The organism is Cupriavidus sp. GW823-FHT07A04, assembly GCF_058794615.1.
In genome coordinates this window covers 204,427-262,097 of the sequence record NZ_JBXAHA010000001.1, presented here as the reverse complement: position 1 = coordinate 262,097, position 57,671 = coordinate 204,427, and the positions used below count along the sequence as shown (strand labels likewise).

Genomic DNA, 57,671 nt, shown 5'->3' with positions numbered 1-57,671 from the left:
TGTCTCGGAGGACGAGCGCCGTGGGTGCAAGCACGGCCCTCGCGCACGGGCCACGGTGCCCACCACGAAACCAGAGGGGGTGAAGCAAGGCGCCGCTCGCGCCGGTACGGCAGGGCATCAAATGGCCGGGCGGCCACCGCCAGAGACAAAACCACGAAACCACGAGGGCAGGCAGGATCGTGGTGCTGCGCACCGCGAACGGCAGATGCCCGAACGCGCACCGCGCAAAGCAATCAGGGGCACCACCACGTGACCATTGGGTCATGCATTTACGATGCCCTTCAAGTCGGTGGGATTGGCCAGCCAACACTCCGGGCCGTACGACGCAACCACCGAGGCTGAACAGCCTTATTGCTCTGCTCCCGGCAGGGCGGCTTTCTTTTCGTTAGTTTTCTTTGCCGGTCAAAGAAAAGTGACCGGCAGCCCCCGCAGGGGGATGTCGTATGGCCCTTGCGTCCAAAAACCAACGCCGCACAAAACAACAGCGACCAAGGCAACAAGAGCCAACGGTTCTGCCCTTGCCCCCCCAACTCACCCCTCCCCCATCCTCGCCAAAACAGGCAATACCGGCAACTCCCCCGCCACCTCCGCAATCATCCTGCGCATCCACATCACATCCGGCGCAGCATGACACCGCTCATGCCACAGCTGATAAAACCGCATCCGCGGAAACGCCACCGGCGAAGGCACCATCTTCAGCGGCAGGTACTGCGCATAATGCGCGGCAAACTGCCGTCCCGTGGTGAACACCATATCGGTCTTCATCAACACATACGGCACCAGCCCGAAATACGGCAACGTGACCTGGATATTGCGCTTGTACCCCTGCTCGGCCAGCGCCTGGTCGATCATGCTGCGCTGCATCGAGGCATAAGGCGCCGGCGCCAGGTGCGGCATCTCCAGGTAGTGCTTGAGGGTCAGCCCCTTGCGCGCCAGCGGATGGTGCGCCCCCAGCATGCACACCACCTCATCGTCGAACAGCGGCGAAATATGCAGATGCTCCGGTGGCGACAGCCAGTTGCCGACCACGATGTCGAGTTGCCCTTGCTCCAGGCTGTCGAGGAAGTCGCTCGATGACGTCATCGGGTGCACGAACAGCTTGGCGCCGGGCGCCAGCCGGCGCACGCGCTCGACGATGTTGGGCAGGAAGAAGGCGTCCAGGTAGTCCGGCGCGCCCAGGTGAAAGGTACGGGTCGTGGTGGCCGGGTCGAAATGCTGGGGCGGCCGGGCGATGCGGTCCATGGCCGCCAGGCTCTGTTCGGCCAGCTGCAGCAGCTCGCGGCCGCGCTCGGTCGGCACCATGCCGCTCTTGCCGCGCACCAGGATGGCATCCCCCGTGATTTCCCTTAGCCGCTTGAGCGTATTGCTGATGGCGGGCTGCGACTGGCCGAGGCGGACCGCGGTGCGGGTCACGCTCTGCTCGGTGAGCAGAGTGTGCAGCACCCGCAGCAAATAGGTGTCGAGATGGTCGCGTCCGTGCATGGCGAGGGGGCGCCTGGCGCGCTTTGCGGCCGGTGGCGTGGGGAATGGGAACGGCGCATAGTGTATGTCACGCACCCCGTCATTGGTCAAATCCGGTGGCCGCCGCCCTCGCCGGCCGCCAGAACGCTCTCCCCGCTTGATGGGGCATATCACCTGGGCCGAATATTGCATCATCGGCGTCAGTGCTATGTTTGGCCCCATCCACAAAGAGAGAAGACACCATGGAGACGCAAACCATCCGCTTTTACCACCGGGGCAAGGTCACGGAGGTCGCAGACGCCCCCGTTACCCGCACCGTGCTGCAGTACCTGCGCGAGGACGCGCGCTGCACGGGCACCAAGGAGGGCTGCGCCGAAGGCGATTGCGGGGCATGCACCGTGGTACTGGGCGAGCTGGGCGAAAACGGCCAGGTCGAGTTCAAGGCGGTCAATGCCTGCATCCAGTTCCTGCCCACGCTGGACGGCCGCGCGCTGATCACCGTGGAAGACTTGCGCCAGGCCGACGGCGCGCTGCACCCGGTGCAGCAGGCGATGGTGGAGTGCCATGGCTCCCAGTGCGGTTTCTGCACCCCCGGCTTTGTGATGTCGCTGTGGGCGCTGTACCAGCAAAAATCCGAGGACGCCGGCACCGGCCGCGCCCCGGCGCGCGAGGCCATCTGCGACGCCCTGACCGGCAACCTGTGCCGCTGCACCGGCTACCGCCCCATCATCGAAGCTGGCCAGCGCATGATGGCGCTGCCTGCGCCGCAGGCCAGCAAGCTGGACCCGCGCCAGATCGCCGACACGCTGCGCGCGCTGCAGCGCGACGACACCTTCCACTACAGCGCCGAAGGCCAGCACTTCTACGCGCCCCGCACCGCCTCGGCTTTTGCCGCCATCAAGGCCGCCGAGCCCGGCGTGCGCATCCTGGCCGGCAGCACCGACGTGGGGCTGTGGGTGACCAAGCAGTTCCGCGAACTGGGCAACCTGCTGTACGTGGGCCAGGTGGCTGACCTGAACGGCATCCGCGAAATCGATGGCGCCCTGGAAATCGGCGCGGCGGTCTCGCTGGAGCGCGCCTACGCCGCGCTGAACGACGTCCATCCCGAGCTGGAGGAATTGTGGAAGCGTTTCGCTTCCCTGCCGATCCGCAATGCCGGCACGCTGGGCGGCAATATCGCCAACGGCTCGCCGATCGGCGACTCCATGCCCGCGCTGATCGCACTTGGCACCGAAGTGGTGCTGCAGCGCGGCGACGTGCGCCGCACCCTTGCGCTGGAAGACCTCTACCTGGCCTACCAGAAGACCGCCATGGCCGAAGGCGAGTTCGTCGCGGCGCTGCGCGTGCCGCTGGCCGGGCCGGAGCACTTCCGTACCTACAAGCTGTCAAAACGCTTTGACGAAGACATTTCCGCTGTCTGCGCGGCCTTTGCGCTGACACTGGAAAACGGCGTGATCCGCCATGCGCGCGTGGCCTTCGGCGGCATGGCTGCCACGCCCAAGCGCGGGGCACTGACGGAAGCCGCGCTGATCGGCCAGCCCTGGACCGAAGCCAGCGCCCGCGCAGCCATGAGCGCGCTGGCGCGGGACTTCACGCCGTTGTCCGATATGCGCGCCACCGCCGCGTACCGCAGCCGCGGCGCCGCCAACCTGCTGTACCGCTTCTGGCTGGAAACGCGCGCCGACGCGCTGCCCGCCGCCGCCGTCAATGTCCGCGCCATCGGCGCGGGCGCGGCCACCGCCACCGCTACCGCGTAAGGAGAGATCGGCATGAACAAGCAAACCGAACCCTTCCTGCTCGACGCCGCGAGCGAAGCCAGGACCGCCATTTCGACGCAGCAAGTGGGCGTCTCGCGCCCGCACGAATCAGCCCACCTGCACGTGGCCGGCACGGCAACCTACACCGACGACATCCCCGAGCTGGCAGGCACGCTGCATGCCGCGCTCGGCATGAGCACACGCGCCCATGCTCGCGTCAAGTCGATCTCGCTCGACAAGGTGCGCGCCGCGCCGGGCGTGGTGGCGGTGCTGACCGCCGAGGACATTCCCGCCGCCAACGAATGCGGCCCGATCATCCACGACGACCCGATCCTGGCCAACGGCCTTGTGCAGTTCATCGGCCAGCCGATCTTCGTGGTGGTGGCCACCTCGCACGATGCCGCGCGCCGTGCCGCCCGCCTGGGTGCGATCGAGTATGAAGACCTGGCGCCGGTGCTGTCGCCCGAGGCCGCGCACCAGGCCGGCAGCTATGTGCTGCCGCCGATGCACCTCACGCGCGGCGAGCCGGCCAGCCATATCGCCGCCGCCGTGCATCGGGACAAGGGCAATATCCGCCTGGGCGGCCAGGAGCAGTTCTACCTGGAAGGCCAGATCGCTTACGCCGCGCCCAAGGAAAACGACGGTATGCATGTGTGGTGCTCGACCCAGCATCCCACCGAAATGCAGCATGCGGTGGCGCATATGCTGGGCTGGCACGCGCACCAGGTGCTGGTGGAGTGCCGCCGCATGGGCGGCGGCTTCGGCGGCAAGGAATCGCAATCGGCCATGTTCGCCTGCTGCGCCGCGCTGGCCGCCTGGAAGCTGCTGTGCCCGGTCAAGCTGCGTCCGGACCGCGATGACGACATGATGATCACCGGCAAGCGCCATGACTTCGTCTTCGACTACGAAGTCGGCCACGATGCCGACGGCCGCCTCGACGGCGTGTCGGTGGAGATGGTTTCGCGCGCCGGCTTCTCGGCCGACCTGTCTGGCCCGGTGATGACCCGCGCCATCTGCCATTTCGACAACGCCTACTGGCTGCCGAACGTGCAGATCGACGGTTACTGCGGCAAGACCAACACGCAGAGCAACACTGCCTTTCGTGGCTTCGGCGGCCCGCAGGGTGCCTTTGCCATGGAGTACATCCTCGACAACGTGGCACGCACCGTGGGCCGCGATGCGCTCGACGTGCGCCGCGCCAACCTGTACGGCAAGACCGAGCGCAACGTCACGCCTTACGGCCAGACCGTGGAAGACAACGTCATCCACGAACTGCTCGACGAACTTGAAGCGACCAGCGCCTACCGCGCGCGCCGCGAGGCCACGCGCGCGTTCAACGCTGCCAGCCCGGTGCTCAAGAAGGGCATCGCCATCACCCCGGTGAAGTTCGGCATTTCCTTCAACGTGGCCCACTTCAACCAGGCCGGCGCGCTGGTGCACGTGTACAACGACGGCTCGGTGCTGGTGAACCACGGCGGCACCGAGATGGGCCAGGGCCTGAACACCAAGGTGGCGATGGTGGTGGCGCATGAGCTTGGGATCCGGCTCGAACGCGTGCGCGTGACCGCGACCGATACCAGCAAGGTGGCCAACACCTCGGCCACCGCCGCCTCCACCGGCACAGACCTGAACGGCAAGGCCGCGCAGGACGCCGCGCGGCAGATCCGCGAGCGGCTGGCGGCGTTTGCCGCGCGCCAGGCCGGCGTGGACGCCAACAGCGTGCAGTTCGGCGACGACCTGGTGGTCGCGGGCGAACTCCGCCTGGACTTCAGCGACCTGGCACGGCAAGCCTACGTGGCACGCGTGCAGCTGTGGTCCGATGGCTTCTACACCACGCCCAAGCTGTACTGGGACCAGTCCAAGCTGCAAGGGCGGCCGTTCTATTACTTCGCCTATGGCGCGGCGTGCTCGGAAGTGCTGGTGGACACGCTCACCGGCGAATGGCGCCTGCTGCGCGCCGACGTGCTGCACGACGCCGGCCGCTCGCTCAACCCGGCCATCGACATCGGCCAGGTAGAGGGTGGGTTTATCCAGGGCATGGGCTGGCTGACCACCGAGGAACTGTGGTGGAACAAGGACGGCAAGCTGATGACGCATGCGCCCTCCACCTACAAGATCCCGACCGTCAACGACTGCCCGGAAGACTTCTACGTGCGGCTGTTCGAGAACGACAATGCGGAAGACAGCATCCATCGGTCCAAGGCCGTGGGCGAGCCGCCGCTGCTGCTGCCGTTCTCGGTGTTCTTCGCGATCCGCGACGCGGTGGCCAGCGTTGGGGACTACAAGGTGAACCCGCCGCTGGTGGCGCCCGCGACCAGCGAGGCAATCCTGGATGCGGTGGACGCGGTGCGGGCGGTGCGGGTGGTGCAGTAGGAGACAGCGGCTTGCGGATGCGCCCGCCGGCTCCCACAGGCCATCTTCACTGAAGACCGAAATGAAGTAACGAAGTAACAAGCTGAAGTAACAAGCTTCACCCAGAGCATCAACCTAAAAAGGCATCACCATGCAGGACGCGCCCCTCAAACCCTTCCGCTTCGCCGACGCCACCCGCTGGGTGCGCGCGGGCGTGCCGGTGGCGATGGTCACCATCGCCGAGGTGAAAGGCTCCGCCCCGCGCGAGGCGGGCGTGCGCATGCTGGTGACCGCCAACGAACTGGTCGGCACCATCGGCGGCGGCCATCTCGAGTGGCGCGGCATGGAGATCGCCCGCACCATGCTGGCCGAGCGCGACGCGATGCGGCAGATCGTGCGCATCCCGCTGGGCCCGGCGCTGGGACAATGCTGCGGCGGCGTGGTGCTGCTCGCCTTCGAGGTGTTGGGCGAAGCCGACCTGCCGTGGCTGGACGCGGTGCAGGCCGCGTTCGGCACCGGACGCGCGCTGATGCGCACGGTGCCGCGCACCGGCGCGGTGCAACACGCCGCAGCGCCAGCGCTGCTGCCCTCGGTGGCCTTGCAGGCGGACGGCGGCTGGACCGACACCCTGGTGCCGGACGCGCTGCACGTGGTGCTGTTCGGCGCCGGCCACGTGGGCCATGCGCTGGTCAAGGTGCTGGCCAACCTGCCGTGCCAAGTGCACTGGGTGGATGAGCGCGACACCTTGTTCCCCGCCGACCTGCCCGACAACGTCACCCCGGAAGCCAGCGACATCCCCGAAGCCGTGGTCGACCATGCGCCGGCCGGCAGCTACTTCCTGGTGATGACGCACAGCCACGCGCTGGACCAGACGCTGTGCGAGCGCATCCTGCGGCGCGACGACTTCGCCTACTTCGGCCTGATCGGTTCCAAGACCAAGCGCGCGCGCTTCGAGCACCGCATGGCGGAGCACGGGATTGACCCTTCCCGCTTTGCGGAAATGACGTGCCCGATGGGCGTCTGCGGCATCACGGACAAGGCTCCGGCTATGATTGCGGTTGCCATCGTCGCCCAGTTGCTGCAGGTTCGCGACCAGCGCCTCGCCCATCTGGGCGCGCTCGTCGCCAGCCGCGGCGGCAAAGCGACGAGCTCGACGCAAACCAAGACCGCAAAAGGAACCCCATGACGCTCGATGCCGCGCTCGCAGACCGTATCCGCCAGACGCCCAAGGCGGAACTGCACGTCCACATTGAAGGCACGCTCGAGCCTGAGCTGATCTTCCGGCTGGCCCAGCACAACAAGGTCAAGTTGCCGTACGCCAGCGTGGAAGCCCTGCGCGAGGCCTACGCCTTCACCGACCTGCAATCCTTCCTCGACATCTATTACGCCGGCGCCAGCGTGCTGCTGACCGAGGACGATTTCTTCGACATGACGATGGCCTACGTGCAGCGTGCCGTCGCCGACAACGTGCGCCACGCCGAGATCTTCTTCGACCCGCAGACCCATACCGAGCGCGGCGTGCCGATCCATGTGGTGATCGACGGCATTTCCGACGCGCTCGCCCAGGCCCGCACGCAGTACGACTTCTCCAGCAGCCTGATCCTTTGCTTCCTGCGCCACCTCTCCGAGGAAGACGCTTTCGCCACGCTGGAAGCCGCGCTGCCTTACCGCGACCGCTTCGTCGGCATCGGGCTGGATTCCTCCGAGCAGGGCAACCCGCCGGAGAAGTTCGCCCGCGTGTTTGCCCGCGCCCGCGAGCTCGGCCTGCACCTGGTGGCGCATGCCGGCGAGGAAGGCCCGGCGCAATACGTGACCGACGCGCTCGACATCCTCAAGGTGGAGCGCATCGATCACGGCGTGCGCGCCATCGACGACCCGGCACTGGTCGAGCGGCTGGCCCGCGAGCGCGTGGCGCTCACGGTATGCCCGCTGTCCAACCAGAAGCTCAAGGTCTACCCCGACCTGCGCGACCACTCCCTGCACCGCCTGCTGGAAGCCGGCGTGCTGGTCACGCTGCACTCGGACGACCCCGCCTATTTCGGCGGCTATATGAACGCGAACTGGGAAGCCACTTTCGAAGCCTTGCCGCTGACCGCGGCCGATGGCCACAAGCTGGCGCGCAACAGTTTCGAGGCGTCGTTCCTGCCCGCCTCGCAAAAGACTGCCTTCCTCGCCGAAGTCGACCACTTCTGGCAATCCCCCTTGCCCGCCGCGGCCTCCACGGCCTGAAGCGCGGCTCACACCAAGATGCCGGCGCGCCATGCGCGCGCCGGCGCATGACGAGACATCGATATGACGACCACGCCCCCCACCCAGTCCATCACCCGCGCCATCCGTGGCCGCGTGCTGCACTTCCTGCGCGACCCCCAGTTTCATGACGACGCGTATCAGTATTGGGAAGACGGGGTGCTGATCGTCACCGCCGGGCATGTCGCCGCGGTTGGCAACCATGCCGACCTGGCCGACCAGATCCCGGCTGGCGCCGAAGTGATCGACCGCCGCGGCAAGCTGATCGTGCCGGGCTTTATCGACACGCACGTGCACTACCCGCAGACCGACATCATCGCCTCGCCCTCGCCCGGCCTGCTGCACTGGCTGGAGACCTATACCTTCCCCGAGGAGCGCCGCTTTGCCGAGCCGGAATATGCGGCGGCCGTGGCCGGCTTCTTCGCCGACGAGTTGCTGCGCAATGGCACCACCAGCGCCGTGGCCTGGAGCACCGTGCATACGGCCTCGGCCGATGCGCTGTTTGCCGAAGCCGACCGCCGCAACCTGCGCCTGGTCACCGGCAAGGTGATGATGGACCGCAACTGCCCCGAATTCCTGCGCGACACCGCCGAGTCCGGCGCGCGCGATTCGGCCGACCTGATCTCGCGCTGGCACGGCAAGAACCGCCTGTCGTACGCCATTACGCCGCGCTTCGCGCCCACCTCCAGCGAAGCGCAGCTGCAAGCCTGCGGCGAGTTGGCCAAGGCCTACCCGGACGCCTTCATCCAGACCCACGTGGCGGAAAACCGCGACGAAGTGAAATGGGTGGCCGAGCTGTTCCCGCAAGCCCGCAGCTATCTGGACATCTACGATCACTACGGCCTGCTGCGCCCGGGCGCGCTGTACGGCCACGCCATCTACCTCGACCAGGACGACCGCAAGCGGCTGGCCGACAGTGGCGCGGCGGTGGCGCACTGCCCCACCTCCAACCTGTTCCTGGGCAGCGGCTTCTATGACTTCCACCAGTCGGATGCGCACCGCCTCAATGTGACGCTCGCCACCGACGTGGGCGGAGGCACCTCGTTCTCGATGCTGCGTACCATGAACGCCGCCCACAAGGTGGCGCGCATGGGCGGCTACCACCTCACCGCGCTGCGCATGTTCTACCTGGCCACCCGCGCCGCCGCCGACGCACTGGGCTGGAGCGAGCGCGTGGGCAGCTTCACCCCGGGCTGCGAGGCTGACTTCATCGTGCTCGATCCGCAGGCCACGCCGCTGATCGCGCGCCGCAGCGAGCGCTCGGAAACGCTGGAAGAGCAGTTGTTCGCCTTCGCCATGCTGGGTGACGACCGCGTCATCGGCGAGGTGTATGTGATGGGCGAGCCGGCGAGCGCGCCAGCCTCCGCCGCGCACTAATCATCACTTTTAACAAGATGGCACCGGGTCCGGCCTCGCGGGCTTGACCCGGATCAACACCCCTGTCATGCAATACTTCTAAGCTGTCACATCATCGGCCGCCCTGTGGCCGTGCACCGCCAGTCTCGGGCCCAGCCCGACCCCGCGTTCGACAACTGAAGGTTTTTGCATGATTGCCACGCAGCAAGCTTCCTTTCCGGAGCCGATTTCCCCTGACGTCCCCCTGCCCTCGCGCAAGATCATCCGCGGCTGGCTGATCCCGCTTGGCGCGCGCAGCACGCCGCGCGCGCTGGCGCTGTTCGCGCTGGACACCGCGCTGTTCCTGGCCGCGCTGGCCGGGGTGGTGCTGTTCTCCCACTGGCTCGCCAAGCTGGCCGCCAGCGTGGCAACGGGGCTGATCATCGCCCGCCTGTTCATCATCGGCCACGATGCCTGCCACCAGAGCCTGACGCCCCGGCGTGGCCTGAACAAATGGCTGGGCCGGCTGACCTTCCTGCCGTCGCTCACGCCTTACAGCCTGTGGGAAGTGGGCCATAACGTGGTTCACCACGGTTACTCCAACCTCAAGGGCTTCGACTTCGTCTGGCAGCCTTACTCGCTCGAGGAATTCCAGGCCCTGCCGCGCTGGCGCCGTGCGCTGGAGCGGGTCTACCGCACCGGCTTTGGCGCGGGCCTGTACTACCTGGTCGAGATCTGGTGGTTCAAGATGTTCTTCCCCAGCCGCCGCCAGATGCCCACGCGCCGCGCCGTCTTCATGTGGGACTGCACGCTGGTGGCGCTCTTCGGCGTGGCCTGGATCGGTGCGCTGGCGTGGCTGGCCATCGCCACCGGGCAGTCGGTGGCGCTGCTGGTCGGGCTGGGCTTCGGGCTGCCGTTCCTGGTCTGGAATTTCACCGTGGGCTTCGTGCTCTACGTGCACCACACCCACACCAGCGTGGCCTGGTACGACACCAAGGCCATGTGGGCGCGTGCCCAGCCCTTCGTCTCCACCACCGTGCACCTGCGCTTTCGCTATGGCATCGGCGCGGCGCTGCACCACATCATGGAGCACACCGCGCACCACGTGGACATGAGCGTGCCGCTGTACCGCCTCAAGCGCGCCCAGGCGCTGCTGGAGCATGCGCTGCCGGGCCGCATCATCATCCAGAACTTCACCTGGCGCTGGTATTTCCATACCGCGCGCCGCTGCAAGCTGTACGACTTCAAGGCACTCTGCTGGACGGACTTCCGCGGCCGGCAGACCAGCGCCAACGCGCCAGTGCCGGCATAACCCACCACCACCCCCACCACCTGCCGCAGCCGCCCTGGCTGCGGTTTGTCTTTTGGGACGCGTAATACTCAATTACAAAGTCTTTCCGCGCGCTTGTCCCGCACAGCGGCGCTTGCCTCGTTAAGCAAGGTATCGGTCCCAAGGTCATTGCGCATCCCGACCCGGGGCCGCCCCTTGGACAACGCCCGAGCGCAAATCAGCGCCGACAGGACAAACAGGACAAAGACAAATGGCAATCAGCAAACCCCATGCGCCGGCACGCCGCCGCCTGCTCCGCGCCGCCCTGCCGGCGCTCGCCTCGCTGGCGGTGCTCGGCAGCCTTGCCGGCTGCGTGACCGAGCGCGTGGTAGTACGCCAGCCGGCGCCTGCGCCACCCCACCAGATGGTCCGCAACATGCCGCCGCCGGTGCACGAAGACCGCGGCCCCGCGCCTGCCTACGGCTGGAACTGGGTGCCGGGCCACTGGAAGTGGGAAGGCAACGACTGGTTCTGGGTGCACGGCCGCTGGGTCCAGCAGGCGGTGCCGGTGATGCCGCCCGTGATCGTGGAACAGATCACGGTTGCCCCGCCCGCGCAGCATGCCTACTGGGTGCCCGGGCATTGGGTCTGGCGCTTCGAGGGTGGCGGCTGGGTCTGGATGAAGGGCGCCTGGCACGGCTAAGCCCCGCACGGGCCCGCCGCCCATGGCGGCATGGCTCAGACCTGAGGCCCGGTGGCGCCGGCATGATTACTTAGGCGTCGCCACCATCTTCCCGCCCTGCTCCGCCATGCGCGCGCGCATGGCGTCGGCCGAGCCGATCTGATGGAACAGCGGCCCGCCCGGGGCGAAGCTGTCGGCCGTGGCAAGCCGGCCGACCACCACCGGCTCGAAGCCTGCATCGCGCACCAGTTGCTCGCCGATGCGCAGGGCCTTCGGATCATCGGCGGCGATCGGCACCGCGATCAGGCCCTCGGCCCGGTGGTTCTGATTGGCGAAGTTGGTGGCGCCCATGAAATTGAAAGCGCGCACGATACGCGCGCCGCGCAGGTACTTTGCGGTGGTGATGCCGATGCCCTTGCGCATCGCCTCTTCGGCAACAGCGCCATCGCGCGCACGCACGGCGTTGGTCGCATCCACCACCACTTTGCCGGCAAAGGCCTTGCCATACTCCGCCGATATCTCAGGCAACGCCTTGTAAGGGACGGCAAGAAAAATCACGTTGGAAAACGCCAGCGCCTCGGCCACCGTGCCCGCGCGGGCAAGCGGGCCAAGTTTTTCGACCAGCGGCTTGAGTTCATCCGGGTGGCGCGAGGAGAACAGGACGGGATGGCCTGCCTTCACCCACAGGCCGCCTACCGTGCTGCCGATGCGGCCCGAGCCAATCACGCCGATGGGCACGAGGGCGCTGTCCCGGCTAGCCTGCGCGCGCAAGCGCGAGGGCGAGATCCCCAGCCACATCGCCAGCAACGCCAGGCTCACGCTGCCGGTGAGCAGACGGCGCTGCCGGCTGATGGTTTCGATGCGCTCTGGAAACGGCATGGCGGACTCCTCGATCCGATGACCATCAAACATCGTGGTGCTGCAACACAGCAAGCGGGTGCGGTGCACTTGGCACGCCTTCAAACTCTAGGCGAAAAATGCAGCGCGCGCCGCCGCCCCGTTGCCGCCGCGTGATCGATTTGGCGCTTGCCACCCTGTGCACTACAGTAAGTAGCACTTGCATCACCCGCGATCCCCCGCCCTTGCGTCCTTGTCCCCACGGAGACGGTAATGGCCCCCGCCCTCCCCTGTCCGCGCCGCTCAAGGCTCGCGCCGGCCGCGCAGCGTAGGGCAGCCGCATGCGCACAGGTGGCGCGGGCGGCGCGGGTGGCCCTGGCGGCGCTGGCTGCGGGCGCACCGGCGGGCGTGGCCGCCCAGACGCCGCAGCCAGCGCCTGGCGACGAGGTCCACAACCTGCGCGAGGTCACCGTGGTCGCGCCCGCGCCGCTGCCGTCGTTCTCCATCCCGCGCGAGGCGTTTCCCGGCAATGTGCAAACCGCGACGGACGCCGACATGGAGCGCGCCAAGTCTGGCAACCTGTCCTCGTTCCTCGGCGAGACCATGGACAGCGTGGTGATCAACGACGTACAGGGCAACCCGTTCCAGAAGGACATTCTCTATCGCGGCTACCGCCTGTCCTCCACCCTGGGCGCGGCGCAGGGCATCGCGCTCTACCTGGACGGCGTACGCCAGAATGGCGCGCTGGGCGATGTGGTCGACTGGACGGCGATCCCCGAGGCCGCCATCAGCACCATCACGCTGGTGCCCGGCAGCAATCCGCTCTACGGCCTCAACGCGCTTGGCGGCGCGCTGGCGCTGACCACCAAGTCCGGCGAAACGCATCCCGGCGTGGAGGCCGACCTGAGCCTCGGCAGCCACGGCCGCGCACGGCTCGACGTGAGCGGGGGAAAGATGCTTGGCGATGGCTGGCACGCCTTCGTGGCGGGCACGGGCTTTCGCGAGGACGGCTGGCGCCAGCTATCCGGCAGCAGCCTGGGCAACCTGTTCGCCAAGGTCGGCCGCTCGACCACCGATACGCAATGGAGCGTGAGCGTGCTGGGCAGCAGCAGCAGCCTGTCCGGCAATGGCCTGCTGCCAGACAGCATTTACGGCAGCCAGCGCAATGCCATCTACACCGCGCCCGACCTCACCCGCACGCGCTCGCTGCAGGTCACGCTCAACGGCACGCACCAGCTCAACGCCGAGGACCAGATCGCGCTGACGGCTTATGCTCGCCTGGGGCACGCAAAGGCCAGCACCGGGGACGTCAGCGACGACTACCTCGACACCTTGCTTGGCTGCCAGGGCAACGCCGGCAATGCGGGTTGCGAGCCAGGCGCCGCGCCGGCCGGCGCGGTGCTCAACACCTCGACCGTCAACACGCATGACTACGGGCTGTCCGGGCAGTGGTCCCATACGGGCAACGTCCACGACGCAGTACTGGGCGCCGCCTTTGCGCTGAGCCGCGCATCGTATCGCCAGGACACGCAGCCCGCCGGCTTCAGCGACGATCGCGTGGCGGTGGCGGACCCCGGCGCCACGCCCGGCACCAACGCCTCGCTCGATGGACGCACCAGCACCGTCAGCTTGTATGCCTCCGATACCGTCAAGCTGCTGCCGCACAGCTACCTCACCGCGAGCGCGCGCTGGAACACCTCGAGCACGCACACGGTGCTGACCTTGCCGAATGCATCCGACGAACGCTTCACGTTCTCGAAGCTCAATCCTTCGCTTGGGCTCTCGCACCAGTTGCGCAGCGGCCTCACGGTCTTTGCCTCGGCCTCGCAAGGCACGCGCATGCCGACCGCCATCGAGCTGGGCTGCGCGGATCCGGCCAACGCCTGCCAGCTGCCCACCGGCCTGCAGGCGGATCCGTACCTGCGCCAGGTGGTATCGCGCACGGTGGAGTTCGGCGGGCGCTGGAAGGCCAGCGATGCCACCGACCTCACGCTCGCGCTGTACCGCAGCGACAACCGCGACGACATCCTGTTCCAGCGCTCGCCGGTCAGCCCGCTCGGCTACTTCACCAACTTCCCCAAGACCCGCAGCCAGGGGCTGGAACTCGGGCTGCGCCAGCGCCTGGGCCCGGTGATGCTGCGCGCCAGCTACAGCTACCTGCAAGCCACCTACCAGGCGGACGGCCAGATCCAGACGCCGTTCGCGGCGCCCGTCAACGTGCGCCCCGGCACGCGCATGGCGGGCGTGCCGCTGCACAGCTTCAAGCTCAGCGGTGACTGGCGTGCAACCGCATCGGTCACGCTCGGCGGCGCCATGGTCGTATCGTCGTCGCGCCCGGTGGCCGGCAATGAGGACGGCGCGCTGAGCGCGCAGGATCCGCGCCTGGCGCGCACCGCCGGCTTCGTGCTGTTCAACCTGCGGGCGAGCTGGCAGGTCGATGCACGCTGGCAGCTCTACGCGCGCGTCGACAATGTGTTCGACCGCCGTTATGAAACCTATGGGCAGGCGGGCCTTAACGTGTTTCCGGGCGGCACGCTGCTGCAGCCCGGCGCGGCGGTGCCGATCGAGCGCTTCGTCGCACCGGGCGCCCCGCGCCTCTTCCTGGTGGGCGTGCGCTATGAATGGGGCGGACGCTAGCGGCCGCAGGCATGCGGGAAATCCTTGGCAGTTGCCGCGCCGTCACCAAGAATGGAAAGCAGCCGGACGGCATCGGGCCGGGAACAGCGACAAGCAACGCAAGCGGGAGGCGTGCATGGCGACGAGACAGGGCAATGGCCAATCTGGCCGGATCATGCTGGCGCTATGCGCCGCGCTGGCCTGCGCCGCTTGCGCGCCAGGCCCGGCGCCGCGAGGCGCTCAGGCGGCCAAGGCCTATGTGTCGAGCGAGAGCGGCGGCATCGCGGTGATCGACCTCGACCGGCTCGACATCACAAACACCCTCGACACCGGCGGCAAGGGTCCGCGCGGCATCGCCATCAGTGCGGATGGACGATACCTGCTGGCCGCCAACAAGGGAACTGGTGACCTTACCGTCATCGACACACGCGATGGCCAACTGGCCAAGCGCATCCCGATCGGCAAGAACCCGGAATTCGTGCGCGTGTCCGGCGGGCAGGCTTTCGTCACCTATGAGCCCGGCGAGCCGGGCAAGACTGGCGACGACGCGCCGGTCCCGGCGCAGATCGCGGTGATCGACCTCAAGGACTGGCGCGTCACGCACGCGATCCCCAGCGGCCTGGAGACCGAAGGCATCGAATTCTCGCCGGACGCGCGCCTGCTGCTGGTCACCAACGAGGGCGACGATACGGTGTCGGTCTACGAGCGCGCCAGCGGCGGCCGCCTCAACCTGATCAAGACGCCGCCCGGATCGCGGCCGCGCGGCATCAAGGTGAGCCCCGACGGACAGCGCTATATCGTCACGCTGGAGTCAGCCAACGCGTTCCTGGTGCTCGATGCGGCCGACTACCACATCGTGCGCACGGTGGCGACGCGCAGCGGGCCCTACGGGGCCGCCTTCGACCGCGCTGGCAAACGCCTGTTCGTGGCCGCGTCGCGCGCGGACACCATCCAGGTATTCGATGCCGACAGCTATGAGAACATCGCCAACATCGCCACCGGCAAACGCTGCTGGCACTTCAGCTTCACCCCCGACGACGCGCGGCTGCTGATCGCCTGTGGCCGCTCGAACGCAGTCTATGTGGTGGACGCGCGGACCTACCAGCCGCTGCGCGAAGTGGCCGGCGTGGCGCTGAGCTGGGGCGTTGTCACCTACCCGAAGAGCCCGGGGACGCTCGATGCGCCTTGAATCCACCGGCGCGCGCCGGCGCCGGGGACATTGTGCGCTCGGCGATGCCTGTCGCAGAGCCTGGCATCGTGCAAGCCGTTAGTTAACAAAAACGGAACTGTCAATACGATCCTCTCGGTTTCGCGTTGTCGCGATAGCCTCTGGCCTCCTTGATCTCAGCCCTGGTGGCATCGGCGTTAGCCGTCAGCAGGACCAGCCTTTCGAAGTAGTTGGCCGCCTTCGCATCGTCGTGCATCATCTGCGCTGATTTTGCCGCGCCATACAGTCCTCGCAGCCGGTTCGGGGTGGACTTCAGGGACGTCTCATATTCCTGCAATGCAGCGCCAGGCTGGTTCAGTCCCAGCAGCATATCGCCCAGGAGCTCGCGCATCGGATACAGACGGTTTTCCATGGCCACATCCTTCTCGCTCGCGTCTTCGAGCTTGGCCGCCTGCCGCATATGGCTCACGGCTTCCTCATTGCTGCCCATATCCAACTCGACCCAAGCGCTTGCAGCGAGGATTTGAGCATCGCCCTGCTCGACCCAGTAGGCTTGCTTTGACTTCTCGAGGTTCGCGCGGAGTTCGCGCAGCTTCTCGATGTCGGTCTGCGCGGCTTGCGGATCGCCGCTGCGCGCGGCGCCAAGTGCCCGTGCGAAATACGTAATCGCCTCGGCTTGCGCATAGCTGCTGCCTCGCGGTTGCAATGCCGCGGCTTCCTGCCATGCACCGCGCTCCAGCGCGTAGCGCGCAGGGATGGCGGCAAGCGCCGTGTATAGAGCGGGCCGCTCAAAGGGGAACTTCCGTGCCGCTTCTGCCTGGTCCCGCACGCTGGAAGCGAGCCGATCCATTCCCATTTGCAGGTACGCGTACTCCATGAAGTCCCACGAGTGCGCGGCGTTTGGATGCGTCGCCCCGGGCCAGGCTTTGGCGGCATCCCCGACCATGACAACCAGGGCGGCCTCGTTCGATTTCACGGACTCCGGCCACATCCCCAGCATCGAATAGGTATGCGAAGGCATGTGGAGCGCGTGGGGTGCGTCGGGCGCAATCGACGCATACTTCTCGGCGAAGGGCAGGCCGCGCTGCGCAAGCGCTGTACAGTCGTAGCTGTGAATCAGATAGTGGGCAACGCCTGGATGGTCCGGTTGCTCGCGATAAATCCTCTCCAGAATGGCGCCTGCCTTAAGCTGCTTGGCGTAAGTTTTGTCACTGTGCGATGCGCCCTCGTTGAGGGCGAGTGCATAGAAAATGGCGGCCTCGGTATCTCGTGGATATTTGGCGGAGAGCTTCGCCATCGCTTGCTCGTACGCCAGCGTGCGCTGCTGCTGGTTGACCGTGCGGTAGTCCTCGTAGAACAGATCGATCGCGCGCAGCCAGTCGGCTTCCCGTTCCGTCTTCGGACCAAGCGCCAGGCCCCTTTGCGACGCTTCCAGCCCGTTTTTCAGGCTAGTCTCGTCGAAGGGTGTTAGCAATGGATTGGGACGTTGGCTCATCGCAATGCCCCAATAGGCAATGGCGCATTGTGGATCGTCCTCAAGTACGGATTTGAATGCCGAAACGGTATTTGGATAGTAAAAGGAGTGCAGCATCGCCAGCGCGTGCTCGAACTGCCGCTGGGCCGCCGGGTTGCACGAGGTCGGAAAATGAACCGTGCCGAATTTCTCGTTGCCCAGGGTAGTTTGGGCTGCCTGAGCATTTGCAAAGGACGGCAGAGCCAGCACGGCCATCAGCGCGCCGAGGCGAGAAAACGGTCTTATTGCCTTCATCATTGGCGTCTCCTTGGGCTGGGCCAGGCGGTGCGGCCCGTCATTTGCCGCCATCCGTGGTGGCTGGCTCGCCGCCGCCGGCATGGCGGACCACACCGCAGATCAGACGAGCGTAGGTCGAAGGTTTGCGAATTCTCCGGGGACTCCTAATAGCGTAGCCGCCCTTTTGGTCCACGCAAAACAGAAAAGCGCTCAGACCCTTGCCGATCGCGTTCCTCAACAGCAGGAATGCCGGTGATCGTCAGGCGCCTCATTCCAAGTCTCCTATATTGCATATTGGCGAGACGTGGTGCCCCCACCAATCTCCCTCGCCCGTACGACGAAAGGCCAATTGACGCACCAGGGGATCGCTGCCAGAGTGAATCTGTCGGCAGCGGCGGCGCGCTGCCGCACCTGGCTTGGGGGCAAGCATGATCCACCTTCGGCGCATCGTCGGACGCATCGTCAAACGACTGTGGCTGGGTACGTTGCCATTGCTCGCTGCCGCCGCCTTGCCGGCCCATGCCGCGGATGGCGATACGCTGGCGCAGGCCAGGTCGCGTGGCACGCTGCGCTGCGGTGTCAGCGAGGGCATTGCGGGGTTTTCGGCGAAGGACGCGGCGGGACGCTGGTCTGGCCTTGACGTCGATTTCTGCCGCGCCGTAGCGGCGGCGGCGCTGGGCCGGGCCGACAAAGTCACCTTCGTAGCGCTGAAGGCTTCAGCCAGGTTTCCGGCCCTGCGCACCGGCGTGGTGGACCTGATCAGCCGCAACACCACGTGGACCCTCGCGCGTGAGAGCACGCTGGGCGTGCAGTTCGCCGGCATCCTCTTTTATGATGGCCAGGCCTTCATGGTGCCGCAGCAGGGCGCGCCGAAGTCAATTGCCGCGCTTGACCGCGCCACCGTCTGCGTCGAGAAAGGGACATCGAGCGAGGAACATCTGGCCGCCTATTTCGCGGCGAAACGGTTGAGCGTGAGCCCGCTCGCCGTGGACTCCGCAACCGAAGTGGCCGACGCCTTCTTTGCGGGACGCTGCCTCGCCTATACCGCGGATGCCTCGCACCTCGCAGCCGTACGCTTGCGGGGCCGGGGCGGATCGCAAGCCTACGTCATCCTGCCCGAGCGGATCTCGGAGGAGCCGCTCGGACCGGTCGTGCGCAACGACGACCAGCAGTGGCTGACACTGGTCCGCTGGGTACTTTTCTCGCTCGTTGCCGCTGAAGAAAACGGGATCACGCAATCCAACGTGCGCGAGCGCATGCGCGATCCGTTGCTGGGCGCCTCCCTCGAGCCCGGCGACGACGCCAGCAAGGCGCTCGGCGTCGCGCCGGGCTGGGCCGTGCGCGCGGTGCAAAGCGTGGGCAACTACGGTGAGATGTTCGAGCGCAATCTTGGCGCGCAAAGCCCGCTCAAGCTGGAGCGCGGCCTCAACCGGCCATGGACGCAGGGCGGCCTGATGTACGCGCCGCCCATGCGGTAGATACGATAGGTGGGATAGGTGCTATCGATGCAACGGGCCGCGGAGGTCGCCGCATGAGTGAGCTGCAGATCTATATCGTCCTTGGCGTCTTCGGGGCTGTGATCCTGGTCATCGCCTTGAACCTGCTGGACATGGCGGTGGCAGCCCTGATCGGCGTGTGCGTGCTGATCGCGCTGGGGATCCTCAACGAACAGGATCTGCTGAGCGCCACCCGCACCTCCGGCGGCCCCATCGGCTTGCTGTTTGGTGGCATGGTGGTGGCGCGCATCCTGTCCACCACGGGCCTGTTCGACCGCCTCGGCGACCTGTACCTGAGCGCCACGGGCGGCAGCGGCAAGCGCTTCCTGTTGTTGCTGATCGCGATGGTTGCACCCTTGTGCGCCTTCTTGCCGAACGCGACCACGGTGATCCTGCTCGCCCCTATCATCATCCGCGTGGCCATCGCCCTGGAGGTGGACTTTGTCGGGCCGATGGTGCTGACCGCCATCGTGAGCAATTCTGCCGGCCTGCTCACGCTGGTCGGCGACCCGGCGACATTCCTCGTCGGCAGCGCGATCGGCATGACATTCGGCGAGTACCTGCGCCGCGTCAGCCTGGGCGGCGTGGTCGCCCTGCTTGTCATCGTCCCGCTGTTGCCGCTGCTGATGCCGGACCTGTGGCGGATGCGGCGTGCCTTGCCGCAGCGCCAGCCACACAGACGGCTCGAGCGCCCCGTCTATGCGGGGCTCTCGCTTGCCGTCCTCTTGACGATGGTGGGGCTGTTCGTTTTCGGCGAGCACCTGCCCACCCGGCTCGTGCCGCCCATGGCCGCGCTGATCGCCAGCGCCCTGGCGCTGCTGGTGGGGTATGAAGCCCGCTTCGAGCCAACCGACGACGTGCTGCGGGACGTCGACTGGAAGACGCTGTTGTTCCTGGGGTGCATCTTCTGCCTGGTGCAGGCGGTGACCAAGACCGGCCTGCTGCAAGTCATGGCGCTGAAGCTGCACGGGTCGTTCGGCACCCAACTGACGCTCGTTGCCCTGGTGATGATTGCAGTCATCGGCCTGCTCTCAAGCCTGCTGGCAAACGTTCCGGTGGCAGCCGCGTCGATCCTGATGATCAAGGGCTACCTGGTGGCGGCGGAGGTCGTCCCCGACGCCGCGCTTGGCGCGCTTTTCACTCAGTGGCCGGCAACCACGATTCCGGTGTTCGTCGGCATGATGTTCGGGGCAACGCTCGGTGGCAACGCCACTCTCATCGGCGCATCGGCCAACATCGTGTGCGCTGGCATCTGCGCGCGCCACGGCAAGCCCGTCACGTTCGCCACGTTCATGCGCTATGGACTGCCAGTCACGGCGGCCCAACTCACCGCGTCGGCGATCTATGTCATCGTGTTGTCGCGTTGGATGCGCTGAGGGCGCCGATATGCGATACGGGACCATGGTCCAATGCCCGCGCACCGACCACCGGCAATGGGACCTTGGTCCCATTTCCATCGCGGGATCGCGCCGCCGGCAAGGCTGCCCCGCTTGCGCGAATCCGCGCATGGTAAGTTCCACAATCGCGACTTATGTCTTTTACAAAGCAACGCCAGCGCCTACACTTTTTTTGCCTCCATGCCACATGATCGTGGGGCCGCCCGTCCCGCCAGTGACGCTTTACCCACCTGGGCGCGGGAGCGCGAGGAAGCACTTAAGACGGGTCCGCTGATCAGCCCAGCGCATGTAGGCGGTGGCGAGCATCTCGCTGCCACGGCGCAGCTGCCCAATGCCACCGCATGCACGCTGAATGGCTCAATCGCTCGCCGGCTTGCCGACGGCGCCGGGTTCGCATGCCTGCCTGCGAACCATTGACAGGGAGCACGGCGCCATGACCATCATCCGCACTGCTGCCCTCCTCGAGGCAGCGTTCATCGCGCTGCTGTTGTTGTTGCTGCTGCTGCAATTCCGGCGCGCGCGGGCCAACGGTGCAACGTGGCGCTACCCGGCGGAGGACTCCCCCGCAGCGCAGCCACACCCCGCCAAGGGTCCGAGATTTCGCCAGTCCTGGCGTCAGGGCTGGCGTCAGGGCTGGCGTCAGGGCTGGCGTCAGGGCTGGCGTCAGGGCTGGCGCCCCATTGGCGCACGCCTTGCCATGCTCTCCCCTGGCCGCGTCCAGCGCACCGCCATACGCCCGGAGCCACGGGATGGGCCCCTTGATCCCCGAGGCGATACATCTGACGGGTTCCGCGGCTCCGCGCGAGCATTGCAGCATGATGAAAGCGTGCGCGGCCTGCTGGCCTTGTTGCCATTTGCCATTCTGATGACCAATCCGCGCGGCCAGATCCTGTTGGCCAATGCTGGCGCGGAAAAGCTCTTCGGCTATCGCCAGGAGGAACTGATCGGCGCGTCTGCGGACGCGCTCGTTCCAGGATTGCAGGGCGACAGCGGGACCGTGCGCTTGTCCCGGCCGGCAGGCGGCACGCATGACCAGTTCGCGCGACGCAAGGATGGCACTGAGTTCCCGGCGGAAATCACCGCCAACGATGCCTCGTTCGACAGGGAGCCGCTCCTGCTGACCGTCGTCATCGACCGGACCGAGCGCTACGAACTACAGCGTAACCGGCACGAGCTTGCCCATCTGACGCGTGTCTCCACGCTGGGTGAGCTGGCGAGTTCGCTCGCGCACGAGTTGAATCAGCCGCTCACGGCCATCTTGAGCAACGCGCAGGCCGCTCAACGCTTTATGTCGACGCAGCCTGTCAACCTGGCCGAAGTGCGTGAGATCTTGCAGGATATCGTCGAGGACAACCACCGCGCGAGCGAAGTGATCCGCAGGATTCGCAGGCTGGTCAAGAAGGGCGACCTCGAAGCCGCGCCCATCAGTCTTGAGCGCGTCATTGGCGACGTGGCGCTGCTGGTGCACAGCGATGCGATCGTACGCGGAATCCGCGTGGTCCAGCACACCGAGCCCACGCTGCCGCGCGTCCAGGGCGATAGCGTCCAGGTGCAGCAGGTGGTACTGAATCTGTTGCTCAACGCCTTCCACGCAAGCGAGTCCCGCCCGGCGCGGGACCGCGTGGTCATGGTTGACGCCACGTGCGAAGGCGCCAGCATGGTGCGCGTGGCGGTGCGGGACCGTGGCCCCGGCCTGAGCGCGGACAAACTCGACCAGGTCTTCAAGCCATTCTTCACCTCAAAGCGTGAAGGGCTTGGCCTCGGGCTGTCCATCAGCCGCTCCATCGTTGAAATGCACGGCGGACGCATCTGGGCGCAGAACAATAGCGACCAAGGTGCCACTTTCTATTTCACGTTGCCGGTCGCAGCCAAAACAGAGCCCGTCCATTCGGGGGAACACCCATGAACAACTCCACACCAACCGTCTTCGTGGTGGATGACGACGACGCGGTGCGCCGGGCGCTGATGCGCCTGATTGGCTGCGCAGGCTACCGCGCCGAAGGATTCGGCACGGCGCGGGCGTTCCTCGACAGCGTCTTGTCTGCCGAGAGCAACGCCTGCCTGGTGCTCGACTTGCAACTGCCCGACCTGAACGGCCTGGAGTTGCAGCGCCAGCTCAGCAGCGCGGGCTGGCCGCTGCCGATCGTCTTCCTCAGCGGACACGGCGATATCCCGGCAAGCGTGCGCGCCATGAAAGCGGGCGCGACGGACTTCCTGGTCAAGCCGGTCAGCGACAGCGAGCTGCTGAACGCGATCGAAGCCGCGCTGGGGCGCGCGTCGCAAGCACGCGCGAGCCGCATCGAGATCGAAGCGATCTACAGCCGCATTGACCGCCTCACGCCGCGCGAGCGCGAAGTGCTCACGCTGGTCGTCGAAGGCCGCCTGAACAAGCAGATGGCTTGTGAGCTGGGCACGGCGGAAAAGACCATCAAGGTCCACCGGGCCCGCGTGATGAGAAAGATGGAGGCGCACTCCCTGGCCGAGCTTGTGCGCATCAGCGACAAGGTCGGCATCCCCCATCCGCTCCTTCACCCACCGCAGGGTGCAGCCGCTGCCGCTGCGCCATAACATAGCCCGGGAGAGCCCTGACGCCAACCGCAGCGCTTCAATTGCAGCCCTGATGGCGGGCCGTCCTGGCGCAGGTCTTTCCGCTCGGGCTTGTATAGACCCCCTTGCCATCCTTGGTCTTGACCTCTCCGCCCTTGGTGGTCTGCGTCGTTGTCACGCCGTTCTGGTTCTTCTCCGACGTAAAGCCGTTACCCGTGTTCCGGTTATACCCGGCGGCAGACTCTCCGTTGTTGCAAACCACAGCCCCGCGCGCGTTGGTGGTGCATTCGGCATAGGCGTTCGCGCACAGCATTACGCATGCCAACATGGCTAGCATCTTCATCACGACTCCTTGTTATGGCCAGCACAGACGCCTCGCGCCGGCGCGTCCTCTGCTCAAGAGTAGGTCAGCAGCGCGCGGAGCGCGGCGCCTCCTGCGCTACCGGCCAAGATGGGCGAACGCGTCGTGCATGGATGCAAGCGACACGCTGACCAGCCCATAGAGCGGCGTGCTCATTTCCTCGATCAGGAAGATCGCCCCGGAAGTCGACAAGGCGCACATCATCAACGCGGCGACGATGGTCCCGTTGCGCTCGGCGAACAGCCCGAACGTGCCGAATACGATGGACAGCCACAGCACCAGCACGATCAGCAGGGAGATCGGGATCGAGGATTTTGTCTGCAGCAACGCGAGCCAGCGCGCAGCGAACACGCTATCGACAATCTGCAGGGCCTTCGCCTTCAGCTCGCGCTGCGCGTCGTCGCGCGGCGCAAGCGCCTCCAGCTTGCGCTGAAAGCCTTCCAGCTGGCTGACAGACTCGGCATTGCCAAGCTTTGCCAGCTGCGCCTCGTCCCCGGAGTCGAGTATCTGGATTTTCTCGGCATAGACACGCTTGAGTAAAACGCGAACCTCCTGCGCGTCCGGCCCATATTTGGCCAGTACCCGATCGAGCTGGATGACGCTGGCGGAATTCTGCACAAGCTCGCTGCTCACGGTGTCGAACGTGCCTTTCGCCGACGACACCAGCAGCCCCAGCACCAGCGCCGCCATCGTGGCGATCAGGCCTGTCGCCATCTTGACCACGCTGATGGACTGATCGCTGAGGTGGTGTTCAGGCAGCATGGCGCGCGCCCACATGCCGAGCAGTGAACTGCCGAAAACACAGGCGAACACGATCAAGGCGATGACGAGGTGGTTCATGTCTCACCCCCTGTTGCCGCGATACGGCGAGCCAGGCTCAAGCGCCAGCCTCCACCCCAGCCGCGCTGCGCCGTCACTGTGAACGTGCCGTGCGTGCCGCACGTATCGCGCCAGCAATGTCGCGGCTGACAGCCGCCAGCGCCCGGCTGTGCGCGTCGACGAGGGCGTCATACCCTGCGGCGCCGGCGGGCTCCCGCTCGTCGCTGCGCCCGCTCACCAGTGGCCCCTGCTTTGGCGGCCGTACGGACCACACTACCGAGATGACGGCCGCATCGCCGGGGGCCGAGTCGAACCTCTGGACGTCGACAGACACCAGGTATGCCGTCCCCGGATCGGCCCACTGCGGATAGCTGGACACCAGCGCTCCCGGGAAGAACTGGGCCAGGTCTGCGCCGAGCACGGCCGGGATCTGCCGCTTCAGCGGCTCCGCCCAGCGGGCGAACTCGTCAAGCCTGACCTGGGTCGCACTAACGCGCAGTACCAGTTGCGGACGGTCGACCATCTCCGGCACCGCCACCGGCCCGATCGCGATGGCCACGGGGACATCGGCGTCCGCGCGTTCCTGCGCCCGCGCGGGTGTCAACGTATAGTAGGTTGACCGAGGCGAGCTCGCGCAACCGCCAAGCACCGCCAACCCAAGTGCCGCGGCCATTAAACGAATGGGGCGCATCACTTTTTGTCCTCCGTCTTGCCGCGAAGCAACGCTTCGGGATGGCTCTCGAGGTAGTCCGCAAGCGCCCTGAGCGATGCCGCCGTGCGCGACAGCTCGCGCATTGTCTCCGCCGTGCTTTGCGTCAGCGCGGAGTCGGGCGCGAGCGCGTTGTTGGCTGACTCTAGCGCCGCGCGCGCGGAGACCATGGCGGCGCGCGCCTCCGGAGCCACGTCGGTGTTGAGTGTCTTGAGCAGCCCATCCGCTTGCTGCAGGGATTTGCGCAGATCATTGCCAATGCCCTCGAGCGGCACCTTGTTGAGCTTGGCAATCAGCGCCGTCACCGAGTCCTGGAGCGATTGCAGGCCACCGGGCACGGTCGGCAACTCGGGCGGCTTGGCATCCCAGTCCATCTTGGCCTTGGGCGCCGCCGGGAAGAAATCCAATGCAACGTAGAGTTGCCCGGTGAGCAGGTTGCCGGTTCTCAACTGGCCGCGCAGACCATGCTCGATCAGGAACTGCGCCAGCTTATGAGGCTCGTCCGTCAGCCTGCCTCCCTTCGTGCCCGACTCATAGCGGGAGGTGAAGCGCTCCGGATAGATTCGTATCTCGACCGGAATGCTGAACTCTTTCTTCTCCCGGTCGAAGCGCGTGTAGATCCCCGTTACCTCCCCCACCACGATGCCGCGGAAGTCGACTGGCGCACCGACCGCCAGCCCTCGCACCGACTCCTTGAAGATCAGCACGTAGGTATCGGCAAACCTGTCATGACGCTTCATCGCCTCCGCGCGGTCGTGGAACAGACCGAATTCAGTGTTGGCCTCGGCCGGCGGGCCGTCCGCCGAATCCTGAGGCGATTGAAACGCAACGCCGCCGATCAGAATCGCGACCATCGATTGCGTATTGACCTTCACGCCACTCGTGTCGAGCGACACATCGATGCCACTGGCATGCCAGAAGCGCGTGTCGGCCCGCACATACTTGTCGTAGGGTGCATTGATGAAGACGCGCAGCGTGACCCCATTGCCATCCGCGTCGAGGGTGTAAGCCGTAATCTGGCCGACCTGCAGGCGCCTGAAGAAAACAGGCGTGCCCACATCGAGCGAGCCCATATCCTCGCTCTTGAGCACGAACTCCCGCCCGGGGACGTCCTTAGCGACGGCGGGAGGGTTCTCAAGGCCGACGAAGTCACGCCGCGCGTTGGCCTGCGTGCCGACATCCGTGCCGATGAACGAGCCGGACAGCAGCGTACCGAGGCCGGACACGGTGCCACCGGAAACGCGCGGCCGCACCACCCAGAAGCGAGTGTCGTCGACCAGCAAGGAGGTGGCGTCCTTGGCCAGTTCGGCCCTCGCAACCACACCGCCGTGGTCCTTGGACAGCGCGACGCTCTTGACCACGCCGATGTCCACGTCCTTGTACTTGATCTTGGTCTTGCCTGCCTCGATCCCCTCGCCCGTCTTGAAACTGATGGTAATGGTCGGGCCCTTCTGCAAGACAGCCTGCACCGCGAGCCAGCCGCCGATCAACACCGCAACCAGCGGCACCAGCCAGACCAGCTGCAGGCGCCAGCGCGAGCGCGGCTTGACCACCGCCTCGGGGAAATTGGGCGAGCCCGGCTCGTCGCGCCGTTCGGGCGGCTCAACCATGATCTTTCTCCGTGGCGTCCCAGATCAAGCGCGGATCGAACGACATCGCGGCGAACATCGTCAGCACAACCACCGCGCCGAACGCCACCGCGGCCGGGCCGGCCTTGATCGTCGCCAGCGCGCTGAACTGCACAAGTGCCACCAGGAGCGTGATGACGTAGATGTCGAGCATCGACCAGCGCCCTACCAGCTCCACCAACCGATAGATGCGCGTCTTCCTCTCAAGCAGCCACGGCGAGTGGAACTGGACCGAGATGACGAGAAACAGCAGCGCGATGATCTTGAGCATCGGCACGGCGATGCTGGCAATGAACACGACGGCGGCCAACAGCTTGGCGTCCGAGGTCCAGAGATAGACCACGCCGCTCAGGATCGTGTCCTGCTGCGCGCCAAACAGCGAGCTTGTGTCCATCACGGGCAACGCATTGGCCGGAATGTAAAGGATCATCGCGGCAATCAGGAACGCCCAGGTGCGCGCGATGCTGGCCGGCTTGCGAAAGTGCAGGTGCGCACCGCACCGCGGGCAGCTGCCTTCATGGGCGTGCGGGGGCGGTTTCGACAGCATCCCGCAGCCGTGGCAAACGAGAAGCCCCGCCCGGGCCGCCGTGGCAGCCGACGCGGTAGTCACACCACCCGCTCCATGCACGCTCGATGCCGCCTCCATCCGCGCCCACAGGTCGCGAGGATCGAACGCGGCGGTGGCGGCGGCAAGCAAGAGCATCACCCCGCCGAACGCCCACAGCGCGACGCCGGGCACCACGGTAGCGATATGGGCGAGCTTGACCAGCGCCACCAGCATGCCGAGGATCAGGACCTCGGTCATGCCCCACGGCGCCGCCATCTCCAGGATGCGAAACGCTACGTCGGGCCGGCGCGGGAGCCGTTGCAGGCGCAGCGGCAGCAACAGGTACACCATCGCCGCCATCCGCAGCAGCGGCATCATGAGCGTGGTGACGAACACGAGGCCGGCCAGCGGCCACATGCCGTCGCGGTACAGTATCCGGACCGCGCCGAGGAGCGTGCTCTGGACCAGGTCCCCGTTCACCGACAGCCCCACCACCGGGTACGCATTGGCGACGCAGAACAGCACCATTGCCGCGAGCGTGAAGGCAAGCGCGCGATCCACGCTTTCCGGCCGGCTCCGGTAGAGCTCCGCGCCACAGCGCCGGCAACGCGCAATGCCGCCGGGCGGCAGCGCCGCCTCGCGCTGCAACAGGTCGCACTCGTGGCAGGCGATCAGGCGCGCGGTTGTCATGGCCGTGGCTGGCTGGAGCTGGAGACGGACTCCCCTTGCCGTATGGGCGCGCCGCCGTCACCGTACGCCACCGGGGTCATGCGCTCAGCGTCGATCACCCAGCCGCCCCCCATCGCCTTGTATAGCGCAACGCTGGAGGCGAACACCGTTCCCTGCGCCTGCGCATAGCTCAGTTGCGCGTTGAACAGGCTACGCTCGGCGTCCAGCACTTCAATGTAGCTGGTGTATCCGCCCTCGTAGCGCAGCCGCGCGAGCCGCGCGTAGGTTCGCAGCGCCTCGACCTGGCGGCCCTGCACGACGAGCCTCTCGCGCGTCTTCTGCAGCGACACCAGCGCGTCCTCGACCTCCTGGAACGCGACCTGAATCGCCTTTTGATAGGCGAACAGCGCTTGTTGCTGCTGCGCCTCGGCCTGCCTGACCTGTCCGCCGATATTACCCGCGGTGAAGATCGGCACCGTCACCGCGCCGGCGTATGACCACAGCCGGGCCGGGCCGGTGAAGAGCGACGAGAACTGGCCGCTTGCCGTGCCGAACACGCCGGTCAGCGAGATCGACGGGAAGTAGAGCGCGCGCGCCGCGCCGATCAGTGCGTTGGCGGCGATCAGGTCCTGCTCGGCCTGGCGCAGGTCCGGGCGGCGCGTGAGCAATTCGGATGGCAGGCCAGCCGGCACCATGGGCAAGGCCAGGTCGTCCAGTCCCCGGCCACGCAGGATCGGCTGGGGATTCTGCCCCAGCAGGATCGACAGTGCGTCCTCCTGTTGCGCGATCTGGAGTTCGATCTGCGGGATGGTCGCGAGCGAGGACTCGTACTCCGACTGGCTCTGCGCCAGCTCCATCTGCGACACCTCCCCGCCGCTATAGCGCAGCTGGAAGACGTGCACGGAATCTGCCCGGCTGGCCACGGTTGCCTTGGCAATTTCCATTTGCCGGTCCAGCGACAGCAGGTTCACATACGACGACGCAACGGCAGCCACCAGCGTCAGGATGGTCGCACGCCGGCCCTCCTCGCTCGCCAGCAAGCGCGCGCGCGCGGATTCCGTCTGGCGGCGCACCTTGCCGAAGACATCGAGCTCCCACGAGGCCGAGAGTGTCGCCTGGTACTGGTTGATGACCGGCCCGACACCGGGCGGCAATAGCGCGGAGCCGACCGGCACGCGCTCGCGCTGTGCGTTGGCGAGCGCCGAGACTTGCGGGAACAGCTGCGAGCGAGTGCTCTGGAACTGCCCGAGGAACTGGTCGACGCGCGCCGCTGCAATCTTCACGTCCTTGTTCTCGGCCAGCGCTATCGTAATCAGGTCGTTGAGCACGGGATCCTGGAACTGTACCCACCACGTCGTATTGACGACATCCTTGGCTTCGGCCTCGGCAAAGCGGAAGGCAGGTGGCGCGTCAACGGCCGGGCGCTGGTAACTCGGCCCGAGCAGGCAGCCGCCGAGCGTCAGCAAGGCGATAAGCGAAAGCGCCGAAGTTCGCATGTCATTCGCCCTCGTGCCTGGCAGACGGCGTAGCCGCCGGAGCACCCGGGCCCGCGCCGGTGGGGCCCGACGGCGGCTCGCCGGGCGCACCGCCCTGCGGGCCCGGGGTCTTCTTGCCCCCGCCGGAGCGCTCCGACATCGACTCCAGCGCGTAGTAGAACATCGGGATGAAGAACACCGCGATCGCCGTCGCGCCGAGCATGCCGCCGATGACGCCGGTGCCGATCGAGTGCCGGCTGTTGGCCGACGCGCCGAGCGCAATGGCCAGCGGCACGCAGCCGAGGATGAAGGCCAGCGAGGTCATCACGATCGGGCGCAGCCGCTCGGCCGCCGCCGTGACGGCGGAATCGTAGACCGACGCCCCCGCCTCGCGGTTGAGCACCGCGAACTCAAAGATCAGGATGGCGTTCTTGGCGGCCAGCGCGACCAGCATCGTCAGGCCGATCTGAAAATAGACATCGTTCTCGAGGCCGCGCAGCAAGATGGCCAGCAACGCGCCAAACAGTGCGAACGGCACCGCCATCAGCACACCGACCGGCAAGCTCCACTTCTCATATTGCGCGGCGAGGATCAGGAACACCATGATCAGGCCGAACACGAACACCAGCCCCGAAGTACCGCCAGCCTGCCTGGCTTCATAGGCTTCGCCGCTCCACCCCACGCCGTAGTCGGGCGGCATCACCTCGTCAGCCACCGATTCCAGCGTGGACAGAACCTGTCCGGAGCTGTAGCCCGGTGCGGCGTTAGCGGTAATCTTGACCGCCGGGAAGTTATTGAAGCGCGTCACCAGGTCCGGACCGGTGACGAACCTGGTGCTCATCACGGCCTTGAGCGGGACCATGCTGTTGGTCTTGCTGCGCACGAAGATCTGATCCAGATCCCCGGGCTTGAGCCGGTACGAGGGCTCGGCTTGCAGGATGACCTGCCACAGCCGGCTCGAGCGGTTGAACTGCGACACGTACAGCGAGCCGAACATGGTCTGCATGGCGCTGTACACCTCCTCGATCGGCACGCCCAGGGTCTCCGCCTTGTCGCGGTCCACGCTGACCAGCAGTTGCTGGGACGCCGCATTGAAGGTCGAGGTGACGCGAGCGAGTTCCGGCCGCTGCTTCGCCTTGGCCATGAAGTCGTTCACCACGCCTGCGAGTTGGGGAATGCTGGCATCCCCCTTGCTCTGGATCCACATCTCGGTGCCGCCAGTCGTGCCGAGCCCCGGGATCGACGGCGGATTGACCGGCAGGATGATCCCCTCCTTGACCTGGGACAGGTTCTCGTACGCGCCGATCAGCACGGCACGGGCGTTCTGCGTCTTGATGTTGGCAAATTTATAGCGCTCGTCGAAACTCTTGAAGCCGATAAAGAAGGCTCCCGCGTTGTTCTTGTTCTGGCTATCCAGCAAGCTGAAGCCATCGACCACCGTGACGCTGCTCACGGCCGGCTGCTTCATGAAGTAGTCGGTGACGTGCTGGGACACGGCCCCGGTGCGATCCAGGCTCGCCGCGTCCGGCATGATCACCGCGCCGAGCAAATAGCCCTGGTCCTCCGGCGGCAGGAACGAGGTCGGGATCGAGCGCATCATGAACACCGCGAGCACGATCATGCCGGCGAACAGCAGCAGCGCCACCACGAAGCGCTTGATGATCAGCTTCACCATGCGCGTATAGCCAGCGGTCATCCGCGCAAAGGCATTTTCGAACCACTTGAAGAAGCCTTTCTTTTCGTGGTGCCCGGGCTTGAGCAACAATGCCGCCAGCGCCGGCGACAGCGTGAGCGCGACCAGTCCGGAGAACACCACCGAGATCGCAATGGTGATGGCGAACTGCTTGTACAGCTGCCCGGTGATGCCGCCAAGGAAGGCAACCGGCACGAACACCGCGCACATGACCAGCACGATCGCCACCACCGGCCCCGAGACCTCGTCCATGGCCCGTTTGGCGGCGTCCTTCGGGCTCAGCTTGTGGACGTTCATGTTTCGCTCGACGTTCTCGATCACGACAATGGCATCGTCCACCACGATGCCGATGGCCAGCACCATGCCGAACAGCGTCAGCATGTTGATCGAGAATCCGAGCATGAGCATGCCCATGAAGGTGCCGACGATCGACACCGGCACCGCCAGCACCGGGATCAACGTGGCGCGCAGGCTCTGCAGGAAAACAAAGACCACGATCACGACCAGCACGAGGGCTTCGAAGAACGTATGGATAACGTCCGAGATCGACGCGCGAGTGAACTCGGTCGTGTCCATCGCGATGCTGTACTCAAGGCCTTCGGGAAACGATTTCTTCATCTCCGCCAGCGTCTTGCGTACCTGGCTGGACACATCGAGCGCATTGGCGCCCGGCTGCTGGTAGACGGCGATGACCGTTGCCGGTTTGCCCTGGAACTTGCTGCGGATCGAGTAGTCCTTGCGGCCGAGTTCGGCACGGCCGATGTCCTTGAGGCGCACGATCGCCGCCTCGCCGTTTGCCGCGCGCAGGATGATGTTCTCGAACTCGGCCGGATCGCTCAGGCGGCCAGTGGTGGTGACGGCAAAGGATTGCTCCACCGCCGCGCCGGTTGGCGACTGGCCGATGCTGCCGACCGCGAACTGCTGGTTCTGGTTGGCGACGGCCTTCTGCACGTCGGAGGCCGTGATGCCGAGCTGCGCCATGCGGTCAGGCTTGAGCCAGATGCGCATGGCGTAGTCGGGGTTGCCGAAGATGCTGGACTGGTTCGCTCCGGGCACGCGCTTGAGCCCATCGAGCACGTAGATGTTGGCGTAGTTGGCGATGTAGGTCGAATCGTAGCGATCGGTGGGCGAATAGATGGCGATGACCATCATGAACGCCGAAGATTTCTTCTGCACCTGAATGCCCTGCGCCTGCACCGACGACGGCAGTTGCGGCAGCGCCAGGTTCACGCGGTTCTGCACATCGACCTGTGCCAGCTCCGGATTGGTGCCGATCTGGAAGAAGACATTGAGCGTGAAGTTGCCGGTCGATGAACTCGACGAGTTCATGTAGATCATGTTGTCCGCGCCGTTGACCTGCTGCTCGATCGGCGCGGCGACATTATTGGCAACCACGTCGCCGGTGGCGCCTGGGTATGTCGCCGAAATCGTGATCTGCGGTGGCGTGATGTCGGGATACTGCGCGATGGGCAGGCTTAGCATCGCCAGCGCGCCGCCAAGCGTGATCACGATCGAGATGACCGACGCAAAGATCGGCCGTTCGATGCAGAAGTGGGAGATGTTCATGTGGCCTGCCCGGTCAGTTCGTTGCGCCAGGGGCAGACTGGCGCTGCGAGAGGCTCTGCTCTTCGCTGCGCGGTTCAGCGGCGGCGGCACTCTTGGCCGGCGCCTGGGTTATCTTCAGCGGCGTGTCGGCAACCACGCGAATGGCGCCGTCGACGACGATCCGCTCTCCGGGCTTCAGGCCCTCGGTGATGAACCAGTCATCGCCGTGCCACTCTCCGACTTCGACCACCCGCTGATGGCCTTTCGCATCCTTGTCGACGGTCCAGACGAAATGGCTCTTCGATCCCTGCAATACCGCGCGGCGCGGCACCAGGACCGCATTCGGGCGCACCGCGCCCGAAACCCGCGCGCGCACGAACTGTCCGGGGCGCAGGGTGCCTTGCGGGTTGGCGAACGAGGCCCGCACGAGGAAGGTGCCGGTCTGTGTGTTGAAAGCGGGGTTGGTAAAGTTGATATGCCCGCGAGCCGGGAACACGCTGCCGTCGGCAAGCACGACAGCCACCTCGAAATCGTTGTTCGCCGGAAACCGCAACTGGCCTTTCTCCACCTGGCCCCGGTATGTCAGCAACTCATTCTCGGAAATGCTGAAGTTCACCCACATGGGGTCAAGCTGGTAGATGTAGGTCAGCAAGCCCGTTGCCGCCGCGGTCACGTAGCTGCCGTCCTGCTGCCGCGCAAAGCTCGACAAGCCGGTGAGCGGGGACTTGATCGTGGTGTAGCTCAGGTTAAGCTCGGCGGTCCGGACCTGGCCCTTGGCCGCGATCACGGCGGCCTCCGCCTCCTTCTCGTTGCCCGTTGCGTTGTCAAGATCCTTCCGGCTGAGGGCGTTCTGAGCGGCAAGCGGAATCACGCGGGCAAGATTGGCCTTGGTCACGGTGAGCCTGGCCTCCTGCTGTGCAAGCTGGCCCTTGGCCGACTGCAGCACCGCTTCGAATGGCGCGGCGTCCATCATGAAGAGCACCTGCCCGGCATGCACAAGTTGCCCCTCGGTATAGACGCGCTTTTCCAGGAAGCCGTCGACGCGAGCGCGAATCTCGACCTCGCGCGAGCTTTGCGTCTGGGCGGTAAATTCGAAGTCGACCGGCGTGTCGCGCTGCGACACGGTCATGACCGTCACCTCGGTGGTCGCGCGCGGCAACTCGTTCGCCGGTTTGTGGCAAGCGGCAAGCAGCAACAACGCTGCACCGGCAAACGCGAACCGCAACCAGGCGCGGCTGCGCACACGCCCGACGGCTGCAATCCGCGGAGGTGAAATCAGTTTCGTTGCCATGTCTGGATCCCCAGCTGACCGCGCCTTTCTTCTACATCTGCTGCGTTCTCTACTGAACGGTGTATCCGCGACCGGTCATGCACGCCCCCACCGCCCGATTGAATGTCGCCATTTCCTGGGAGACCTGTTGCTGCCCCGCCTGCTGCTGCTCGGCCGCGGCCTCGTTCTTGCGGCGCTGGCGCACGCCGCCGGCCGCCGTGCCGGTGACCGCGCCGATCGCGGCGCCCTTGCCTGCATCGCCGGCAATCGCGCCAATCGCCGCACCGGCCGCTGCGCCACCGGCCGCGCCCCTGAGGCGTCCGCCTTGCTGTGGCGGCGCTGCAGGCTGGCCGGCTCTCTGCGCGATGGCGACCGGATCCACGCCCGTGGTCTGCTTGGCCCACTGCTGGCACGCGGCGGTGTCCGAACTCTGCTTCTGCGGGCTCTGCCCCTTGGCGGGATAGATGATGGGTTGCTGCGCGCCGGCGGCTAACGCCAGCGCGCACACCATCAGGCCAATTACGATTCGCAGCGTGCGTTGCATGGTCGTCTGCCAGGTCAGCGGCTGAGCTTGGTGATCTTCTGGCCTTGCACGCCCAGGCCGGCCATCAGCCCCTGCTGCCCGTAGATGAAAGCGTAGACGTCCGAACTCAGCGTGGTGGTGGTCAGGGATTTTCCCATGCCTTCATCGACCACCACAACGCTCGGCCCGACACCGACCGACAACCCGTTACGATCGTTGAGATCGGTGAGAGCCGAGTCGGTCATGAAGAACATGGCCTCCGAAAAGGTCTGGGCACCTGCCTGCAGGCCATACGAAACCGCCGAGGCGTTGTAGTAGCCCAGCACCGTGCCATCCGGGCCAAACATCACCCCGTTGCCACCTTGCGCGCCCACGATAAGGCCCGCTTTCATGATGTCGGGGAAGACGAGAACCCCCTTGGACCGGGCCAGGAGATCCTTGGTCTTGGGATTCGTATCATTGAGCTTTTGCAGTGCACCGCGCGCACTAGCTTCGAGCTGTGGATTGTTCCCTACGGTTGAAGTCTGCTGGGTAGAGCAGGCCACCGCGACCAGCAACAGGGGAATCGCGAGGATGAACCGAAGGGTCTTGATCATGATGCGTGCTCCAAGCATGAGAATTAACGACACTGACGACGCTGTGTAAAGCGCAGGCCCACCGAGCATTCTTCCGGGGTCTGATCCATAGTGATATCCGAGACCGGCTAAAACAATGGGACCTTGGTCCAATAGCCGCTAGACCGCCGCGGTGGCTGCCGCGCTACGGAGGTGGATGGATGGCCGCACGCACGACCCGGATGAGAATCTCGTCGTCGAACGGCTTGCGCAGATAGGCCGCCGCGCCAGCGGCCAAGGCCCGCTCGCGAGTGCCGATCTCGTCGTGTGCCGTGATGAAGATCACGGGAATGCCGCTGCCCGCAAGCCGGCGTTGCACCTCAAGCCCGTTCAGGCCCGGCATCTGGATATCGAGCACGATGCAGTCCGGACGATATGCCGGTATGGAATCGAACATGTCCAGGAACTCGTCACCGCTCTTGAACGTGTCCGCTGACAGGCCGACAGAGCGCAGGAGCCGTTTGATGGCACGGCGCACCGATTCGTCGTCATCCACCACTGCGACGAACGGCTTGACTTTGCTCATGGCGACATTCCCCACACAGGCAGCGCAGCACCCAGCCTGATTCGACGCTAGGTTGAGCGTATGACAGTTGCCTGACTGCAGATATGGGACTTTGGTCTAACAGGCGGGGGAGAGGGGGAGACGCCGCAACAGCGTGTACCGTGGCGGCCGCAATCCGGGTCTTTAATGCTGCGCGCTCAACAAGCCGGCCACGGTCTTCGCGCCAGCCTGATCGGCGATCTCCCGCGCGGTCAGCCCGCGGTTGTCGCGCAGCTCGGGCCGGGCGCCTCTGGACAGCAGCAGGCGCACCGTATCGACCTTGTCGTAGCCGGCCGCCCACATCAGCGCGGTGAGCCCGTTGGCGTAGAGGGTGTTGACGTCCACGCCAGCGTCCAGCAGTTGCCGCACCACGCCGGCATGACCCTCGCCGGCCGCGTAGATCATGGCGGTCTTGTCGACGCGATCCGTGGCGGCCAGCTCCGCATGGCGCGCCAGCAGCATCGCCACAATCTCATCAAAGCCGCCGAAGGCCGCGGCCATCAGCGGCGTCACGCCCTGCACGTTGGCCTGGCTGACGTCGGCGCCATGCTCGACCAGCGTGCGCGCCATCTCGGTCAGCCCGCGTTTGGCCGCGGTGAGCAGCGGCGTATCGCCGATGCGGTTGCGCGCATTCACCGCCGCGCCCTGCTGCAGCGCCGCGCTCACCGCCGCCGCGTCGCCGGCCCGGGCGGCCGCGAGCAGGCGGGCATTGAGGCTGATGTCGTCATCGGCCCTGGCCGGCAGGCACAGCGTTCCGATGCCGCATAGCAACGCAGCGGCAAGCCGCGCGCGCCACCCAGTGCGTCCGTTCATGTCCGTCCCCCGCCGCTGCCGTTGACTACGTTGCCAGCCTTATCGCGACATCGTTGCTGGCTAGGTGTGGAGCTAAGTGTGGAGGTTAGGACGCGCAATTTCAAGGAGCGTCCACAGGCATGCTGCAGCGCGGCGAACACCAGTTTGACGCGCGCCGCGATGCGGGTTGTTTTGCCTGCACTCTTGCCTATACTGCTTGTGACCCGGGCCGCCACAGTGTGCGACAAGCACGCCCTTTCGCCCTGGGAAAGCCGGGGCACGAAGAATTCAAAAAAGGAGCTTCCCATGCTCTCATCCCGCAGCCATGCCCGGGTGACCCTCCCCTTGCTGTTGCTTGCACTGGCCGCCGCGGCCGCCGCGCTCATTCCCGCAGCCTTCGGCGCGGACGAAATCCAGGGCGGCGCGACCACCCCGGGCGCGGCCATGACCCGGCCCCTCCCGCCGGTGACGCAGGCACAGCTCGACGCGGCCGGCAGCAACGCTAACGACTGGGTGCATTCGAATGGCTCCTACGTGCAGACGCGCTACTACCCGGGCAGCCAGATCAACACCAAGAATGTGGCAAAGCTGAAACCCGCGTTCCTGTTCCAGACCGCCGTGCTCGAGTCCATGGAGACCGCGCCGATCGTGGTCAACGGCGTGATGTTCCTGACCACGTCCTATAACCACGTCTATGCGATCGATGCCGTGACCGGCAAGGAGTTCTGGCACTACAAGCACAAGATGGGGCCGATCACGACCTTCTGCTGCGGCCCGAACAACCGCGGCGTGGCAGTCAGCGCAGACCGCCTCTTCATGGGCACGCTCGACGCCAAGCTGGTCGCGCTGGACGCCAAGACCGGCAAGCTGCTGTGGGAAACGCAGATCGCCGATCCCGAGCTGGGCTACTCGGAAACCATGGCGCCGGTGGTGGTGGACGACAAGATCCTGATCGGCACCAATGGCGGCGAGTACGGCATCCGTGGCTTCCTCAAGGCGTATAGCGCCACCGACGGCAAGCTGCTGTGGACCTTCTACACCATCCCCGAAAAGGGCCATGAAGGCGTGTGGGCCACCAAGGATGCCACCGGGCGCGACATGAAGCGCGACATCGCGGCCGAGAAGAAACAGCTCGCGGACAAGGGCGGCGATTTCTACAAGGCGCTCGGCGGCGGCGTGTGGATGCCGCCGGCGATCGACCGCAAGAACAAGATGGCGATCTTCGTGGTCGGCAATCCGTCGCCCGACCTGTATGGCGCCATCCGCCCCGGAGACAACCTCTATACAGATTCGATGGTCGCGGTGGACCTGGATACCGGTGCCTACAAATGGCACTCGCAGTACATCGCCCATGACGTATGGGACCTGGACGCCGCCAGCCCGCCGATCCTGGTCGACGTGCGCGACAAGAACGGCCAGATGATTCCCGGCGTGATCCACGGCGGCAAGACCGGCCACGTCTATGTGCATGACCGCCGCGACGGCCGGCTTATCCGCTTCTCGCAAGCCATGATCCCGCAGGAAGACATGTGGACCCTGCCCACGGCCAATGGCGCACGCATGCTGCCGGGCGCCAATGGCGGCGTGGAATGGTCGCCGATGGCCTTCAACCCGAAGACGCGGATGGCCTATGCCGCCAACCTGCACCAGCCGATGACTTACCAGGTGGAAGCCTCGCCCTACCCGGGCGGCAAGCTCTGGCTGGGCGGCGCCTTCAAGACCATCCCTGCGGAGGCGCAGTGGGGCAAGCTCTCCGCGGTGAACATCGATACCGGCAAGGTGGTGTGGGACTACAAGACCGACCAGCCGCTGATCGGCGGCGTGCTCGCGACAGCCGGCGGGCTGGTCTTCAATGGTGAAGGCAACGGCCTGTTCCGCGCCTTCGACGCCGCCACCGGCAAGAAGCTGTGGGAGTACCAGTGCGGCGCGGGCGTGAATGCGCCAGCGGTGTCCTACATGGTCGGCGGCAAGCAGTACATCGCGGTGGCGGCCGGCGGCAATACGCAACTGGACTTCAAGCGCGGCAACAGCGTGCTGGTGTTCGCGGTGCAGTAGGGCAATAGGGCAATAGGGATGCGTATCCTGTCCTATCTGGCCCGGCCCCGGCGGTTAGCGCTGCCGGGGCCGGCGCTTCTGGCGGGCCTGCTGCTGGCAGCCGTCGCCAGCAGCGCGCACGCCGATCCCGACGCCGGCAGGCGCAAGGCCGAATCGTGCGTCGCCTGCCATGGCCCGATGGGCAACGCCAGCAATCCACTCTATCCGGTGCTGGCCGGCCAAACCGCACGCTACATCTACCTGGAACTAAAGGATTTCAAGGAAGGCCGTCGCAGCGACCCGATGATGACGCCGATGGCGGCGCCGCTGTCGCGCGAGGACATGCTCGACCTGGGCGAGTATTTTGCCGCGCAAAAACCCATCGCCTCGCAGTTCAAGGCCGACGGGCAAAAAGTGGAAGCCGGCAGGAAGAAGGCCGAGGAAGTGCTCTGCACCATGTGCCATCTCGGCGGCTTTACCGGGCAGAATGAAATTCCCCGTGTGGCGGGGCAGCAGTATGCGTATATCGTCAAGCAGCTCGAAGACTTCCGCTCGCGCAAGCGGACTAATGATGCGGGGAGTATGACTAGCGTGGCTCGCGGGCTGTCGGATGCGGATATTCAGAATCTTGCTAGTTATATTGCTAATTTGCAGTAGGGTTTTTGGGAGGCTGGGGGGCCATACGACATCGCCCTTGCGTGGTTGGTCGCTGTTTGTTTGAGCGGCGTTGGTTTTTGCACCCAAAAACCATCGCCGCAAAAAGAAACAGCAACCAACCACGCAAGGGCGATGTCGTACGGCACTTGGGTCCAAAAACCAACGCCGCAAAAAGAAACAGCGACCAACCCCCAATTACCAACTCTCAAATAAAAAAACGGGGCTTGCGCCCCGCTCAAACCCTCGTCGGTCCGGACCTCCGGCCATCAACAACATAGCCACCGGACCGCCGATCACCGATGCTCGGTAACAGGCCCGCCTCTCGGCCGGGCCCGTTGATCTCTATCAAATCAGTTGGTGGTCTTGGCGCCTGCCTCGAACCACTGGCCCAGCAGCGCGCGCTCGTCATCCGTGATCTGCGTGACGTTGCCAAGCGGCATGGCCTTTTGCTGCACCGCCTGCTGGTAGATCATCTGCGCATGCGCCTTGATCTCGTCGGCGGTATCGAGCTTGATACCCTTGGCGGCGCTCGGCATCATCTTTGGCGCCGCGGCGTGGCACTGGATGCAGCGCGAGTTGATGACTTCCTGCACCTGGGTGAAGCTCACCTGCGCGGGAGCTGCACCGTCCTTGCTGGCGACCACCTCACGCGGCACCGGCGCGATCATCACCGCGACCACCGCCAGCACGGCCACGCCGGCAGCCGGCCACGCGACGTTGATCTTGCCCTTGTGCTTGAGGATGAAGAACTGGCGAATCAGCACGCCGGCCAGCATGATCAGCACCAGCACGGCCCAGTTGTACTTGTAGCTGTAGGTCATGCTGTAGTGGTTCGACAGCATGGCGAACAGCACCGGCAGCGTGAAGTACGTGTTGTGCACGCTGCGCTGCTTGGCGTTCTTGCCATGCACCGGATCCACCGGATCGCCCGCGCGCAGCGCGGCAACCACCTTGCGCTGCCCCGGGATGATCCACACCAGCACGTTGGCGCTCATGATGGTCGCGATCATCGCGCCGGTCAGCAGGAAAGCCGCGCGGCCCGAGAACACGTGGCAGGCCACGAACGCGGCCAGCGCCACGTAGATCGCCACCAGGATGCCGACGGTGCGGTCGCTCTTGCCGAACACGCGGCAGATGCAGTCGTACACCACCCAGCCCACGCCAAGATACGACAGCGCAAACCCGATCGCCGCGCCCGGCGACATGTCCATCACGTTCTTGTCGATCAGGAACGTGCTGGCGTTGAACAGGTACAGCACCACCAGCAGGCCGAAGCCGGTCATCCAGGTGGAATACGACTCCCAGTAGAACCAGTGCAGGTTCTCCGGCAGCGTCTTGGGCGCGCTCAGGTATTTCTGCGGGTTGTAGAACCCGCCGCCGTGCACCGCCCACAGTTCACCGCCCACGCCCTTCTCCTGCAGGTCTGGGTCGTCGGGACGGGTCAGGCTGTTGTCCAGCCAGACGAAATAGAACGAGGAACCGATCCACGCGATCGCCGTGATGACGTGCACCCAGCGCAGCAGCAGATTGGCCCAGTCGAGGATATAGCCTTCCATGTCTTGTCTCCTTTATTGCCCGTTGCCGCGCTTAGCTGCCACGGTAGGTCGAGTACGACCAGGGGGAGACCAGCAGCGGCACGTGGTAATGCGCGCTGGTGTCGGCGATGCCGAAACGCAGCGTCACCACGTCCAGGAAAGCCGGCTCGGGCAGCTTGGTGCCCTGGGTGCGGAAATAATCGCCGGCGCCGAATTCGAGTTCGTACACCCCGACCGCCATGGTGTCGCCATCCAGCAGGGGCTGGTCGCAACGGCCATCGTGGTTGGTGACGACTGTCTTCAGCGTCTCCTTACGATTGTCGACAATTTTATGCAGGGTAATCGACATGCCGGCGCCGGGCGTGCCGGCTGCGGTGTCGAGTACATGTGTGGTCAAGCGTCCCATCCTGTTATTCCTTAGGGCTTTGGGTTGTGAGAGGCGCCGCTGCCTTCACTAGCACCATTTGTGGGAATGGTGCCCGCTCGGTACGTATTTCTAACGCATCCCGGCGCTGGACTGGTGCATGGCGACAATGCTTCGCACCACTCCGGATGGCAACTCAGGAATTACCCTGACTTGTCGAAAACCTAGCTCGGTTTTGTTGACAATATTGCCGTGCTAACCAAATAATTGTCAACAATTTTTGGGGCGCGCCACTCTGCTTCACCCCGCTTACACGGCGCGCTGCTCCCCTCCTCACCGATACGCTGGTGCCAAGATGTCCAAGAGTCTCAAGCTGATCGCCGGTGCCGATGACACCGCCGCCCCGACCGAAATCAAGCCCGCCCGCAAGGGTTCCGTCGAGGAGCGCATGTATCACGAGATCTATGACGCGATCATGGAGCACCGACTGCCCCCGCGCACCAAGCTGACCGAGCACTCGCTGTGCGAAATCTATGCCACCGCGCGCCACACGGTGCGCAAGGTGCTGGCGCACCTTGCCGCCGACGGCATGGTGGACCTGGAGCCCAACCGCGGCGCCTTCATCGCCAGCCCCTCCACCGACGAGGCGCACGACATGTTCGAGCTGCGCCAGATGCTGGAGCGCGCGGTGCTGGAGAAGCTCGCCGGCATGCGCGACGTCAAGCGCGTGATCGCGCCGCTGCGCAAGATGGTGGAGGCCGAGCGCCAGGCCTTCCTCACCAATGAGCGGCCCAAGTGGATCCGCCTGTCGGCCGAGTTCCATACCGCACTGGCCGAGCTTTCGGGCAATGCGCTGCTGGTCACCATGATGCGCCGGCTGGTGTCGCGCACCACGCTGATGATCGCCAGCGTCGAGGCGCCGGGCAATAACGCCTGCTCCTTCGATGAACACGAAGAGATCCTCGACGCACTGGAACAGGGCGATGCCGCCCTGGCCCAGAGCCGCATGGCGCACCACCTCGGCGCATGCGCGGACCGCGTGCAGCCCGATGAACCGGGCAATTTCGATCTTCGCAGCGTGCTGGGTCACTCCACCTAGCAAGTTGTTCCCGTTGCCAACCTGCGGCCAAGGCCCGATTCCTGCTCATGAGAAACGCGTCCCCGACGATGCGCGAAGCCGGAGTCACATACCGAGAGCCACCCCGCCCGGCAGCGTTCCCATCAAATCCAAAGGAGAGGAGACACATCCATGACTAGCGCTAGCACCACGGTCACAACGGACCAAACCAACGAGCGGCTGCCTTCGGGCCGGCTGCTTGCGCTCGGCCTGCAGCACGTGCTGGTGATGTATGCCGGTACCGTCGCGGTGCCGCTGATCATCGGCGGCGCGCTCAAGCTGCCCAAGGATCAGCTCGCCTTCCTGATCAATGCCGACCTGTTCGCGGCGGGCCTGGCCACGCTGATCCAGGCTTTCGGCTTCTGGAAGTTCGGCATCCGCATGCCGGTCATGATGGGAGTGACCTTTGCCTCGGTGGCGCCGATGATCGCCATCGGCTCCGACCCCAACGTGGGCCTGCTGGGCATCTACGGCGCGGTGATTGCCGCGGGGGTGTTCGGCATCCTGGTGGCGCCGCTGATGGGACGCATGCTGGGGCTGTTCCCGCCTGTCGTCACCGGCACGGTGATCACGCTGATCGGGGTGTCGCTGATGCGGGTGGGCATCAACTGGGCGGCCGGCGGCCAGCCCACCACCCGTGCCGTGATCGACGGCGTGGTCAAGGATGTGCCAAACCTCGCCTATGGCGACCTGGGCAACCTGGGCATCGCGGCGCTGGTGCTGGTGGCGATCCTGCTGCTGAGCAAGTATGGCCGCGGCCTGATCTCCAACTGCGCGGTGCTGCTTGGCATCGTGATCGGCACCCTGGTGGCGATGGCGCTGGGCAAGGTCTCCTTCGAAGGCCTTAGCGACGCCAGCGCGATCGCGCTGATCACGCCGCTGCACTTCGGCATCCCGACCTTCGACCTTCCGGCCATCCTGTCGATGTGCGTGGTGATGCTGATCACGCTGGTGGAATCCACCGGCATGTTCCTCGCGCTGGCCGACATCACAGGCAAGCGCCTGTCCAACGAGGACCTGACCCGCGGCCTGCGCGCGGACGGCCTTGGCACCGTGATCGGCGGCGTGTTCAATACCTTCCCCTACACCTCGTTCTCGCAGAACGTGGGCCTGGTGACAGTGACCGGCGTGCGCTCGCGCTATGTGGCAGTGGCTGGCGGCATCATCCTGATCGGCCTGGGCCTGTTCCCGAAGATGGCGCACATCGTGGCCTCGGTGCCGCAGTTCGTGCTCGGCGGCGCGGGCATCGTGATGTTCGGCATGGTGGCCGCCACCGGCATCCGCATCCTGGGCTCGTGCGATTTCAACCGCAACCGTTTCAACCTGTTCATCGTCGCCATCTCGATCGGCTTCGGCATGATCCCGACGCTGGCGCCGACCTTCTTCCAGTACCTGCCCAAGTGGACCGACCCGTTCACCCACAGCGGCATCGTGCTGGGCACCATCGTGGCAGTCGTGCTCAACGTCTTCTTCAACGGCATCCAGTCGCGTGAAGAAGCCATGCGCAACGCCGCGGCCAACTCGCACGGCACGGAATAAGTCCAGCCGGCGGCGGCCGGCACAGTTTCCTGAAGAACCATGACCCTGATGACAAGCCACAACTATCCACGCGATCTGATCGGTTACGGCAGCCAGCCGCCGCACGCCCGCTGGCCGGGCGGCGCGCGCATTGCGCTGCAGTTCGTCCTCAACTACGAAGAGGGCGGCGAAAACAACGTGCTGCACGGCGATGCCGGCTCCGAGCAGTTCCTCTCCGAGATCATCGGCGCGGCGGCTTACCCCGACCGCCACATGAGCATGGAGGGCGTGTACGAGTACGGCTCGCGCGCCGGCGTCTGGCGCATCCTGCGCGAGTTCGAGCAGCGCGGGCTGCCGCTGACGATCTTCGGCGTGTCAATGGCATTGCAGCGCCATCCGGACCTGACCCGCGCGTTCGTCGAGCTCGGCCATGAGATCGCTTGCCATGGGTGGCGCTGGATCCACTACCAGGGCATGGACGAAGCCACCGAGCGCGAGCACATGCGCATCGGCATGCAGATCATCAAGGAGCTGACCGGATCGCTGCCACTGGGCTGGTACACCGGCCGCGACAGCCCCAACACCCGCCGCCTGGTGGTGGAGCACGGCGGGCTGCTGTACGACTCGGACTACTACGGCGACGACCTGCCCTTCTGGACCGAGGTGGAAGTCACCGGCGGCGAAAAGAAGCCCCACCTGGTGGTGCCCTATACGCTCGACTCCAACGACATGCGCTTTGCCACGCCGCAAGGCTTCAACACCGGCGAGCAGTTCTTCCAGTACCTCAAGGACGCCTTCGACGTGCTCTACGCCGAGGGCGATCCGCAGGGGCTGGATCGCCCCAAGATGCTGTCGGTGGGCATGCACTGCCGCCTGCTGGGCCGCCCGGGCCGCATGCGCGGGCTGCAGCGCTTTCTCGACTACGTGCAGGGACACGACAAGGTCTGGATCTGCCGGCGCGTGGATATCGCGCGCCACTGGGCCGAAACTCATCCCTACTCCGCACAGAACCACGCCTAAGCCGAACGATAAGCCGAACCATGAGCCAGACCTACACCCTCGACCAACTCAACGCCATGCCGGCCGCCGACTTCATCCAGGCGCTCGGCGGCATCTATGAACACTCCGCGTGGGTGGCGCAGGCCGCCGCCACGCAGCGCCCCTTCGCCCATGCTGCCGCGCTGGCCGACGCCATGCGCGCCATCGTGGACGGCGCGGGCGATGCCGCCCAGATCAAGCTGGTGCGCGCCCACCCGGAGCTGGCCGGCAAGGCCGCAGTGCGCGGCGAGCTGACCGCCGAATCCACCCGCGAGCAAAGCGGCGCCGGCCTGGACCAGTGCTCCGCGGCGCAGTTCGAGCAACTGCAGTCGCTCAACCGCCAGTACAACGAGAAATTCGGCTTCCCCTTCATCCTGGCGGTGCGCGGCTACGACCGCGCCGGCATCATCGGCGAGTTCGCAAGGCGCGTGAACAACGAACCGGCCGCGGAGTTGCAAACTTGCATCAACCAGATCCACCGCATTGCGCAATTCCGCCTGAACGACTTAGTATCCGGCTGAGCCAAAAAGGCAGCGGGTTCGTTAGCCCTGCCATACCTCTGATTTACCGCTGACTTACCCACGCTGCTGTAACGGGCATTGCCCGGACCGAGCCCAGGTCCGGCGCCTGCCCGGCACGAAGAAAAACACCAGAGCTAATAGAACCCGTCAGGGACCCAGTACACAGAGAACGCAACGGATCAACCACGGAGAAACCCACAATGCATAAGCAGATCAAGCCGGCCCTCAAGCTGGCAGCGATGGCGGCAGCCCTTTTCAGCGGCGCGGCCATGGCGCAATCCAGCGTCACGCTGTACGGCCAGGCCGACATGTTCGTCGGCGGCGTCAAGAACGTCGGTGCCGCCAACCGCGCCTATGTCGCCAATTCGGGCGGCATGCAGACCTCGTACTGGGGCATCAAGGGCACCGAAGACCTCGGCGGCGGCACCAAGGCCATCTTCGACCTGAACGGCTTCTTCCGCACCGACAGCGGCTCCTCGGGCCGCTTCAACGGCGACTCGATGTTCAGCCGCAATGCATTCGTGGGCCTGCAGAACGACAAGCTGGGCACCATCAAGCTGGGCCGCAACACCACGCCCTTCTTCGTGTCGACCATCCTGTTCAACCCGCTGGTCGACTCCTACGTGTTCTCGCCGATGGTGTTCCACACCTATTTCGGCGCCTCCACGGCCCGCGTGAACGACCCGGGCATCATCGGCGATTCGGGCTGGAACAACTCGCTGCTGTACTCCACGCCGAACTTCGGCGGCCTGACCGCCAACGTGATCTACTCGTTTGGCGAGAAAGCTGGCGCCACCGGCCAGAACAAGTGGGGCGGCAACCTGATGTACTTCAACGGCCCGTTCGCTGCCACGCTGGCCTTCCAGCAAGTCAAGTTCGACAGCACGCCGGGTGACGTGACCGCGTCGACCAGCCCGCTGCTGGTCGGCTTCAGCAAGCAGAATGCGGTGCAGGGCGGCGTGAGCTACGACTTCAAGATCGTCAAGCTGTTCGCGCAAGGCCAGTACATCAAGTCGGACATCAACAACAACGTCAACGGCGACATCAAGCACACCAACGGCCAGGTCGGCGTTTCGGTGCCGGTCGGCAATGGCAATATCCTGGCGTCCTACGCTTACGACAAGACCAAGAACTCGGTCGCGGACTTCAAGCGCAACACGGTGGCAGTCGCCTACGACTACAACCTGTCCAAGCGCACCGACGTCTACGCCGCTTACTTCTACGACAAGATCACCGACCTGTCGCACGGCGACACCTTTGGTGTGGGCCTGCGCCACAAGTTCTGACGCTTTCCCCTTGCCAACGGGAACGGATACCCGTCCTCCCGCCCAACAACCCGCCCTTGTGGCGGGTTTTTTTATGCCCCGCCGGCGCGCCGTGCTCAGGCTGCCAGCAGGTTGCCGGCGATGAAGTCCACGAAGGCCCTGAGCTTGGGCGACAGCTGGCGGCTGGACGGCCACAGCACGCGCAGCATCGTGCGGTCCTGGTTGTAGTCGTCCAGCACGCTGACAAGCGTGCCTTCGTCCAGCTGGCGCCGATCAGCGAGGGGCTGGGGGTATCCGAGGCGCTTGCTGGCCAGTTCGTAAGCCTCTACGCCATCGGCTCGCTGGTGGCGGCCATCCCGCTCACCGCGGCCACGCAAGGCTGGCGCCGCCGGCCATTGCTGCTGGCAGCGCTGGCGGGACTGCTGGTCTTCAATACGCTTACCGCGCTGGCGCCCGGCTACGTGATGGCACTAGTGGCGCGCTTCCCGGCCGGCATGGCGGGCGGCCTGATCTGGTGCATGCTCGCGGGCTATGCGCGGCGCATGGTGCCGGATCACCTCAAGGGCCGCGCACTGGCCGTGGCCGGCGTCGGCGCGTTCCCGTGGGCGCTGCTTGTCTTGCTGGTTGTGGGGCTGCTGATTGCGTGGGCCTCGCGCGGGCATGGGTTCCCGGCGCGGCCCGGCGTAGCCTAGCGCGCGGCGCTGCGAGCGCTAGGGATTCTTGAGCCGCCGGCCGGGCTTGGGCGGCGGCGCCTGCAGGCTCACCAGCAACCGCCCGAACTCGCGCGCGGCCGGCGTCTTCTCGCCATCGCTCCAGATCAGCGCAAAATCCGCTGCAGGCAGCGCCGGCAAGCCGTACTGGCCATCGACCACCTTCATCCCCGGCTTCAGGTCGCCGCGGATTTGCACCGAGGCGCCGAGCCCCGCCAGTACCGCGGTGCGGATGCCCTCCTGGCTTGGCGAAGTAAACGCCACGTGCCACGGTATGGAGGTGCCCTCCAGTGCCGCCACGCCCACCTGCCGGTTGACGCACGGCGAGGGCGACAGCGCGAGCGGCAACGACGCACCCGGTGCGATCTCGAAGGCCTGGGCGGCGGCCCACACGAACTGCGTCTGCTGCAACACCGTGCCGCCCTCCCCGCCGGGCGCCGACAACACCACGGCAAGATCCAGTTCGCCGGCCTTGATCATCGCGCGCAAGTCCAGGTAAGTGCCCACGCTCACATCGAGACGCACGGCGGGGAATGCCCTGGAGAACCGTGACAGCAGTTGCGGCAGCCGCTCGCCCAGGAAGGTTTCCGGCACGCCGAAGCGCACCACGCCGCAAACGGGAGAGGGCTGGAACCGGCGCGAAAGTGCATCGAGCGAGGCCAGGATCTGCTCCGCGTGCTGGAGAAAATCGTTGCCGTCCTCGGTCAGGGTCAGAGTGCGTGTCGTGCGGTGCAGCAGCGGCCGGCCCACCTGCTCTTCGAGCCGCCGGATCTGATGGCTGACCGCGGACTGCGTCAGGTGCAGCCGCTGCGCCGCGCGCGTGAAGCCGCCGGTTTCCTTGACGGCGACAAAGGCCCGCAGCAGTGTCGGATCGAAATCCATGGTCCCTTATTTATGATGAACGCTAATGAATCGGAAGAAATTAGATCATTTCTATCATGACGAGGACTCGCCCACAATGTGCGCCAAGACCGGCGTCGAGCATGACGCCATCCGTTCCCCGCAACCGGATTCGCCTGGAAAGCACCATCGATGCGCCTCACTCATTCCCGTAAAAACCAAATGGCATTGGCCGCCGTCTGCCTGGCCGCGCTGATGTTCGGCCTGGAGATTTCCAGTGTGCCGGTCATTCTGCCCACCCTTGAGCACGTCCTGCACGGCGGCTTCGGGGACATGCAATGGATCATGAATGCCTACACCATCGCCTGCACCACGGTGCTGATGGCGGCCGGCACGCTGGCCGACCGCTTTGGCCGCAAGCGCATGTTCGTCCTCGGCATTGCCTTGTTCGGCATCGCCTCCCTGATCTGCGGCCTGGCGCAAAGCGCCGCCGTGCTGATTGCCAGCCGGTTCCTCCAGGGCATGGCCGGCGGCGCGATGCTGATCTGCCTGGTGGCGATCCTGTCGCATCAGTTCCAGGAAGGCAAGGAACGCAGCAAGGCCTTTGGCGCCTGGGGCGTCGTGTTCGGAATCGGCCTGGGTTTCGGGCCAATCGTTGGCGGCATGATCGTTGCCGTATCCAGCTGGCAATGGGTGTTTCTGGTGCACGTGCTGCTGGCCATCCTGACCTTGGCGCTGGTCTTCGCGGGCGTGGAAGAGTCGCGCGATCCGCAGGCGGGCAAGCTCGATATCGCGGGCATCGTCACGCTGTCGCTGGCCGTTTTCGGCCTGGCCTACCTGATCACGCAGGGACCGGAGGCCGGGGTTTCCCGCGCCGCCGCGATCGGCATGACGGCCGCGACGGCGGCCAGCTTCGTGGCTTTCCTGCTTGCGGAAAAACACAATCCGAATCCGATGTTCGATGTTTCGGTGTTCCGCAGCCGGGACTTCTCGGGCGCGCTGCTTGGCTCCATGGGCATGAACTTCAGCTTCTGGCCATTCATGATTTACCTGCCGCTTTATTTCCACGGCGGCCTGGGCTACGGCAGCGTGACCGCCGGTTTGTCCTTGCTGGCTTACACGCTGCCCACGCTGTTGTTTCCGCCGCTGGGAGAGCGGCTTGCGCTGCGCTACGGGGCCGGCAGGGTCATTCCCCTGGGCTTGTTCACGATCGGGCTGGGCTTCATGCTGATGAAGCTCGGCAGCAGCCTGGCGCAGGCGAGCTGGCTCACCCTGCTGCCGGGTTCGCTGCTGGCCGGCATCGGCCTGGGCATCACCAACACGCCGGTGACCAACACCACCACCGGCTCGGTTCCCAGCAGCCGCGCGGGCATGGCCTCCGGCATCGACATGAGCGCGCGGATGATCTCGCTGGCGGTCAATATCGCGTTGATGGGATTCATCCTGGTCGCAGGGATCTCTGCGTATCTGAAGCGTGCCTTTCCGGGGGCGTTCGATGCGTTGCAGTTGCGCGCGCTGGCGCAGCGCATTGCCGTGGGCAACCTGGATGCGCCCGGTGACGCCTTCGCGCAACTGCCGGCCCTGGACGCGTCCGGCGCCGCGCTGCATGCGGCGCTGGTCCATGGCTTTGGCTGGGTGATGCTGTATGGCGGGATTGGCGCCTGGGTCCTCGCCTTGCTCAGCCTGATGATGTTCGCCCCCGGCAAACGAGGGCATCAGGCGGTTGCCGATCCCGCGGGCCGCTGCGCTTAGAAGTCCGCCGCCATCGCCAGCTGGAAGGTGCGCGGCGTGCCCTGCGTCAGGTAGCCGCCGCAGGTCGATGCCCGGTACGTTCAGCCGCCTCCCCGGGTTGGCACGCCGGCGATGGCCCAGGCCGACGATTCACGCCGTGCCGGGCACGGAATCGCGCACGCCTTGCGCCCCGCGAACTCGCTGGCCACGCGGGCCAGGTCGATCTCCCAGCCGCGCGCTTCGAGCGCCTTGAGCGTCTTGCGAAAGGCGATCTGCAAGCCGTCCGAGCGCACCGACACTTCCTCCTGCCAGTCGTCGGGCGTGTGCTGGGGGCAAACCCGGGATAGCACGGCATGGTCCTGCTCGAAGATGCGCAGGTTGCTGCGGCGGGTGCGCGCGTCAAGCAGCGCGCTCTTCATGAAGGTACGTCCCATCATCCACAGGGTGCGCGTGCGTTTGGCGTCGACCGGCAGGTGCGCCGAAACGATGCGGATCTCCCAGCCGGGACGGGGCTCGAGCCGCAGCGTGGTGCACGGCCCGGAGAAGTGGTAGCCCGGCGTGGTGTAGACCGGCACCCGGCCACCCGCTGCCCCGCGGGCGAGCCACGCCGGCCATGAGCGGCGCCGCGGGCGGTACATGCGCATGCGCGCCTCGCCCTGCCACTCGCCTGCCTCTACCGTGAAGTCGTCGATCTCGGGATGCGCGGGGTCGCCGAAAGCCGTGCCATGCACGAATGGCGCGTGGGCAAAATCCAGGCCGTTCTCCATCACGCGGTCCCAGCTGGCATCCCAGTCGAAATGCCCGCGCACCAGCCGGAAACGGGGATCCTCGGCCCAGGACAGATCCGGCAGCGGCGGCCGCTCCGCCGGCGGCAGGTCTCCCAGGAAGGCCCAGACCCAGCCAAAGCGCTCCACCGTCGGGTAAGCGTCCACCCGCGCCCGGGTGGGCACCCGCAGTCCCGGCTGGGCCGGGATATGCGTGCAGATGCCATTGCCGTCGTAGCGCCAGCCGTGGTACGGGCACGCCACGTCGCCGGCCACCACGCGGCCATGGCTGAGCGAGCCACCCCGATGCGCGCAAACGTCGGACAGCACGCAGGCCAGGCCGGCGCTATCGCGAAACAGCACCAGCTTCTGGCCCAGCGCGGTCACCGTGACAGGCTCGGCACGCACATCCGTTGAGTGGCCTAGCACATACCAGAGATTCTTCAGCATGGGGATTGCCTTGAGGATGGCCGCGAGGATGGCCAGGGGTCGCCAGGTTCGCGAGATTGCCCTGGCGCCGAGGGGAGCCTCGCCGCCGGACCGGCGGCGCATTGCACGCCTCGCGCCCGCTGCTGGGCAGCGCGCGCCGCACCATGGCGGTTCGACCGGTTTGGGCGCCGCTGGTTTCGCCGGTGCCGCGACGCAGCATGGATTTGCTGCAGTGCGATAGAGATAAACTACCGGATTTCGGGATCGAAAGTCGCTGCTTAATAGGGCGATTCAATTGGCGGGCCTGCGCCTGCGTGCCTAAATTTAGGTTCCAGGCAACAAGACGGCAACGGACGAGGTGACTCATGCGGCGTGATGCAAAGACCCGGTCGGAGTTGATGGCCATCCTGAACCAGTTCCTCAACAACAATCCAGAGTGCGGCGAGTGCGAACTGCACGCCATGCGAGTTCACCAGCCCGACCACACCGGTTGCAACTGGAGTGCGGAAGTCGATTTCCCGCGCGAGGAGGACGACCATTTGCCAACCCGGCTGGCAGCAGCCAAGTCCATCATCGTCGTGATGCGCGAGCAGTACAACATGTTGCAATAGCGGCAACGGGATCAGGGCGGGACAGGTTTTCCGGGCCGGCGGAACTGCTTCACAAGCCGGTCAAAAAAAACGGGGCTCCAAAGGAGCCCCGTTTTCATTGGGTGGCGGCCGGCAAGCCGGCCGCGCCGCCGGATCAGCGCACCGCGTTGGCTTCGGCCACCGCTACCGCCGTCATGTTGACGATGCGGCGGGTGGTAGCTTGCGGGTTGAGAATGTGCACCGGCTTGGCCGCACCCAGCAGGATCGGGCCAATGGTGACGCCTTGCCCGCCCGTGATCTTGAGCAGGTTGAAGGCGATGTTGGCTGCATCCAGCGTCGGCATGACCAGCAGGTTGGCGCTACCGGCCAGCTTGGTGCCCGGCAGGAAGTGGCGGCGCACGTCCTCGACCAGGGCGGCGTCGCCCTGCATCTCGCCCTCCACTTCCAGGTGCGGTGCCTCGCGGGCCAGGATCTCCTGGGCCGCGCGCATCTTCCTGGCCGACGGGCGGTCCGACGAGCCGAACATCGAGTGCGACATCAGCGCCACCTTCGGGTGCTGGCCAAAACGCGCGATCTCCTCGGCGGCCAGCTGCGTGATGGCGGCGAGTTCCTCCGCGGTGGGATCGTCATTGACGAAGGTGTCGGTGATGAACAGCGTGTACTTCTCGAGCATCAGCGCGTTCATCGCGGCGAACACCTTGGCGCCTGGCGCCAGGCCGATCACGTCCCGCACATGCTCCAGGTGGGCTTCGAAGCGGCCCACGGTGCCGCACAGCATCGCGTCGGCGTCGCCCATATGCATCAGCATGGTGCCGATCAGCGTATTGGAGCGGCGCAGCGCCACCTTGGCCATGTCCGGCGTGACGCCGTCGCGGCCGCGCAGCGCGTGGTAGGCCTCGTGGTAGGCACGGTAGCGCGGGTCGTCTTCCGGGTTGATCAGCTCGAAGTCCGTGCCGGCCTTCAGGCGCAGGCCGGCCTTGTCGATGCGCATCTGGATCACGTGCGGGCGGCCGATCAGGATCGGACGGGCCAGGCCTTCGTCCACCACGGTCTGCACCGCGCGCAGCACGCGCTCTTCTTCGCCCTCGGCATAGACCACGCGCTTGGGCGCGGCCTTGGCGGCCGTGAACACCGGCTTCATGATCAGGCCGGTGTGGTAGACGTACTGGGTGAGCTGCTGGCGGTAGGCTTCCAGGTCCTTGATCGGACGGGTGGCCACGCCGGATTCCTCGGCGGCCTTGGCCACCGCCGGCGCGATCTTCTCGATCAGGCGCTGGTCGAACGGCGTCGGGATGATGTAGTCCGGGCCGAACTTCAGTTCCTGGCCACCGTAGGCGGCAGCAACGGCGTCGTTCAGCTCGGCTTCGGCCAGGTCGGCGATGGCCTTGACGCAGGCCAGCTTCATGGCTTCCGTGATCTTGGTGGCGCCGCAATCCAGCGCGCCGCGGAAGATGTACGGGAAGCACAGCACGTTGTTGACCTGGTTCGGGTAGTCCGAGCGGCCGGTGGCGATGATGCAATCCGGGCGCGCGGCCTTGGCCACTTCCGGGCGGATTTCCGGCTCAGGGTTGGCCAGTGCCAGGATGATGGGCTTGTCGGCCATGGTCTTGACCATCTCGGCGGTCAGCACGCCGGCGGTCGAGCAGCCCAGGAACACATCGGCGCCATTGACGATGTCGGCCAGGGTGCGGTTCGAGGTGTCTTGCGCGTAGCGCGCCTTGTTGGGTTCCATGTTGGCGTCGCGGCCCACATAGATCACGCCCTTGGAATCGACCACCGAGATGTTCGAGCGGGTCACGCCCAGGCTCACCATGGTGTCCAGGCAGGCGATGGCCGCGGCGCCGGCGCCGGAGACCGCCAGCTTGACCTTGGCGATATCCTTGCCGACCACCTTCAGGCCGTTGAGCAGCGCCGCGCCGGAGATGATGGCGGTGCCGTGCTGGTCATCGTGGAAGACGGGGATGTTCATGCGTTCGCGCAGCTTCTTCTCGATGTAGAAGCACTCGGGCGCCTTGATGTCTTCGAGGTTCACGCCGCCGATCGTCGGCTCCAGCGCTGCCACGATCTCGACGATCTTGTCCGGGTCGTGCGCATCGAGCTCGATGTCGAACACGTCGATGCCGGCGAACTTCTTGAACAGGCAACCCTTGCCCTCCATCACCGGCTTGCCGGCCAGAGGACCGATGTCGCCCATGCCGAGCACGGCGGTACCGTTGGTGATCACTGCCACCAGGTTGCCACGCGAGGTGTACTCGGCGGCCATCGCGGGATCCTTGGCGATCTCCTCGCAGGCGTAGGCCACGCCCGGGGAGTAGGCCAGGGACAAGTCGCGCTGGTTGGACAGCGCCTTGGTCGCGTTTACCTGGATCTTGCCCTTGGTCGGGCTGCGGTGGTATTCCAGCGCGGCCAGGCGCAATTGCGCTTCAGGACTGTTGGGGGCATGTTGCGGTGCATCACCGCCGGTCTTGCTGGTCATTATGCTCGTCCAGGAAGTGGCCCTGCCAGTGCCCGCCGAGGCCGCGCCGGTCGTATCCGGCGTGGCTTGCCGGAATCTTCCATTGCAGCTTTCAAAGACGGGCTCCGGCGGCTCGGGCCGAAAAATCGAGCCGTCATTCTAGCTCACCCAAGCCCGGCGCGAAGCCCCTCCCACTGGGGCATCCGGGGATTTAAGGCTTTTCGCCGGGCAATTCAGTTTTTACCACCGCACAGGCAATGCCTTGCTTGTGGCTTGCCACCTGCTACTTGTCATTCGGGTCCAGCGGCAATGTCACCCGCCGTGGCCGGCCGCTCTCCGCCGGGAACTGCACGAAGGCGCTGCGGATCAGGTAGGGCATCGCCGCCTGCAGGGACGCCCCCTCTGCGCGGTGGTTCGCCGTGACCTGGTAGACCCGGCGGCCGCTGGCGGCATCCTTGAAGAATACGCGCAGCGTGGACTGGGTGACCGGCACATCGCGCACCGTGGTCACCGGCGGCCAGTAGCCCGGGCCACCCCAGCCGTACGGGCCCCAGGGGCGGTAGTAAGGCCCCCAGTAAGGGCCGGGATAAAAGCCGGGGCCCCACGGGTCGACGTAGTTGGTCTCCTGGATCCGCATCAGCCGCGAGTTGCTGTCGTACTCCATGCTGACCAGGTAATGCGCCTGTGGCCGGGCCACCTGCTCGAAGCCGATTCCGGAGAGCGCCTGCGCCAGCCACTGCTCATAGGTCTGGTCCTCGAGCTGCGTCTGCTGGCCGCCGGTGCGATCGAAGGCATAGGTGCGCGGCGGATCGTTCTGCCAGTCGCCCTGGCGGAAGGCCGTCACCTCGGTGGTGACGGTGCTGGCGCAGCCGGACAGCAGCGCCACGCCGAGCAGCGCCGCGCCCGCCATCAGGCGGCTGCCGCGCCAGCCTTCGCCGGCTATCCGGCCCCAATCCTGACCAAGCTTCACCAGCTTTCCGAGCGTTGCCAGCCATCGTTTTGGCATCATGCCCCTCATCGATTCGTTGTCCGTTGTGTGACTCTGACCGTGCCGGGCCGGCGGAATTCCGTCCCGATCGGCCACCAGCGCCGCGCGCCCGAGCCGGGGCGCCCGCGCTTGGCTACAATGGGTTCTTCAGTGCCGTGGCACGCGGCCCGGCAGCGCCTTCCGCCCTGCCCGCCTGCCGTGACCATGGCGACCATGCCGCCCCAAGTGGCCCTCAGAGGACAGGATTCCTTCATGCTGCGCACCGACACGCCCGTTACCGTCCATCGCAAAGACTATACTCCGCCGGCCTTCGCTTTTGAGCACGTCGACCTCACCCTCGAGCTCGACCCGGCGCGCACGGTGGTCACCAATATCCTGCGCTTCACGCGCCAGGCACCCGGCCCGCTGGTGCTGGCGGGCGAGGCACTGGAGCTCGTCGGGGTCCGCCTCGACGGCAAGCCGCTGGAAGGCGCGCAGCAGACGCCCGACAGCCTGACGCTGCCCGAGCTGCCCGCGCAAGGCACGCTGGAAATCGTCACCGCCTGCCAGCCGGCCGCCAACACGTCGCTGTCCGGCCTCTACGTTTCCAACGGCAACTTCTTTACCCAGTGCGAAGCCGAGGGCTTCCGCAAGATTACCTATTACCTGGACCGCCCCGACGTGATGTCGACCTTCCGGGTCACGTTGCGCGCGCAGCGCGCGGCCTACCCGGTGCTGCTGTCCAACGGCAACCTGATCAGCGAGCGCGAGCTGCCCGACGGCCGCTTTGAGGCTGTCTGGGAAGACCCGTTCAAGAAGCCCGCCTACCTGTTCGCGCTGGTGGCCGGCAAGCTGGAATGCATCGAGGAGCGGATCCAGTCCGCCTCCGGCAAGGAGAAATTGCTGCAGGTCTGGGTGGAGCCGCAGGACCTGCCCAAGACGCGTCATGCCATGGATTCGCTGATCCACTCGATCCGCTGGGACGAGCAGCGCTTTGGCCTGGAGCTGGACCTCGACCGCTTCATGATCGTCGCCGTGGGCGACTTCAACATGGGCGCGATGGAGAACAAGGGCCTCAACATCTTCAACACCAAATACGTGCTGGCCAACGCCGAAACCGCCACCGATGCCGATTTCGGCAATATCGAATCCGTGGTCGGGCATGAGTACTTCCACAACTGGACCGGCAACCGCGTGACCTGCCGCGACTGGTTCCAGCTCTCGCTCAAGGAAGGCCTGACGGTGTTCCGCGACCAGGAATTCTCGGCCGACATGATGGGCTCCGAATCCGGGCGCGCGGTCAAGCGCATCGAGGACGTGCGCATGCTGCGCCAGGTACAGTTCCCCGAAGATGCCGGCCCCATGGCGCATCCGGTGCGCCCCGACAGCTACGAGGAAATCAACAACTTCTACACCGTGACGGTGTACGAGAAAGGCGCCGAGGTCGTGCGCATGTACCAGACCCTGCTAGGCCGCGACGGTTTCCGCAAGGGCATGGACCTGTACTTCCAGCGCCACGACGGCCAGGCCGTGACCTGCGACGACTTTCGCGCCGCCATGGCCGACGCCAATGGCCGCGACCTGACACAGTTCGGCCGCTGGTACAGCCAGGCCGGCACGCCGGTGGTCGCGGTGCGCACCGCGTGGGATGCGGCCGCCGGCACCCTGGCACTGACGCTGTCGCAAACCAGCCCCAAAGTCGGCATCGAGACGCGCCCCGGCACGCCGGACAAGCTGCCCTTCCATATCCCCTTCGCACTGGGCCTGATCGACGCCAGCGGCGCCGACCTTGCGCTGCAGCTCGAGGGGGAAAGCCAGCCCGGCGCCACCACGCGCGTGCTGGATTTCACCGAGGCCGAGCAGACCTTCCGCTTCATCAACCTGCCGCGCGGCGCCGAGCCGCCGCTGGCGTCGTTGCTGCGCGACTTCTCCGCGCCAGTCATCATCGACGCCGAGTACAGCGAAGCGCAGCTGACCTTCCTGCTCGCGCACGACAGCGATCCGTTCAACCGCTGGGAGGCCGGCCAGCGCCTGACCACGCGCGCGCTGCTGCAACTGGTGGCCCAGAGCCAGGCCGGCCGCGAGCTCCACCTCGACCCGGCGCTGGTGGCCGCGCTGCGCACCGTGCTCAACGACCAGCAGCTCAGCCCCGCCTTCCGCGAGCAGGCCCTGACGCTGCCGGCCGAGGCTTACCTCGCCGAGCGCATGGGCGTGGCCGATCCGGCGGCCATCCATCGCGCCCGCCAGTTCATGCGCGAGGCGCTGGCGCGCGCGCTCAAGGCCGACTGGCTGGCCGCGTACGAGGCCAACGCCACGCCGGGCGCCTACAGCCCCGATGCGGTGTCCGCCGGCAAGCGCGCGCTGCGCAACCTGGCACTGGGCTACCTGGCCGACAGCGGTGACGCCGCCATGCAGGCGCTGGCAGAAGCGCAATACATGGCCGCCGACAACATGACGGACCGCTTCGCCGCGCTCAGCGCCATGGTCAACACCTTTGCCCCCGGCCGCGAGGCCGCGCTGGCCGATTTCTACCAGCGCTTCGAGCAAGACCCGCTGGTGATCGACAAATGGTTCTCGCTGCAAGGCACGCAGCGCGGCACCGTAGGGCCGCAAAGCGCCGGCCACAAGGGCAAGCACACCATCGACACGGTGCGCGCGCTGATGCAGCATCCCGCCTTCAACCTGCGCAACCCCAACCGCGCGCGCTCGCTGATCTTCAGCTTCTGCGCGGCCAACCCGGCCCAGTTCCACGCCGAGGATGGCTCGGGCTACGCCTTCTGGGCCGAGCAGGTGCTGGCGCTGGACGCCATCAACCCGCAAGTGGCGTCCCGCCTGGCGCGGGTGATGGATCGCTGGCAGAAGTACGCCCTGCCGCTGCGCGACCGCATGCGCGCCGCGCTGGAGCAGGTGGCGGCGGCCAGCGACCTGTCCCGCGACGTGCGCGAGATCGTGAGCAAGGCGCTGGCGCCGTAAGGCAGCGCCGGGCTGGGGGGGGGGGGGGGGGGGGGGGCACGGCCCCGGACCCCCCGCAG

At 66.0% G+C, this 57,671-nt stretch carries 45 protein-coding genes and 1 pseudogene; 24 read left to right on the top strand and 22 right to left on the bottom strand.

Translation table 11 applies throughout. The features are described from left to right. Window positions 1-531 precede the first annotated feature (531 nt). Complete coding sequence (locus tag AC1Q7Q_RS01180; RefSeq protein ID WP_492376677.1) at window positions 532-1,482, bottom strand: LysR substrate-binding domain-containing protein; 951 nt, start codon at window positions 1,480-1,482, stop codon at window positions 532-534. A gap of 221 nt (window positions 1,483-1,703) precedes the next feature. Between AC1Q7Q_RS01180 and xdhA the strand changes: the two genes are divergently transcribed. The 7 genes from xdhA (at window position 1,704) to AC1Q7Q_RS01145 (ending at window position 11,125) form a co-directional block, all read left to right on the top strand. Continuing rightward, a complete protein-coding gene (gene xdhA / locus AC1Q7Q_RS01175; protein ID WP_492376676.1) occupies window positions 1,704-3,218 on the top strand; it encodes a xanthine dehydrogenase small subunit in 1,515 nt (504 codons plus the stop codon). Between the two features lie 12 nt (window positions 3,219-3,230). Further along, window positions 3,231-5,591: a xanthine dehydrogenase molybdopterin binding subunit gene (gene xdhB, locus AC1Q7Q_RS01170; RefSeq protein WP_492376675.1), complete on the top strand. Its 2,361-nt coding sequence runs from the start codon at window positions 3,231-3,233 to the stop codon at window positions 5,589-5,591. A 130-nt stretch (window positions 5,592-5,721) separates the two neighbouring features. Next, window positions 5,722-6,756 (top strand): xanthine dehydrogenase accessory protein XdhC, encoded by a 1,035-nt coding sequence (gene xdhC / locus AC1Q7Q_RS01165; protein ID WP_492376674.1) that lies wholly within the window; start codon window positions 5,722-5,724, stop codon window positions 6,754-6,756. Beyond that, the gene (locus AC1Q7Q_RS01160; RefSeq protein WP_416047989.1) at window positions 6,753-7,799 is read left to right on the top strand and encodes an adenosine deaminase; all 1,047 of its coding nucleotides are present in this window, start codon (window positions 6,753-6,755) and stop codon (window positions 7,797-7,799) included. Before xdhC ends, AC1Q7Q_RS01160 begins: the two co-directional genes overlap by 4 nt. A 63-nt stretch (window positions 7,800-7,862) precedes the next feature. Continuing rightward, complete coding sequence (gene guaD / locus AC1Q7Q_RS01155; RefSeq protein WP_492376673.1) at window positions 7,863-9,194, top strand: guanine deaminase; 1,332 nt, start codon at window positions 7,863-7,865, stop codon at window positions 9,192-9,194. A 169-nt stretch (window positions 9,195-9,363) separates the two neighbouring features. Next, window positions 9,364-10,464 carry a fatty acid desaturase gene (locus AC1Q7Q_RS01150; RefSeq protein WP_492376672.1) on the top strand — a complete coding sequence of 367 codons (1,101 nt, stop codon included), beginning with the start codon at window positions 9,364-9,366 and terminating at the stop codon, window positions 10,462-10,464. 229 nt (window positions 10,465-10,693) lie between these two features. Next, window positions 10,694-11,125, top strand: coding sequence for a hypothetical protein (locus AC1Q7Q_RS01145; RefSeq protein ID WP_492376844.1), 432 nt, complete (start codon window positions 10,694-10,696; stop codon window positions 11,123-11,125). 66 nt (window positions 11,126-11,191) lie between these two features. Here AC1Q7Q_RS01145 and AC1Q7Q_RS01140 read toward each other — a convergent pair whose 3' ends face one another. Beyond that, the gene (locus AC1Q7Q_RS01140; protein WP_492376845.1) at window positions 11,192-11,983 is read right to left on the bottom strand and encodes an NADPH-dependent F420 reductase; all 792 of its coding nucleotides are present in this window, start codon (window positions 11,981-11,983) and stop codon (window positions 11,192-11,194) included. A 231-nt stretch (window positions 11,984-12,214) separates the two neighbouring features. Here AC1Q7Q_RS01140 and AC1Q7Q_RS01135 point away from each other — a divergent pair, with 231 nt between their 5' ends. Both AC1Q7Q_RS01135 and AC1Q7Q_RS01130 read left to right on the top strand, forming a co-directional pair. After that, entirely contained in the window at window positions 12,215-14,578 is a 2,364-nt protein-coding gene (locus AC1Q7Q_RS01135) for a TonB-dependent receptor (RefSeq protein WP_492387118.1), read from the top strand. Between the two features lie 115 nt (window positions 14,579-14,693). Next, window positions 14,694-15,746 carry a beta-propeller fold lactonase family protein gene (locus tag AC1Q7Q_RS01130; RefSeq protein ID WP_492374129.1) on the top strand — a complete coding sequence of 351 codons (1,053 nt, stop codon included), beginning with the start codon at window positions 14,694-14,696 and terminating at the stop codon, window positions 15,744-15,746. Window positions 15,747-15,846: 100 nt separating this feature from the next. Here the strand turns inward: AC1Q7Q_RS01130 and AC1Q7Q_RS01125 are convergent, their stop codons facing one another. Next, window positions 15,847-17,496 (bottom strand): hypothetical protein, encoded by a 1,650-nt coding sequence (locus AC1Q7Q_RS01125; protein ID WP_492374128.1) that lies wholly within the window; start codon window positions 17,494-17,496, stop codon window positions 15,847-15,849. A 407-nt stretch (window positions 17,497-17,903) separates the two neighbouring features. On the opposite strand from AC1Q7Q_RS01125, the gene AC1Q7Q_RS01120 reads away from it, so the two are divergent. From AC1Q7Q_RS01120 to AC1Q7Q_RS01105, 4 genes are all read left to right on the top strand, one after another. Then, window positions 17,904-18,953 (top strand): amino acid ABC transporter substrate-binding protein, encoded by a 1,050-nt coding sequence (locus AC1Q7Q_RS01120; protein ID WP_492374127.1) that lies wholly within the window; start codon window positions 17,904-17,906, stop codon window positions 18,951-18,953. A 53-nt stretch (window positions 18,954-19,006) separates the two neighbouring features. Then, complete coding sequence (locus AC1Q7Q_RS01115; RefSeq protein WP_492374126.1) at window positions 19,007-20,347, top strand: ArsB/NhaD family transporter; 1,341 nt, start codon at window positions 19,007-19,009, stop codon at window positions 20,345-20,347. Window positions 20,348-20,801: 454 nt separating this feature from the next. Further along, window positions 20,802-22,274 (top strand): sensor histidine kinase, encoded by a 1,473-nt coding sequence (locus AC1Q7Q_RS01110; protein ID WP_492374125.1) that lies wholly within the window; start codon window positions 20,802-20,804, stop codon window positions 22,272-22,274. Further along, window positions 22,271-22,936 (top strand): response regulator transcription factor, encoded by a 666-nt coding sequence (locus AC1Q7Q_RS01105; protein WP_492374124.1) that lies wholly within the window; start codon window positions 22,271-22,273, stop codon window positions 22,934-22,936. The genes AC1Q7Q_RS01110 and AC1Q7Q_RS01105 overlap by 4 nt, the downstream gene beginning before the upstream one ends. 37 nt (window positions 22,937-22,973) lie before the next feature. On the opposite strand, the gene AC1Q7Q_RS01100 is transcribed toward AC1Q7Q_RS01105, so the two are convergent. From AC1Q7Q_RS01100 to AC1Q7Q_RS01045, 12 genes are all read right to left on the bottom strand, one after another. Next, entirely contained in the window at window positions 22,974-23,258 is a 285-nt protein-coding gene (locus tag AC1Q7Q_RS01100; RefSeq protein WP_492374123.1) for a hypothetical protein, read from the bottom strand. A 96-nt stretch (window positions 23,259-23,354) separates the two neighbouring features. Next, window positions 23,355-24,116 (bottom strand): bestrophin-like domain, encoded by a 762-nt coding sequence (locus AC1Q7Q_RS01095; protein WP_492374122.1) that lies wholly within the window; start codon window positions 24,114-24,116, stop codon window positions 23,355-23,357. A gap of 73 nt (window positions 24,117-24,189) precedes the next feature. Further along, entirely contained in the window at window positions 24,190-24,786 is a 597-nt protein-coding gene (locus AC1Q7Q_RS01090; protein WP_492374121.1) for a PqiC family protein, read from the bottom strand. Beyond that, the gene (locus tag AC1Q7Q_RS01085) at window positions 24,786-26,414 is read right to left on the bottom strand and encodes a PqiB family protein (protein WP_492374120.1); all 1,629 of its coding nucleotides are present in this window, start codon (window positions 26,412-26,414) and stop codon (window positions 24,786-24,788) included. The genes AC1Q7Q_RS01090 and AC1Q7Q_RS01085 overlap by 1 nt, the downstream gene beginning before the upstream one ends. Beyond that, complete coding sequence (locus AC1Q7Q_RS01080; RefSeq protein ID WP_492374119.1) at window positions 26,407-27,669, bottom strand: paraquat-inducible protein A; 1,263 nt, start codon at window positions 27,667-27,669, stop codon at window positions 26,407-26,409. Before AC1Q7Q_RS01080 ends, AC1Q7Q_RS01085 begins: the two co-directional genes overlap by 8 nt. Beyond that, window positions 27,666-29,144: an efflux transporter outer membrane subunit gene (locus AC1Q7Q_RS01075; protein WP_492374118.1), complete on the bottom strand. Its 1,479-nt coding sequence runs from the start codon at window positions 29,142-29,144 to the stop codon at window positions 27,666-27,668. Before AC1Q7Q_RS01075 ends, AC1Q7Q_RS01080 begins: the two co-directional genes overlap by 4 nt. 1 nt (window position 29,145) lies before the next feature. Further along, entirely contained in the window at window positions 29,146-32,382 is a 3,237-nt protein-coding gene (locus AC1Q7Q_RS01070; protein WP_492374117.1) for an efflux RND transporter permease subunit, read from the bottom strand. Between the two features lie 13 nt (window positions 32,383-32,395). Then, window positions 32,396-33,604 (bottom strand): efflux RND transporter periplasmic adaptor subunit, encoded by a 1,209-nt coding sequence (locus tag AC1Q7Q_RS01065; RefSeq protein ID WP_492374116.1) that lies wholly within the window; start codon window positions 33,602-33,604, stop codon window positions 32,396-32,398. Between the two features lie 97 nt (window positions 33,605-33,701). After that, window positions 33,702-34,175, bottom strand: a complete 474-nt coding sequence (locus tag AC1Q7Q_RS01060; RefSeq protein ID WP_492374115.1) for a glycine zipper domain-containing protein — start codon at window positions 34,173-34,175, stop codon at window positions 33,702-33,704. A 14-nt stretch (window positions 34,176-34,189) separates the two neighbouring features. Continuing rightward, on the bottom strand, window positions 34,190-34,750 hold the full coding sequence (locus AC1Q7Q_RS01055) for a lipid-binding SYLF domain-containing protein (RefSeq protein ID WP_492374114.1): 561 nt from the start codon (window positions 34,748-34,750) through the stop codon (window positions 34,190-34,192). A 163-nt stretch (window positions 34,751-34,913) separates the two neighbouring features. Further along, window positions 34,914-35,294, bottom strand: a complete 381-nt coding sequence (locus tag AC1Q7Q_RS01050) for a response regulator transcription factor (protein WP_492374113.1) — start codon at window positions 35,292-35,294, stop codon at window positions 34,914-34,916. 162 nt (window positions 35,295-35,456) lie between these two features. Further along, window positions 35,457-36,125: an ankyrin repeat domain-containing protein gene (locus tag AC1Q7Q_RS01045; protein WP_492374112.1), complete on the bottom strand. Its 669-nt coding sequence runs from the start codon at window positions 36,123-36,125 to the stop codon at window positions 35,457-35,459. 285 nt (window positions 36,126-36,410) lie between these two features. On the opposite strand from AC1Q7Q_RS01045, the gene AC1Q7Q_RS01040 reads away from it, so the two are divergent. Both AC1Q7Q_RS01040 and AC1Q7Q_RS01035 read left to right on the top strand, forming a co-directional pair. Next, a complete protein-coding gene (locus AC1Q7Q_RS01040; RefSeq protein WP_492374111.1) occupies window positions 36,411-38,159 on the top strand; it encodes a pyrroloquinoline quinone-dependent dehydrogenase in 1,749 nt (582 codons plus the stop codon). 18 nt (window positions 38,160-38,177) lie between these two features. Next, a complete protein-coding gene (locus AC1Q7Q_RS01035; protein ID WP_492374110.1) occupies window positions 38,178-38,795 on the top strand; it encodes a c-type cytochrome in 618 nt (205 codons plus the stop codon). A 350-nt stretch (window positions 38,796-39,145) separates the two neighbouring features. Here AC1Q7Q_RS01035 and AC1Q7Q_RS01030 read toward each other — a convergent pair whose 3' ends face one another. After that, window positions 39,146-40,351 (bottom strand): urate hydroxylase PuuD, encoded by a 1,206-nt coding sequence (locus AC1Q7Q_RS01030; protein WP_174423889.1) that lies wholly within the window; start codon window positions 40,349-40,351, stop codon window positions 39,146-39,148. A 31-nt stretch (window positions 40,352-40,382) separates the two neighbouring features. After that, complete coding sequence (gene uraH / locus AC1Q7Q_RS01025) at window positions 40,383-40,736, bottom strand: hydroxyisourate hydrolase (RefSeq protein ID WP_043344662.1); 354 nt, start codon at window positions 40,734-40,736, stop codon at window positions 40,383-40,385. A gap of 313 nt (window positions 40,737-41,049) precedes the next feature. On the opposite strand from uraH, the gene AC1Q7Q_RS01020 reads away from it, so the two are divergent. From AC1Q7Q_RS01020 to AC1Q7Q_RS01000, 5 genes are all read left to right on the top strand, one after another. Then, complete coding sequence (locus AC1Q7Q_RS01020; RefSeq protein WP_174423888.1) at window positions 41,050-41,793, top strand: GntR family transcriptional regulator; 744 nt, start codon at window positions 41,050-41,052, stop codon at window positions 41,791-41,793. A 150-nt stretch (window positions 41,794-41,943) separates the two neighbouring features. Further along, complete coding sequence (locus AC1Q7Q_RS01015) at window positions 41,944-43,350, top strand: nucleobase:cation symporter-2 family protein (protein WP_043344656.1); 1,407 nt, start codon at window positions 41,944-41,946, stop codon at window positions 43,348-43,350. A gap of 48 nt (window positions 43,351-43,398) precedes the next feature. Further along, the gene (gene puuE, locus AC1Q7Q_RS01010; protein ID WP_492374132.1) at window positions 43,399-44,349 is read left to right on the top strand and encodes an allantoinase PuuE; all 951 of its coding nucleotides are present in this window, start codon (window positions 43,399-43,401) and stop codon (window positions 44,347-44,349) included. 20 nt (window positions 44,350-44,369) lie between these two features. Continuing rightward, a complete protein-coding gene (gene uraD, locus AC1Q7Q_RS01005; protein ID WP_309408741.1) occupies window positions 44,370-44,888 on the top strand; it encodes a 2-oxo-4-hydroxy-4-carboxy-5-ureidoimidazoline decarboxylase in 519 nt (172 codons plus the stop codon). A gap of 200 nt (window positions 44,889-45,088) precedes the next feature. Then, window positions 45,089-46,174 carry a porin gene (locus AC1Q7Q_RS01000; protein WP_492374109.1) on the top strand — a complete coding sequence of 362 codons (1,086 nt, stop codon included), beginning with the start codon at window positions 45,089-45,091 and terminating at the stop codon, window positions 46,172-46,174. Between the two features lie 95 nt (window positions 46,175-46,269). Here AC1Q7Q_RS01000 and AC1Q7Q_RS00995 read toward each other — a convergent pair whose 3' ends face one another. Further along, complete coding sequence (locus AC1Q7Q_RS00995; protein WP_492374133.1) at window positions 46,270-46,530, bottom strand: hypothetical protein; 261 nt, start codon at window positions 46,528-46,530, stop codon at window positions 46,270-46,272. Here AC1Q7Q_RS00995 and AC1Q7Q_RS00990 point away from each other — a divergent pair. Then, window positions 46,417-46,800 (top strand): annotated as a pseudogene (locus tag AC1Q7Q_RS00990) (MFS transporter); the annotation flags it as partial. The gene AC1Q7Q_RS00995 and the pseudogene AC1Q7Q_RS00990 overlap by 114 nt on opposite strands. Before the next feature lie 63 nt (window positions 46,801-46,863). Here AC1Q7Q_RS00990 and AC1Q7Q_RS00985 read toward each other — a convergent pair. After that, entirely contained in the window at window positions 46,864-47,745 is an 882-nt protein-coding gene (locus AC1Q7Q_RS00985) for a LysR substrate-binding domain-containing protein (RefSeq protein ID WP_492374108.1), read from the bottom strand. A gap of 150 nt (window positions 47,746-47,895) precedes the next feature. Here AC1Q7Q_RS00985 and AC1Q7Q_RS00980 point away from each other — a divergent pair, with 150 nt between their 5' ends. Then, window positions 47,896-49,455 carry an MFS transporter gene (locus AC1Q7Q_RS00980; RefSeq protein WP_492374107.1) on the top strand — a complete coding sequence of 520 codons (1,560 nt, stop codon included), beginning with the start codon at window positions 47,896-47,898 and terminating at the stop codon, window positions 49,453-49,455. Window positions 49,456-49,535: 80 nt separating this feature from the next. Here AC1Q7Q_RS00980 and AC1Q7Q_RS00975 read toward each other — a convergent pair whose 3' ends face one another. After that, entirely contained in the window at window positions 49,536-50,648 is a 1,113-nt protein-coding gene (locus AC1Q7Q_RS00975) for an aromatic ring-hydroxylating dioxygenase subunit alpha (RefSeq protein WP_492374106.1), read from the bottom strand. Window positions 50,649-50,992: 344 nt separating this feature from the next. On the opposite strand from AC1Q7Q_RS00975, the gene AC1Q7Q_RS00970 reads away from it, so the two are divergent. After that, window positions 50,993-51,238: a hypothetical protein gene (locus AC1Q7Q_RS00970; RefSeq protein WP_492374105.1), complete on the top strand. Its 246-nt coding sequence runs from the start codon at window positions 50,993-50,995 to the stop codon at window positions 51,236-51,238. 133 nt (window positions 51,239-51,371) lie between these two features. Here the strand turns inward: AC1Q7Q_RS00970 and AC1Q7Q_RS00965 are convergent, their stop codons facing one another. Continuing rightward, complete coding sequence (locus AC1Q7Q_RS00965; RefSeq protein ID WP_492374104.1) at window positions 51,372-53,693, bottom strand: NADP-dependent malic enzyme; 2,322 nt, start codon at window positions 53,691-53,693, stop codon at window positions 51,372-51,374. A gap of 262 nt (window positions 53,694-53,955) precedes the next feature. Further along, a complete protein-coding gene (locus AC1Q7Q_RS00960) occupies window positions 53,956-54,582 on the bottom strand; it encodes a DUF4136 domain-containing protein (protein ID WP_492374131.1) in 627 nt (208 codons plus the stop codon). Between the two features lie 330 nt (window positions 54,583-54,912). Between AC1Q7Q_RS00960 and pepN the strand changes: the two genes are divergently transcribed. Further along, on the top strand, window positions 54,913-57,612 hold the full coding sequence (gene pepN / locus AC1Q7Q_RS00955) for an aminopeptidase N (RefSeq protein ID WP_492374103.1): 2,700 nt from the start codon (window positions 54,913-54,915) through the stop codon (window positions 57,610-57,612). Window positions 57,613-57,671 lie beyond the last annotated feature (59 nt).

What these genes read in the sequence shown, in the direction of transcription:
- AC1Q7Q_RS00960 (WP_492374131.1), bottom strand. Translation starts at nt 54,582, where the DNA reads ATGGCGGGCGCGGCGCTGCTCGGCGTGGCGCTGCTGTCCGGCTGCGCC.
- AC1Q7Q_RS01035 (WP_492374110.1), top strand. Translation starts at nt 38,178, where the DNA reads ATGCGTATCCTGTCCTATCTGGCCCGGCCCCGGCGGTTAGCGCTGCCG.
- AC1Q7Q_RS01120 (WP_492374127.1), top strand. Translation starts at nt 17,904, where the DNA reads ATGATCCACCTTCGGCGCATCGTCGGACGCATCGTCAAACGACTGTGG.
- AC1Q7Q_RS01040 (WP_492374111.1), top strand. Translation starts at nt 36,411, where the DNA reads ATGCTCTCATCCCGCAGCCATGCCCGGGTGACCCTCCCCTTGCTGTTG.
- xdhC (WP_492376674.1), top strand. Translation starts at nt 5,722, where the DNA reads ATGCAGGACGCGCCCCTCAAACCCTTCCGCTTCGCCGACGCCACCCGC.
- AC1Q7Q_RS01095 (WP_492374122.1), bottom strand. Translation starts at nt 24,116, where the DNA reads ATGAACCACCTCGTCATCGCCTTGATCGTGTTCGCCTGTGTTTTCGGC.
- AC1Q7Q_RS01125 (WP_492374128.1), bottom strand. Translation starts at nt 17,496, where the DNA reads ATGATGAAGGCAATAAGACCGTTTTCTCGCCTCGGCGCGCTGATGGCC.
- AC1Q7Q_RS01115 (WP_492374126.1), top strand. Translation starts at nt 19,007, where the DNA reads ATGAGTGAGCTGCAGATCTATATCGTCCTTGGCGTCTTCGGGGCTGTG.
- AC1Q7Q_RS01105 (WP_492374124.1), top strand. Translation starts at nt 22,271, where the DNA reads ATGAACAACTCCACACCAACCGTCTTCGTGGTGGATGACGACGACGCG.
- puuE (WP_492374132.1), top strand. Translation starts at nt 43,399, where the DNA reads ATGACAAGCCACAACTATCCACGCGATCTGATCGGTTACGGCAGCCAG.
- AC1Q7Q_RS01145 (WP_492376844.1), top strand. Translation starts at nt 10,694, where the DNA reads ATGGCAATCAGCAAACCCCATGCGCCGGCACGCCGCCGCCTGCTCCGC.
- AC1Q7Q_RS00985 (WP_492374108.1), bottom strand. Translation starts at nt 47,745, where the DNA reads ATGGATTTCGATCCGACACTGCTGCGGGCCTTTGTCGCCGTCAAGGAA.
- AC1Q7Q_RS01140 (WP_492376845.1), bottom strand. Translation starts at nt 11,983, where the DNA reads ATGCCGTTTCCAGAGCGCATCGAAACCATCAGCCGGCAGCGCCGTCTG.
- AC1Q7Q_RS01110 (WP_492374125.1), top strand. Translation starts at nt 20,802, where the DNA reads ATGACCATCATCCGCACTGCTGCCCTCCTCGAGGCAGCGTTCATCGCG.
- AC1Q7Q_RS01050 (WP_492374113.1), bottom strand. Translation starts at nt 35,294, where the DNA reads ATGAGCAAAGTCAAGCCGTTCGTCGCAGTGGTGGATGACGACGAATCG.
- AC1Q7Q_RS01070 (WP_492374117.1), bottom strand. Translation starts at nt 32,382, where the DNA reads ATGAACATCTCCCACTTCTGCATCGAACGGCCGATCTTTGCGTCGGTC.
- AC1Q7Q_RS01090 (WP_492374121.1), bottom strand. Translation starts at nt 24,786, where the DNA reads ATGCGCCCCATTCGTTTAATGGCCGCGGCACTTGGGTTGGCGGTGCTT.
- AC1Q7Q_RS01130 (WP_492374129.1), top strand. Translation starts at nt 14,694, where the DNA reads ATGGCGACGAGACAGGGCAATGGCCAATCTGGCCGGATCATGCTGGCG.
- AC1Q7Q_RS01150 (WP_492376672.1), top strand. Translation starts at nt 9,364, where the DNA reads ATGATTGCCACGCAGCAAGCTTCCTTTCCGGAGCCGATTTCCCCTGAC.
- xdhB (WP_492376675.1), top strand. Translation starts at nt 3,231, where the DNA reads ATGAACAAGCAAACCGAACCCTTCCTGCTCGACGCCGCGAGCGAAGCC.
- pepN (WP_492374103.1), top strand. Translation starts at nt 54,913, where the DNA reads ATGCTGCGCACCGACACGCCCGTTACCGTCCATCGCAAAGACTATACT.
- AC1Q7Q_RS01135 (WP_492387118.1), top strand. Translation starts at nt 12,215, where the DNA reads ATGGCCCCCGCCCTCCCCTGTCCGCGCCGCTCAAGGCTCGCGCCGGCC.
- xdhA (WP_492376676.1), top strand. Translation starts at nt 1,704, where the DNA reads ATGGAGACGCAAACCATCCGCTTTTACCACCGGGGCAAGGTCACGGAG.
- AC1Q7Q_RS01060 (WP_492374115.1), bottom strand. Translation starts at nt 34,175, where the DNA reads ATGCAACGCACGCTGCGAATCGTAATTGGCCTGATGGTGTGCGCGCTG.
- AC1Q7Q_RS01180 (WP_492376677.1), bottom strand. Translation starts at nt 1,482, where the DNA reads ATGCACGGACGCGACCATCTCGACACCTATTTGCTGCGGGTGCTGCAC.
- AC1Q7Q_RS01030 (WP_174423889.1), bottom strand. Translation starts at nt 40,351, where the DNA reads ATGGAAGGCTATATCCTCGACTGGGCCAATCTGCTGCTGCGCTGGGTG.
- AC1Q7Q_RS01020 (WP_174423888.1), top strand. Translation starts at nt 41,050, where the DNA reads ATGTCCAAGAGTCTCAAGCTGATCGCCGGTGCCGATGACACCGCCGCC.
- AC1Q7Q_RS00975 (WP_492374106.1), bottom strand. Translation starts at nt 50,648, where the DNA reads ATGCTGAAGAATCTCTGGTATGTGCTAGGCCACTCAACGGATGTGCGT.
- AC1Q7Q_RS01015 (WP_043344656.1), top strand. Translation starts at nt 41,944, where the DNA reads ATGACTAGCGCTAGCACCACGGTCACAACGGACCAAACCAACGAGCGG.
- AC1Q7Q_RS01045 (WP_492374112.1), bottom strand. Translation starts at nt 36,125, where the DNA reads ATGAACGGACGCACTGGGTGGCGCGCGCGGCTTGCCGCTGCGTTGCTA.
- AC1Q7Q_RS01055 (WP_492374114.1), bottom strand. Translation starts at nt 34,750, where the DNA reads ATGATCAAGACCCTTCGGTTCATCCTCGCGATTCCCCTGTTGCTGGTC.
- guaD (WP_492376673.1), top strand. Translation starts at nt 7,863, where the DNA reads ATGACGACCACGCCCCCCACCCAGTCCATCACCCGCGCCATCCGTGGC.
- AC1Q7Q_RS01100 (WP_492374123.1), bottom strand. Translation starts at nt 23,258, where the DNA reads ATGAAGATGCTAGCCATGTTGGCATGCGTAATGCTGTGCGCGAACGCC.
- AC1Q7Q_RS00965 (WP_492374104.1), bottom strand. Translation starts at nt 53,693, where the DNA reads ATGACCAGCAAGACCGGCGGTGATGCACCGCAACATGCCCCCAACAGT.
- uraH (WP_043344662.1), bottom strand. Translation starts at nt 40,736, where the DNA reads ATGGGACGCTTGACCACACATGTACTCGACACCGCAGCCGGCACGCCC.
- AC1Q7Q_RS01075 (WP_492374118.1), bottom strand. Translation starts at nt 29,144, where the DNA reads ATGCGAACTTCGGCGCTTTCGCTTATCGCCTTGCTGACGCTCGGCGGC.
- AC1Q7Q_RS01080 (WP_492374119.1), bottom strand. Translation starts at nt 27,669, where the DNA reads ATGACAACCGCGCGCCTGATCGCCTGCCACGAGTGCGACCTGTTGCAG.
- AC1Q7Q_RS01085 (WP_492374120.1), bottom strand. Translation starts at nt 26,414, where the DNA reads ATGGTTGAGCCGCCCGAACGGCGCGACGAGCCGGGCTCGCCCAATTTC.
- AC1Q7Q_RS01160 (WP_416047989.1), top strand. Translation starts at nt 6,753, where the DNA reads ATGACGCTCGATGCCGCGCTCGCAGACCGTATCCGCCAGACGCCCAAG.
- AC1Q7Q_RS01000 (WP_492374109.1), top strand. Translation starts at nt 45,089, where the DNA reads ATGCATAAGCAGATCAAGCCGGCCCTCAAGCTGGCAGCGATGGCGGCA.
- uraD (WP_309408741.1), top strand. Translation starts at nt 44,370, where the DNA reads ATGAGCCAGACCTACACCCTCGACCAACTCAACGCCATGCCGGCCGCC.
- AC1Q7Q_RS00970 (WP_492374105.1), top strand. Translation starts at nt 50,993, where the DNA reads ATGCGGCGTGATGCAAAGACCCGGTCGGAGTTGATGGCCATCCTGAAC.
- AC1Q7Q_RS00980 (WP_492374107.1), top strand. Translation starts at nt 47,896, where the DNA reads ATGCGCCTCACTCATTCCCGTAAAAACCAAATGGCATTGGCCGCCGTC.